We start from the raw sequence: 56,259 nt of genomic DNA on the forward strand, positions 1-56,259 counted from the left end.
GCCCTCGACAGCTTCGACAACGAGTCGACGAGACGGGTCAGGTTGTTCGCCTGGCCGTCGAACGCCTTGCCCAGCTCCGTGATCACGGTGTGCAGGTCGTCGACCGGGATCGACGACGTGAAGTCGATGGCCGAGGCCACCACGTCCTCGAGCTCCGGCGGCACCGACGTCTCGGTGATCACCGATCCGTCCTCCAGATACGGACCCTCCGACGATGTCGGCTGCAGGTCCACATACTGCTCACCGATCGCCGAACGGTTGGCCACCACCGCGGCCGCCGACGACGGGATCTCGGGCCCGCCCGAGTCGAGCTCGAGGGCCACGTTCACGCCGTCCTCGGTGAGGCTCAGCGATCCGACCCGACCGACCGGCACGCCCTGGTACGTCACCTCGGCGTTGGTGAAGATGCCGCCCGACGACGGCATCGACGCGGTGACGGTGTACTGGCCGAAGCCGGCCAGGCGATCGAGCCGCGCGTACTTCGCGCCGACGTAGACCAGCGCGACCAGTCCCACGATGACGAACACGATGAGCTGGATCTTGGCCATCCGGGAGATCATGAGGGCGCTCCGATCATGCTCAGCGGACCGTCGATGAACCGCTGGCCCGGCTGTGCGGGCGGCATCAGCGTGAACTGGCCCTCGCCGTTGTCTGCATCGTCCCCGTCGTCGGAGCCACGGGAATTCGACGGGTCATCGGAGTCGGCCGAGGCCGGCGCGCGTGCCGAGCCGGCCGCCGGGTTCATCGGGTATGTGCCACCCGACGGCGGTGTGTTGGGCCCCGGCCGCCAGTTCGGGCCGGGCGGCAGCAGCGTGATCGTCGGCCAGCCGTAGCGCGGACCATTGTCCCCGACGTACGGGTTGCGCGGATTCACCGGCACATCGACCCGCTTGGGCGGCGAGTACTCGGGTGTCCCCTGCCCGACGCCGAGGGCCTCGAGCTGATTGAGCAGCCGCAGGTCCAGCGTCATGAAGAGGTTGGTCGCATCACCGTGCACGGCCGGCAGCAGCCAGTCGGGGAACGGGTGGGTGAGCATCAGCGGTGCCGCGGTGATCAGATCCGGAGTCGCCTTGGCCAACTCGCTGAGCACCGGACGCAGCGCCTTGAGGTCGGTGATCAACGCATCGCGCGACCTGCCCAGGACATCGGTACCCACCTGCCCCAGATCGTCGAGCTTGGTCAACAGGTCGACGAGCTGCGGACGCTGCTCCTCGAGTACCGCGACGCCCTCGGGCAGTTCGGCCAGGATGCGCTCGATCTGCTCGGTCTGGTCCGCCGCCCGGGTGGACAGGCGGGCGAGACCGTCGATGGCGTTGACGATGTCGTCGCGTTGACGGTTCAGACCGGTGATGAGTTGTTGGGTCTGCTCGAGCAGGCTCCGGAACACCGGGCACGTCCGCCCTCGCGGACCCACCTCGCACGGCTGATCCACGGAGCCCTCGAGCGCCTTGTTCAGCTCGGTCACGATCGGCTGCAGCTGGTTGAGCCCACCGCCGTTGAGCAGCATCGACAGCGCGCCGAGTACCTGCTCGATGTCGGTGGCAGTGCGGGTGCGGTCCAGCGGGATGGCCTCGACGGGATTCTGGCGGGGCAGTTCCTCGGCGTTCTCCGGCTCGGACAGTTCGATGAACTTCTCGCCGAGCAGCGACGTCTGCTGCACCGCGGCGGTCGCCGCGTCCGACAGGTCGATCTGACCCTGCACCTCGACCTTGACCTGCGCGAACCACTCGTTGTCGGGCACCTCGACCGCTTCGACGCGGCCGACCGGGATGCCGTCCATCTTGACCATCGACTGCGGCACCAGGTCGAGGATGTCCTCGAACTGGATCTGGTAGACGCGTGGGTTGTCGCCGGTGTCCACACCGCCGGGCAGCGGGATCGACTGGATGCCGTTGCTTCCGCAGCCGGACAGGACGAGCATCATCGCGGCGATCGCGGCACCGACGGCCACCCGCAGCGGATTGCGAGACAGGATGTGACGCATCAGTTCTCACCCGCCTCGGGTCGTTCGTTCGACGGTCGGGTGACCGCCGGTCCCGTCGGCGGCGCCGACTCCGCACCGGATTCCAGCTGCGGATCCGGGTTGCCCTGGTTGGTGCCGGGATCCGGGTACCGCTGCAGCTTGTTGTTGCTCATGATGCCGAACGGCAGCACCGGCAGCAGCGGCTCGAGCACACCGTCGGTGATCTGTTTGCCGATGTCCTCACACTGGGTGATCAGCGGGTTGAGGGTGGTACTGAACTGTTCGGCGGCCGGGTTGCCGTCGAGCAGCTTGCCCAGGTCGAGCAGTCGGCACTGCGCACCGATCAGGTCCTGCAGATCCGGGATCGTCAGGCGCATCGCCAACGTGCCGGACTCCGCGTCGTAGGCGTTGATCAGGTTGCTGATCGTGATCGGCAGAACGGTCAGGACCTCCTTGAGGTGGTCCTTGGTGTCCAGCAGCGCCTGCGTGGTCGGCTGCAGACCGCGCACGGTGTCCCCGAGCAGTTGCCGGTTGTCCTGGACGAACGTCGCGACGTCGCCGAGAGCCACCGACAGCTTGTTCAGTGACGCCGACAGCTGGTTGCGCTCCCCGGCGAGGAACTCGTTGAACGAGGCCATCTGCCGGTTGAATTGGCGCACCTGTGCGTCGTTCTCGCGCAGCGCGCCGACGAACACGTCGAGGTTCTTGACGGTGTCGACGATGTTGCCGCGCGAGTTGCTGAGGGTGGTGGTGGCGCGGGAGAGCTGCTCGATGGTCGCGCCGAGCTTCTCGCCGTTGCCCTCGAGGTTGTCCGCTCCGGTGGCGACGAGGTCGCTGACCGCGCCGTCGCGGTTCGCCCCCTCGGGGCCGAGCGCCTCGGACAGTTCCTGCACGCTGGCGTAGATCTGGTCGACCTCCACCGGAACCATCGTCTGGTCGATCGAGAGATTGATGTCGTCGGGGGCCTTCTCCCCTCCGGTGTAGGCCGGGGTGAGCTGCACGTAGCGGTCGGCGACCACCGACGGGATGATCTGCACCGCACGCACATCGGCGGGCAGGTCGACACCGCGGTTGACGGTCATCGTCACCTTCACCGTGTCGCCCTGCGGGGTCACCTCATCGACCTTGCCGACCTCGACGCCGAGGACCCGTACGTCGGAGCCGGAGTAGATGCCGACGCTGCGGGCGAAGGTCGCGGTGATCTTGGTGGTGCCCATCATCGAGAAGGCCCACCACAGCACGCCCGCGACGATCAGGGCGACGATCACCCCGAGCACGAGCATCACGATGTGACGGGGGGTGAACCAGCGCCCCGGACCGGAGGTGCGGGTGAGGTCGGGTGCGCTCATCAGCCGGCCTCCGTTCCGCCGTTGTTCTGCAGGACCTGCTTGTTGGGTGGCCGGGTGGTGTTCTGCTGCGGCAGCGCCGGCGGCAGCAGGTTGGTCACCACCGACTCGAACCAGCGTCCGTTGCCGAGCACGTTGGCGTAGAGCCGGTAGAACGGCGCCATGTAGGTGATCGTCTCGCGCAGGTTCTGGTTCTGTTCGGTCAGCAGCTCGTTGACCTGTTGCAGCGACTCGAGTGCCGGGCCGATCTGCTCCTGGTTGTCACGGACGATGCCCGACAGCGAATCCGACAGGGCCGTCGTGGTGGACAACAGATTGGAGATCGCCTGCTGGCGATTGTTGAGCTCGTCGAGAAGCTGCCCCGCGCCGGCGATCAATCGGACGAACTCCTCGTTGCGGTCGGCCAGGATCTGCGACGTCGACTTGGTCGCCTCGAGCAGCCGCTGTACCTCCGCGTCCCGGCTGGCGATGGTCTCCGAGAGCCGCGACAGTCCATCCAATGACGGTCCGATGTCGCCTGCGGTGCCGGAGAAGGCGTCGCGCAGCGATTCCATCGAGTCGGCGAGCTGCGTGGTGTCGAGCTCCTCCACCTGGTCTGCGGCATCGGAGAACGCCTCGACGACGTCGTAGGGCGACACGGTGTCGGTGAGCACGACGTCGGGGTCGGCCGGTTCGGTGCCCTGCGGGTTCAGGCCCAGATACTTCTGACCGAGGATGGTCTTGATCTGGATCGACGCCTGCGTCTGGTTGCCGATCCAAGTGTTGGTCACGCGGAAATCCACGTCCACGTGATCGCCGTCGAGGCTCACGCCGTCGACGGTGCCCACCTTGACGCCCGCGACGCGCACCTCGGCGCCCGGCTTGAGGCCGGCCGCCTCGGTGAACTGGGCGGTGTAGCGGGCGGCCGCCCCGATCAGCGGTAGCGAGTTCAGGAAGAACGCCGAGACCGCGGTCATCAGGATGATGAGGATGCCGATCGCGCCGATGCTGACCGGGCTGCGTCGCCCTCCGAAACGGCGGTGCGGGTGCTGTTCGTCGGCCTGCTGGTCCGGCCCGTCCGGGTTCTGCCCGTCCCGGTTCTGATTGTCGTCAGCCACAGGTCAGCCCCCCGGCCTTTCGTCTTTCCAGCAGCGGGTGGCGGCGCTGGTGTAGAGCACGTGATTGATGTCGGGCAGCGGGATCAGCGGCTGGGTCAGCAGCGTCGACTTGCCGTTGCCGGCCACCACGTCGATGCCGCACAGATAGAACTGGAACCACGAACCGAACGACGCCGCCCGGCCGATCTTCTGCAGTTTCACCGGCAGGTTCGTCAGGATCTCGGTGACGTCGTCGTCGCGGGCGTTGATCTGGTCGGCGAGCGACTTCAGACCGGCGATGTCGCCCTGGATCGCCGGGCGGGTGGGCTGCAGGATCGACGCCGTCACCGCGGTCAGGTTCGACACCGACTCGATCGCCGACCCCACCGACCCGCGCTGCGCGGCCAGCCCCGTCACGAGTTGCTCCGTGTTGTCGAGCAGCGCGGTGAACTGGTCGTCGTTGCGGTTCACGGTGTCGAGCACGGAGGTCAGGTTGGTGATCAGCTCCCCGATCACCCGGTCCTTGTCCGCGATCGCGTTGGTCAGCTCCGAGGTGCTGCTGATCAGCTGCGAGATGGTGCCGCTCTCGCCCTGGAACACCTTGATGATCTGATCCGACAGCGTGTTCACGTCCGCGGCGGACAGCTCACGGAACAACGGTTTGAAACCGTTGAACAGTTCGGTCAGGTTCACCGCGGGATGCGTGTCGCGTTCGTCGGGGTTCGGGTTGGTGCCGAACGTGTAGCCCGTGCTCACGGTCCGGTCGGGGTCGCCTGCCCCCTTCTCCAGCGCGAGATATCGCAGGCCGGTCAGGTTGCGGTAGCGGATGTAGAGCTGGGTGCCGTCGGGCAACCGGTCGCGGTCGACGTTGAACTCGACCATCGCCTGGTTTCGTTCGTGCACCCGCACGTCGGTGACCTGGCCGACGCGGACGCCCGCGATCCGGACGTCGTCGCCCGGGTTCAGCATCGCCGCGTCGGAGAAGACCGCCTTGAAGTCGCTGTCGCCGTCGCCGCCTGCGTTGGCGATGGTCAGCGCCAAGAGACTGGTGGCGATCACGGTGACCACCGCGAAGGTGATCAGCTTGATCAGCGGTCCGGTGATGGATTTCATCGGATGTTGACCTGCGCTCCCTGAAGCGACGCGCCGCCGATCGTGGTGACCCACGTGGGGACCTTCTCGGGATCGGTGCCGTTGGCGCCGCCGTAGATGACCTTCAACTGCTTCACATAATCGGGATCGTCGAACGGATTCGCGGCAATCGTCCCCACCGGCGTGGCCGAGAACTGCGGCTGCGGCAGCGTTTCGACGTTGCGCGGACCGGCGTTGCGCGACGGCGGCTGATACGAGCCGTCGGCGAGTCCGCCGCCCGGGTACTGCGGGAACGGCCGGCCGTCGCGGGCCGGTTCGTAGCAGACCGCCGGCGGGTCACGGTCGAGCAGTCGCGGCTCGTCCTGGTTGGGCAGGTAGCGACCGCGCGGGTTCACGAACTGCAGGTTCACGCGCACACCGGGGTTGTCGGTGCCCTGCCCGACGATCTTGCGGGATTCGGGGATGAGGCCCGCGAAGTTGCGGAACGTGCACACGAACGTCGGCGACTGCTTCGCGAGACCGACCAGGAACTCCTCGGAGCCGACGAACAGATCGATCAGGTCGGTCCGGTTCTCCCGCAGGAACGCGGTGGTGTCGGTCGCGGCCACGCCGACCGTCGAGATCAGCGTGCGCAGGTCACCCTGCCGTTCCACGATCGTGCGGTTGGTGGTGCGGAAGTTGTCGAGGGCGTCGATGACGTCGGGCAGCGCCTCCGAATAGGTCTGCGAGAAGCTCGACAGGCCGCGCAGGGTGCTCTGCAGCTCCGGCATGTTGTCGTTGAACCGACGGAAGATCGTGTCGAGTTCCTCGAAGGTCACACCGAGCTGCTCACCACGACCGTCGAGCGCCTGCGACAGCGACGTCAGCGTGACGTTCAGGTCGGCCGGCGGGATCGCGTCGAGCACCGGCAGCAGGTCGTCGAACAGTTCCTGCAGTTCCTGTGCGTTGCCACTCTCGTCGGTGTAGATCGTGTCCCCCGCCGCCAGCGTCGCGGCCGCCGCTTCGTCGGTGGGCACCTGCAGGTCGACGTAGCGCTCACCGAACAACGTCTTCGGCAGGATACGTGCGGTGGTGTTCTGCGGCAGTTTCGCGGCCATGTCCGGATCGAGACCGAGGGTGACCGCGACCGACCCGTCGTCGGTGGGTTCGACGTCACGGACCTCGCCGACGAGGACGCCGCGCGCCTTGACGTCGGCGTTCTGCGGCAGTGCGTTGCCGGTCGAATCGGTCTGCAGGGTGACGTCGGTGAACGTGGTGAAGCCGTCGTTGAACTTGGTGATGGTCACCGTGAAGAACAGCGCCACCACCAGGAAGAACACCACTCCGAGCAGCCGGCGACGAAGCGTCGACATCGATCAGCCTCCCACTCGGACGGTCGTCGTGGTGCCCCAGATCGCGAGACCGAGGAAGAAGTCGAGGATGGCGATGAGCACCAACGCCGCTCGTACCGCGTGACCGACGGCCACACCGACACCCGCGGGGCCGCCGCTCGCGTAGTAGCCGTAGTAGCAGTGGACCAGGATGATGACGAACGCGAACACCAGGACCTTGCCGAATGACCAGAGCACGTCGGCCGGCGGCAGGAACAGGTTGAAGTAGTGGTCGTAGGAGCCACCCGACTGGCCCTGGAACACGGTCGTGATGGTTCGCGACGCGAGGTACGCCGACAACAGACCGAGCACGTAGAGCGGGATGACCGCGATGAAACCGGCGATGACCCGGGTGGACACCAGGAACGGGATGGACGGCACGGCCATCGACTCCAGGGCGTCGATCTCTTCTGAGATCCGCATGGCGCCGAGCTGGGCGGTGAATCCGCAGCCGACCGTCGCCGACAACGCGAGTCCGGCCACCAGCGGCGCCACCTCGCGGGTGTTCACGTAGGCCGACAGGAAGCCGGTCAGGGCCTGCGACCCGAGCTGATCCAGGGCGGCGTAGCCCTGCAGTCCGACGACGACGCCGGTGAACCCGGACATCAGCACCATCACGCCGACGGTGCCGCCGATGACCGCGAGGCCGCCCGACCCGAACGCCACCTCGGCGAGCAGGCGCAACACCTCGCGGGTGTAGTGCACGAGCGTCTTCGGAATCCACGCGAGGGTGCGCCCGTAGAAGGACATCTGCTCGCCGGCACCGTCGAGCACCTTGAGCGGCTTGCCCAGCTGCTTGCGGGCTTCGTACATGTAGTACTCGGGGCGCGACTTCGCGATCGTCACGCCGCCCTGATCACCGGCCACGCTAGCCCCCCTTCGGCGGAACGATCTGCAGGTAGACCGCAGTGATGATCAGATTGGCCAGGAAGAGCAGCAGGAACGTGATGACCACGCTCTGGTTGACGGCGTCACCCACGCCCTTCGGTCCGCCCTTCGGGTTGAGGCCCTTGTAGGCGGCGACGACCCCGGCGAGCACACCGAAGATCGCCGCCTTGACCGTCGAGATGTAGAGGTCGGGCAGCTGCGCCAGCGACCCGAACGACGCGAGGTAGGCGCCCGGGGTGCCGCCCTGCACGATGACGTTGAAGAAGTAACCACCACCGATGCCGACGACGGCGACCAGTCCGTTGAGCAGCATCGCCACCAGCACCATCGCCAGCACGCGCGGGACCACGAGGCGCTGGATCGGGTTGATACCGAGCACCTCCATCGCGTCGATCTCTTCGCGGATGGTGCGCGAGCCGAGGTCGGCGGCGACGGCCGAGCCCGCGGCTCCCGCGATGAGCAGCGACGTCACCAGCGGCGACCCCTGCTGGATCACCACCAGGACGCTGGCCGCACCCGTGTAGGACTCTGCACCCAGCTGCTTGATCAGTGAGCCGGTCTGCAGGGACACGATCGCGCCGAACGGGATGGCGATCAGTGCGGTCGGCAGGATCGTGACACTCGCGATGAACCAGGCCTGCTGGATGAACTCCCGCAACTGAAACGGGCGCACGAAGGACTGCCGCGCGACATCGACGAAGAGCTGCACGATGTTGCCGGTCTGGGCGAGCGCGCCCGTTCCGGCCTGAGCTATCCGATCAACGCCACGCGTGGTGGCACTGCTCATCCTTATTGACTCCGACCGTCGTTGGGTTGCTGGTGGCGGCCGGTCTCGATGGGCTGGGTGGCATCTCCGACGGGCGGAGTGGCCCAGCTCTGAGTCGGCGCGTCACTACCCGGGTAGTCGTCGCCTCCGGCAGAGGTCCATTCCCCCGACCCCTGTCCGGCACCCACGGCGACGGTCTGCTGCTCGTCGTGGTGTGCCTGCATCTCCTCGCGCATCCGGTCTTCTTCCTCCATGCTGCGCCGGATGGCGTCCTGCGCATTCGGCGGCAGGGTGTGCAGCATCTCGTGCACCCGCTCGCGGTGGCGCGCGACGGCCTTGCGTTCGGGCATGCCCGGATTGGGCTGCACCTGCGGGATGATCTCGGAGAAATCGTCCTTGGTGCCGCCACCGCCGATGCCGGCCGCCTGCATCGCCTCTTCCTGCTTCTGGACGGCCTCGTCCTTCTCCTCGGACATACCGATCGGACCGAAGCGGTCACCGGAGAGGAACTGCTTGACCACCGGCTGCTCGGATGTCAGCAGCTGCTCGCGCGGACCGAACATGACCAGTTCCTTGCGGAACAGCATGCCGATGTTGTCCGGGATGGTCCGGGCGATGTTGATGTTGTGCGTGACGATCAGGATCGTCGCGTCGATCTGCGCGTTGATGTCGATCAACAGCTGCGAGATGTACGCGGTACGAACGGGATCCAGACCCGAGTCCGGCTCGTCGCAGAGGATGATCTGCGGGTCGAGCACCAGCGCGCGGGCGAGGCCGGCGCGCTTGCGCATACCACCGGAGATCTCACCGGGCAGCTTGTCCTCGGCGCCGGCCAGACCGACCAGGTCGATCTTCTCCATCACGATGTCGCGGACTTCGTCTTCCTTCTTCTTCGTGTGCTCACGAAGCGGGAAGGCGATGTTGTCGTAGAGGCTCATCGAGCCGAACAACGCGCCGTCCTGGAAGAGGACGCCGAACAGTTTGCGGATCTCGTAGAGTTCCTTGGCCGAGCACTTGGTGATGTCCGTGCCGTCGATGACGACCGATCCCTGCTCGGGGTGGAGCAGACCGATCAGCGTCTTCAGGAACACCGACTTACCGGTACCCGACGGACCCAGCAGGGCCGACACCTCCCCCTTGGGGAGCGTCATCGTGACGTCGCGCCAGATGTTCTGCGATCCGAACGACTTGGTGAGCCCCTCAACGCTGACCTCTACACCCACTGCATCCTCCCAGACATTCGCTGCCCCCTGCGGCGGTCGGTGTGACCACACACGTACCGGCGACAATTGTGGTTGGGGTCACTGTAGCGGAGACCCATAGCAGCTCACATGTGTGCGCGCCACAATCCTGGACAGTTGACCGAACTCCCCCGAGGCCGATCGTCCACCCTTACCCGTCGGTAACTTGGCTCGCTCGATGAGCGTAGTCGATGCCACCCCGATCGCAAAAGTGCGCCGGTGGTCACACCCCCGTACCACGACTCGAGGAAAGTCCGAACGTGTTGACCACAGTGGTCTGCACCATCGAACGGCATGGAATGTCGAGCGTCGATGTCATTGGGCATCTGGAGTCGGCGGACGCACGCGGCCGCTCTCGTCGACGCTGCCGTTAGAGTGCAGCGAGGCGACGGCGTCGCGAATCGCAGGCAGGGGGCGCGGTGAACAGGGCGATCGTTTGCGGGATGACGTTGTTGGTGTCGGTCGTATCGGTTGCGGTGATGGGCGTGTGCTCCGCGGCCACTGCGGTGGCGCGACCCTCGGGCACGACCATCCTGCCGACCCCGGCAGGCCCGCACCCGGTCGGTCGCACCATTCTCCGATTGATCGACCATGACCGACCCGACCCCTGGCACCCGGACCGTCGCCGCGAGCTGATGGTCACCGTCAGCTACCCGGCAACTGCCGCCGACAGCCACCCCCTGGGTCACTACGTTTCGCAGGTGTTCGGCGCCGCGGTGTCGCGCTACCTCACACAGACGCTCGCTGTGCCGACGAGGGCCGAGAATTACGTGGGGCTACGTACCAACGCGCACGACGGCGCGCCGGTCGCCGCCGGTTCCTTCCCCGTACTTCTCTTCTCACCAGGCCTCGGCGTACCTCGCGTCTTCGGCACCGCGGCCGCCGAGGATCTCGCAAGCCGCGGCTACATCGTCATCTCCATCGACCACACTTTTGAAGCGCAGGCCGTGGAGTTCCCGGGCGGCCGAGTCGTTTCGGGGATCACCCCGCCCACCGACACCGCTGCGTCGCAGCGTTGGCGAACCAAGGCGCTGGCGGCGCGAGTCGAGGACACACGCTCGGTGATCGACGCGCTCACCGATATCGCTCGCCACGATGACTCTCCGGCCTCCTTGCCCGACGGGCTGGTCAGGTCGATCGACCTGACCCGTGTGGGCATGTTCGGCCACTCACTCGGCGGTTTCACCGCCGCCGAAGCAATGTCGGCCGACCCGCGCATTCGTGCCGCGGTCAACCTCGACGGCAGCCTCGCGATCGACGACCAGCTGGGTTCCGCTGCAACACGCGGCCTCGACCGGCCGTTGCTGCTCTTGGCCAGCGGCCAGGTCGCCGACGGCGGCGCTCTGGAGAAGTCGTGGGGGGCGGTGCGGCGCAATTCCACCGCCTGGCAGCGTTCGATGGTCCTGCCGGATTCCGGCCATTACAGCTTCACGGATCTGCAGTTGCTGATCCCGCCGATAATCTCGCAGCTCGCACCCGAACTGGCGGCCTCCTACATCGGTACCGTCGATCCGGTGACCGCCTACCGCACAACCGTGGATAGCGTGGACGCGGTATTCGATCATTTTCTGCGCGGTGGGCCGCCAGCTCTTCTCGATGGACCTTCGGCGGGCGGCCTCGCAACCTGGGCTCCCACCGGTTAGGCGTCCACCCCAGCCTCTCTGCGGTTTGGCGGACGTCACCGTCGGGTGAGCCCTTCCCGTGACCGCCGGCAGCACCTGTGCCGCCCGGCGAACGGATTATCCAGTCGGCGGCCGGCTGCGGTGACCCAGACGGTCATCGAGTCGCCTGAGAAGCAGCATCCGGGCAGCACTTCCCGGCCGACCGGACACAAACGCCAGATGCACGCAAAAAGGCCCCGAGTCCAGCGGACTCGGGGCCTTTCGTGACGCTCGTCGAGAGCGTGGGGTCTTGCTCGGTCAGAGAACTGACGTCACTTGACCGAGACCGAAGCGCCGGCCTCTTCGAGCTTGGCCTTGGCAGCCTCGGCGGCTTCCTTGTCGACCTTCTCCAGGAGAGCCTTCGGAGCGCCCTCGACGAGGTCCTTGGCTTCCTTCAGGCCCAGGCCGGAGACGATCTCGCGGACCACCTTGATGACCTGGATCTTCTTGTCGCCAGCGCCCTCGAGCACGACGTCGAACTCGTCCTGCTCGGCGGCGGCCTCAGCGGCACCACCGGCAGCCGGAGCACCGGCAGCGGCGACGGCGACCGGAGCCGCAGCGGTGACCTCGAAGACCTCTTCGAACTTCTTCACGAAATCGCTGAGCTCCAGCAGGGTCAGTTCCTTGAACTGATCGATGAGCTCGTCAGCGGTGAGCTTCGCCATGGTGGCGTCCTTCCTGTCAGTCCCCGTACGGGGGTGGTTCATCCCCGTACGGTTCGGGGATTGCTTGGGTGCAGCGGGGCCGAATTACTCGGTCTCGCCGGCTTCGTTCTTCTTCTCCTGCAGGGCCGCGGCCAGGCGCGCCACCTGCGAAGCCGGCTGATTGAACAGTCCGGCAGCCTTTGCCAAGTTGCCCTTCATGGCACCGGCGAGCTTGGCCAACAGAACCTCACGGGTCTCCAGGTCGGCGATCTGTTCGATCTCGCCGATGGACAGCGCACGGCCGTCCATGTACCCGCCCTTGACCACGAGTGCCTTGTTGTCCTTGGCGAAGTTCTTGATCGCCTTTGCGGCCGTCACCGGCTCGCCTTCGATGAAGGCGATGGCGGTCGGACCGCTGAACAGCTCGTCGAGTCCCTCCACGCCCGCTTCGGCAGCGGCACGCTTCACGAGGGTGTTCTTGGCGACGGAGTAGGTTGCGCCCTCACCGAGCGAACGTCGCAGTTCGGTGATCTGGCTGACGGACAGACCACGGTATTCCGTGACAACCGCTGCCGATGAGCCCTTGAACTGCTCGGCGATCTCCGCAACAGCGGCGACCTTTTCGGACTTGGCCATACTTCGCCTCCTCTCTCATCACTAGAGTTGGGTTCAGACCCAACCGGAGCCGAAGAGGCGGGAAACTGTCGTCGAAACGACAAACGCCCCGGCACGCAGAGGTCCGGGGCGCGACATCAGCACGGCCACAGCCGTACTGTCGTTCCTCGTTCTCCCTGCGCGGGCCGCCGACCACATCGTCACCTCGATGACGTGAGCCGGACCTTCGATCGGGAGTACCCGATGACCGACGGTCTCTGGTTGAACCGATACGGCACACGGTTGTGTGCCACACCAAGCGAATAGGCTACCTGACCGTGGGTGACGCATCCAAATCGTCGTCGCAGATGCCCGGGCGGGGCGAGGCCGACGACCGCGCGGCTCGTGCCGCCGATGCCATTGTCGACCGGCACGTGCGGCGGCTCGCCTACCTACCGGGTACCCGTTTGGCACGGATCGCGTGGCCGTCGGGCCGCGTCCCCATGGTGGCCGGTAGCTGGCATTACTGGTGGCAGGCCCATGTCGTCGACCTGCTCGTCGACGCCGCGATCCACCGTTCCCCTGCCCTGGCCGACGACGTCGATCGTCTGCTGCGCGGCATCCGTCTGCGCAATCTCGGCCGCTGGACGAACAACTACTACGACGACATGGCCTGGCTCGGCCTGGCGATCGAACGCGCCGACCGGCATCTCGGCCGCACCCACGACGACGCGCTCGCCACGCTGGTCACCCAGATGCTCGAGGCCTGGATGCCGGCGCGAGGCGGTGGCATCCCGTGGCGAAAGCCCGACGTGTTCTTCAACGCCCCGGCCAACGGCCCGGGCGCCATCCTGCTGGCGCGTGCCGGCGAGGTCGAGCGGGCGTCGGCGATGGCCGACTGGATGGACCGCACCCTCATCGACGACGACTCCCATCTGGTGATCGACGGCGTCAAACCTCTCGCCGGGGGCGGCTTCGAGCGGGTCACCGCCATCTACACCTACTGCCAGGGCGTGGTTCTGGGCACCGAACTGGAACTGCTTCGCCTGACCGGCGAGCCTGTCCACACCGACCGGCTCGACCGTCTGCTGGGCGCGGTGGAAACACGCCTGTGTGATGACGGTGTGATCCCCGGAGCGGGCGGCGGCGACGGCGGCCTGTTCGCCGGGATCCTGGCCAGGTATCTGGCGTTGGTCGCCACGGACCTGCCGCGCAGTCCGACAACCGACGGACTCCGTCGTCGCGCGGCCGCCCTTGTCACGACGAGCGCGGACGCGACATGGACTCACCGTTACGACACCGAGAGTGGGCCGGTTTTTGGTCCCGACTGGCGCAAACCGGCGCACCGACCGTCAGTCGGCGGCGGAAAAGCCCAGTTCATCGGTGGTGCAGTGCACTCATCGGAGGTGCCGGAACGTGATCTGTCGGTCCAGTTGTCCGCCTGGATGGTGCTCGAGGCGGCGGCCGCCATCGAACTCGGGTCACGCGAGCATGATGAAACCGACGCCCCCTAGTTAGCGATCCGATATCGGCGCTCAGCTATCCTCGTCCGGCGAGGTGACGAACGCCACACCTATGGTGTGGGTCTCACCTCGTCGTCGACACACCGCAGGTGTCGACGACGAGCCGGCGACGACGCCCGCGATAGATCGGTGGGTCTCGCCCCGGAGGCAGGGTGATGCACCATGACGTACCGATTGGACCACGACCACGCCACGGCTCCGCGACGCCGAACGGGCCGGATAGGCGCCCCGCATTTCGGGTCGCTCCCGCTCGGTGATCCCACCGGCGGCGCCGACGCCATCCGCTGGCGCGAGCAGGTCGACGGCAAGCCGCTCTATCCCCGCGTGTCGATCCAGCGTGACGTCGTGCTCACCATGAGTGACGGCGTCCGGCTGCGGGCGACCGTGGTACGGCCGGCCAACCGTTTCGGGCAGACCGTCCTCACCCCGTATCCCGCCGTCGTCAACATCAATCCGTACAACCGGCTCGCCGTCGACGTCCTCGACCACACCCTGCACGCACCGGTGCTCGGCAAGGCGCTGCGCACCGCGTCGGCGTCCGTGGACGGCACCGGCACCGGTCTCGAAGGCCTCACCACGCTGACCAAGACCCTGTCCGGCGGCGTGTTCGACGTGTTCGGCGTCAACCGCAATCTGGTGCGCAGCGGCTACGTCCAGGTCATCGTCGACGTCCGCGGCACCGGCGCCAGCCAGGGCAAATGGCAAATCCTCGGCGAACGCGAACAGCAGGACTCGGTCGAGATCATCGACTGGACCGCCGACCAGGACTGGTGCGACGGCAGCGTGGGGCTCGCCGGCTGGTCGTACTCGGCGATCAATTCGCTGCAGGCCGCCGACAAACGACCACCTGCCCTGAAGGCCGTCTTCGCGGTCGAGGGTTGCGACGACATCGTCCGCGACATCTACATCACCGGCGGGATGCCGTCGGCGTTCATCCCGGCCTGGCTGTCGGTGGTGAACCTGCTCAAGTGGGTGCCCAACCCGAGCAGCCCCATCCGGGACGTGTTGCGCGGCGACACGCTGCGCTGGGCGCGTGACCGGATCAAGTCGCCCGCCACCGAGATCGGCTCGCTGATGTGGGGCTTCCTCACCGCCCGCGACGACCGCATCTTCGACGACCCGTACTTCGACGAACGTGATCCGCAGGTGGACCGTATCGAGGCACCCACGTTCACTGTCGGCGCCTGGCACGACCTGTTCGGGCGCAGCGCCACCGGCATCTATGAGCGTCTGCAGATGGAGCCGGGCCGTAAGCAGATGCTGGTCGGCGACGGCTATCACGTCGACGTCGGCTCCGGCTATGGCGACAAGAGCTCACCGCCCCGACTCGACGTGTTGGAGCGGGCCTGGTTCGACCGGTGGCTCAAGGGCCACCGCAACGGCGTCGAGTACTACGGGCCCGTCACCATGCGGCAGCAGGGGGGTTCGTGGACGTCGGGGCCGAGCTTCCCCCGGCCCGGGGTGCGGCCGCAGCGCCTCTACCTGAACGCCGCCCCGTCGGGGTCGGCCGAGCACGCCGTGCACGACGGCACCTTGCGGCACGAGCCGGTCGATCACCAGACATCGCTGCACGTGCAACCGGACGTGCGTGGCGCCGTATCGCGCGACATGTCGCAGGTGACCGCGGGCGCGGCCATCGCACTCGGCAAGTCGTTCACCGTCGACGCCCGGTATCAGGAACGCGGTGGGCTGTCGTTCACCACCGAGGCGGTGTCGGAGTCGACCACCATCAGCGGCCCGATGAACCTGCGGCTCAATGTCGCCACCACCGCGCACGAGGCGATCTGGGCGGTGACCGTCAACGACGTCGCCCCCGACGGCACCTCGACCGTGCTCACCAACGGCGCGCTGTCCGCATCGAACCGGGCCGTCGACCGCTCACAGTCCACCTACACGGCCGACGGCAGTCTGCTCTCGGCGCACCACTATCTGTCACGCAAACGCAAACTGCCGGTCCCGGCGGACGAACCGGTGCGCATCGACGTCGACCTGGTGCCGACCGACGCCGTCCTCGAACCCGGCCACCGGCTGCGGGTGGATGTGTATGCGGCCAGCTTCCCGCGCTACCTGACGGTGGTCCCCGACCTGATCAAGGCGCGTGGTCGCCGTCAGCGGCTGGTGCTCGACCCGCGGCATCCGAGCTACCTGACGTTCTGCGCGGGCGGGGAGTTCTAGGAAGTTCACCCGACCCCTGAGGAACCCCGGAGCCGGCAGACGGTCACCCCCGACCCCTGAGGAACCCCGGAGCCTGCGGAGGGGTGTCACGAAGGGCGCACCGACGTCCCGGCGGGGCGGCGTGTCACGGATGTGGCACGTCGCGCCGCCGGAAGCCCACGATGCCCGCGACCAGAAGGGCCGCGGTGAGCAGCGTGAGCACCACGACGGCGGTAACCGACGCGTCGGCGGCAGGGACCGCACCGACCGAGTAGAGCGGCGAGATCCGCAGAATCCAGGCCGGCCAGTCGAGGCTGCCGCCGAGGAATGCGATGAACGTGGCGTAGCCGAGGAGTGCCCACACGATCGGTTGCGTACGGGGCCGCCAGCCGAACAACGCCGCCGTCAGCGCGCCGAACACCGCGACGGCCGGGAGGTAGGCCATCCCCGCGAGCAGGTTGTCGCCGATCTCGCCGGCATCGTCGAGCTGGACGGCCGCCACCACACCGAGTCCCAGACTGGGCACGAGCAGCACCACGATCAGCCCCGACACCACCACCGCGAGGTGTGTCCCCATCCATCGGCCACGCGACACCGATTGGGCGAGTACCACTTCCAGCAGACCGGTCTGCTCGTCGGCGCGCATCCGGCCGGCCGCGGCGATGACGTAGCCACCGGCCATCAACGCGAGGATCGCCATCGTCAGCGCGAGGTAGGCGTCGATGCCGAAGGAGTCGTCACCGAAAGCCGCACTGAGCTGCGGGTTGGCGGCGATGGCGTCGGCGACCTCCTGCGCGAGGCCACCGAACACGACGGCCACCGCGAATCCGCCGACCGACCACCCGATCACCGAGCCGCGATGCTCACCGATCACTCGACGGGTGACCGATCGGGTGTGCTCGCCCGCCCGCGCGGGGCCCGCGCGGGTGGCGAGCAGACCCGATCCGAGGTCGCGGGTGGCCGCTGCCCGGACGCCGACCGCGACAAGAGCAGCCGCGACGGCCGCGGCCAGCAGTACCGGCCACCATCGTGGGTCGTCGGCGAATGGCCGCGTCTCCTGCTGCCACGCCAACGGCGACAACCACTTCCACGCATTGTCGCCGACATCGCCGATCGCGCGAGTGATGTAGGCGAGGCCGAGCAACACCATGCTCAGGGAGTAGACCCGACGGGCCCGCCGCTGCCACTGGGCCCCACATAACGCGATACCCGTCCACACCGCGCCGAGCAGGAACAGCGAGATCACGTACAGCAGACCACGATCGGCGGGCACGCCTGCGGCAAGAAGGGCGATGAACATCCCCGCCGCGGTGACCACAAACGCGACGAGCGCGCCGACGACGGCCGCCACATGCGGCGCCCAGGACGCGACCGACCGCGAACGCATGAGTTCCAGGAGCCCGGATTCCTCCGGGGTGCGGGTGAATCGCACGACGAGGTGGGTGGCCATCAGCGGGAACGCGACCCCCGCGATGAACGCGAACTCGTTGGCCACCACGCCGCCGAGGTTGTCTGCGCCGTACGGTGTTCCGTTGATGGCCGCGATGGCCGCGTCGTCGCCGACCGTCGCGCCGTAGGTGGCCAGCAGTTCCGGTGTGCCGTAGGTGCGGTCGATGGCGATCAGCGTGACGACGTAGCCGGCGACGACCCCGAGCACCCAGGCCAGGTAGACCTTCCACCCCGTGCGCAGCTGCAGTCGGAGCATGGCGGCCATCCCGGACAGGTCGCTACGGGGTCGGCGCACCTGGGTACCAGTAGCGGTCGCCGCGGTCATGACGGCGCGTCGGCCGCGTCGGGTGCGGCCGAATACGAGCTGAGGAACAGTTCGTCGAGACTCGGTGGCCGCACGGTGATCGCGGTGACGCCGGCGGCCAGCACCGTGCTCAGCGCGGTCTCGAGCGTCTCCGCACCGACGTCGAACCGGACGTCGGTGCCGTTGTCGCGTTCGGCGACCTCGAGATGGACGACCTGCTCGAGATCGGCCAGGCCGTTCGGGAGTCGACGAGTGTGGGCCTGCACGTGGGTTCTCGAACCGCGGCGTAGCTCGTCGAGGCCGCCGGTGCGCACCGTCTTCCCGTCGCGGATGATGGTCACCTCGTCGGACAACGCCTCGACCTCGGCGAGGATGTGGCTCGACAGGAGCACCGTCGTCCCCGCGGCGACCCGTTCACGCACGGCGTCCTGGAACACCTCCTCCATCAGCGGATCGAGTCCCGATGTCGGCTCGTCGAAGATGAGGAGTTCCGCATCGGAGGCGAGCGCGGCGATCAGCGCGACCTTCTGCCGGTTGCCCTTGGAGTACTCCCCGACCTTCTTGGTCTCATCGAGTCCGAATCGCTCGACGAAGTCGGCCCGTCGCCCCTCGTCGAGACCGGCCCCGCCGTCGGCCAGGATGTCGACGCACTCTCCGCCGGTGAGATCCGGCCACAGCGCGACGTCGCCGGGGACGTACGCGATCCGCCGATGCAGCCGGACGGCGTCCTTCCACGGGTCGCCGTCGAAGAGCCGGACACGACCGGCGTCGGCCCGGATCAGTCCGAGGATCGACCGGATCGTCGTCGATTTTCCGGCGCCGTTCGGTCCCAGGAATCCGTGCACCCGGCCGGCGCGGACACATAGGTTCAGTCCGTCGAGAGCGCGTGTGCGGCCGAACGATTTGGTCAATCCCTCGACGTCGACGACGACATCCACGGTGCCTCCAGTGTTGGCGTTCTACCGCTACCTGCGTAGTGACCGTACGGCATTCGCGAACGGATTCGCCGGTCGCCGCGTTCGATCACAGGACATCGCTGTCACCGAACATCACCCGGTACACCAGGCCGGCCTCCGGGCCCATGACGAGGCCGACGAGGTCGATGAGGGTGACCGCGAAGCCGCGACCATGGGCGGGGTCGTCGGAGTCGTCGAGATGGTGGGCGAGCTCGTGTAGGACCACCAGTTCGCGCAACGCCCACCGGCCGTCCGCCGACGACGGGATCGCGATCTGGGCTTCGCCCGCCGACGATGTCCGATACTCCGCTGAGGTGAATCCGCGACGTTCACGCACGGCGACCGGTGCCGTCGTGCGGGGGAACCGGGCCCGCACGGTCGGCATGGCCAACACCCGCGACACGTAGTCGCGGACGGAATCGACGGATGCGAAGCGGGCCTCGCTCGGCAACGTGATCTCGGCGCCGGCGAGTTGGGCGGTGCGGCTCGACCCGGCGCGGTCGAACATGCGATGCACCAGCCGTTCCGCGGCGTAGAGCCGAGCGCGGCCGACGTCGCGTGGCCTCACATTCACCCTCCCGCTGCCCGTGCACGCCGGACCGGTTCATCGTCACGTCCCCGGCTGCGAGACACTACGATCTGACCGGCGGCCACCGGACACCGGGGCAGGGCGAGGCGTGGCTGGGTGAAACGGAGGTGGGCGAGGTGAGCTCTCCGTCGCTGGGTGCGCGGACCCGGGCCCGCACCGCCTCGATGCTCGAACGAGCCATGGCCGTTCCCGGTGCCGGGCTCGTCGTGCGGGTGCTGCGCGACCTCGCCGTCAACGACATCACCGACCGTGCGATGACCCTGGCCGCCCAGGCCTTCACCGCGGTGCTGCCGATGGTGATCCTGATGTCGGCGCTGCCCAGCCACGACATGGTCGCCGACGCCCTCGACGGGCTCGGTGTCAATCCTCAGCAGGTCGATCTGACCGACTCGTCCACGCCCGATTCGGTGACCGCGTTCGGCGTGCTCGGCGCCCTGATGGTGGTGGCAGGCGCGACGTCGCTGTCGCGGGCCCTCGGCCGGATGTACGTGTCGATCTGGCGGGTCGCCAAATTGCCGCTGTCCGGGTGGTGGCGGTGGGTGGTGGTGATCCTGCTGCTCCCGATCGGCGTGGTGGCACAGGGGTTCGCCGCATCCCTGCACGGCCTCACCTTCACCGGGATGACCGTGGACGGCTATGGGCTCGTCGGTGTGATCCTGGAGATCGTCGCGACCTTCCTCATCTGGACCACTATGTTCACCCTCTTGCCGCGACTGCTGGTGTCGTCGCAGGTACCGATGCGGCTGCTCGCGCTCAACGGTGCGGTGACCGGCGTGCTCATCACCGTCTTCCTCGTCGGGTCGCGCATCGCATTGCCGGCCTTCCTCACCGAGACCACCCAGCACTTCGGAACGCTCGGCCTGGTGTTCGCGGCCATCAGCTGGTTGTTCTTCTTCGCCGGGATCGTGGTGGTGTGCGCGATCGTCACCCACTCGCTGGTGTCCGACGAAGGTGCGGTCGGTGGGTGGATCCGCACCCACTTCGGGGAGCCGCGTCCGTTCGCCGCACGACCGGACACCCTCGACGGCCTGCTCGAGAGTCCCCCGCGCCCCGCCACCGACCGTTCCGCCGCCGACCGTTCCGCCGCCGACCGTTCCGCCGCCGACAGCTGAGCCGGCGATCACTCCAGCGCACCGCGAGGCGCGCCGAACTCGCGGTCGGGGCCGATCTTCGCGCGACGGCCCGCCCGGTCGCCGGCCCGGCGGGCGGCCTCCGAATAGCCTGCCGATGCGCTCGACGGACGCCACGTGCCCCGCGCCTTCGACTCCGAACGGTAGAAGTCGGAGACCTCGATCTCCTTGTCGCGCAGCGCCACCGCCGTCGACGACGGACGGTTGGCCTCCTCGGGATCGGCGCCGAGCGCGTCGGCCCGCGCCTGCTCGCGGGCCTCGTTCAGCCGTTTGCCGATCCGTTCGGCGAAGGCCGACTGGAAGTTGAGCCGCGCCGTGATCGGTGACAGCGGCTTGGTCTCGACCACACGGCGGGTGCGCCATCCCGACCCGCGCGTGACGACCCGCGAGAACTCCTCGTCCTTGTAGGCACCCGATCGCAGGTACGCGTCGCTGGCCGCGACCATCTGCACCACCAAAGACGTGTAGAGCGTCTCGCAGGTGTCGATGTCGGCGGGGAAACCGTAGGCGACCACGTACGTCGAGTTGCCCGCGACGTCGACTGTGATGTCGTTGGCGCGGGCGATGGCCACGAACAGTTGCACGTAGGTGCGCAGCCCGCGTTTGCCCTTCTCCCCGATCGTCACCTGCCGCGACACGGGCACCGTCGCGCGCCGGCCGGCCGGATCATGCGATCGGGCGACGGCGAGATCGATCGACGCAGCGGTCGCCAGACGTTGTGCGGCCTGCATGAAGGTCTCGGCCTCGTGCGGGTTGTCCGTGCCCTCGGCCTGATTGAGCAGAGCGGCGATCCGGGTGAGCAGCTTGTCATCGCGCATATCTTTCAGACTATCCAGCGGCCCGATCGGTTCCCTCTTTCTTGTTCCTCCCCCCGAAATCCGTTCCTCCCCCACAAACGTGCGGAGAATTTGCCAAGACCGGGAGGACGAACCGGGCCGAATCAGTCCGGCACAATCTCTCTCGTGTCATTGATCGATGAACCCGCCGGGTTCTCCTATCCCTGCAACGACCCCGAGGCGAAGGTCGTCTGGGCGCTGCGCAAGGTCGAGGTGTCATCGGACGGGGCGGAGTCACCGTCGCAGCTCTACCAGGTCGGCGGCCGTGTCGAGATCGAACAGATCATCGACGACCACATGCAGCGCGCCGGCACTGACCTGACCGAGGTGGCCGGCACCCTGTGGACCCGCACACTGCACCTCCGCGACGGCGGCCGCAGCGAGTTCTGGATCATCCTGGAGGTCATCGACTGGCGTTGCCTGGACTGCGGGTGGAACCTCCAGCGCGTCGACGAGTACTACATGGTGAACGACGACCTCTGGCTCAGCGTCGTGCCCGACCGCATCGGTCACCTCTGCGTCGGGTGCCTCGAGGGTCGGTTGGGCCGGGAACTGAACGCGGCCGACTTCCCGACCGGACGGAGCATCGACGGCCGCTACACCGAGCGGCTATGGGACCGGGTGACCCGTCGAGCGCCGACCGATTGACGGATCGGCCGACACGGAAGCTCACTCCGCCGGCGCCCACCGAGCGATGTCGTCGTCGGTGATCTCCCGCTCCTGTTCGGGCCGCTGCGTCATCCGGATGTTGTTGCCGAACGGGTCCCGGAACGCGCAGTCGATCCCGTACGGCTGATCCTCGGGTTCCTGGGTGAACTCCACGCCCTTGGCGAGGAGGTCGGCGTAGGTGGCGCGGCAGTCGTCGGTGGAGAGGATCGTCGCGGGCATCGCGCCCTGCGTGACGAGTTCACGCACCCGCGCCGCCGCGTCCTCCGCAAGCGCGGGCGGACCCGGTCGCTCGAGCAGGATCTGCCGGCCCGAATCCCCGGGTGCATGGATGGTGAGCCACCGCATGAAACCCATGTCGACGTCGGTGTCGACCTCGAATCCCAGTTTGCCGACGTAGAACTCGAGGGCCGCGTCCTGATCGAGCACGTAAATGGAGTGGATGCTGATTCCGTTGATCATGGCGACGACGTTACGACCGCGCCTGCGTGCGGCGCTTCTCCGAAACTGCTGAGATCAGCCGGACCGGTGGCAGCGGAAGGCCTGGTCCACTCGCGGACGAAGCACGACGGCACCGGCACCGGCACCGCGGACCGGCGGTAGGCGATGGGGCTGCGGCCGATGATCGCGGTGAACGTCCGGCTGAAGGTACCGAGACTGTCGTAACCGACGGCCAGCGCGACATCGGTCACCGACATCTGCCGGCGCAGCATCGCACACGCCCGTTCCATCCGACGCCGCTGCAGATACCGATGTGGCGTCTCACCGAACAGATTCCGGAATCGTCGAGTGAAGTGCGCGGGCGACATCACCGCGATGGCGGCAAGGGTGCCGACATCGAGGGGCTCCGCGTACGCGCGGTCGATCGCGTCGCGGGCGCGTAGCAGGCGACGGTTCTCGTCCTCCCGTGCGGTGTACACCGATCAGTGCTGCTCGCAGGCGATGCCGTCCTTGTCACGGTCACGCCCGGACGCGTTGGCGTCGTACAGTTCCTGATCCACGGTGAAATCGGTGACCGGCACACCCGACGTGGAGTCCACGGCACCGGGCTCGCCGACGCCGTGCGGGTAGTCGGCGTTGAGCTCGTCGCAGTCGGAGTAGACCGTCACGGCACTGGCCGGCGCGATCGACACAGCAGGTCCGAGCAACACCAGTGCTGCGACCGCCATCGCACCCATCATCGATCTGCACACGCCTCGCATGACAACCCTCTTCCGGACATTCCTCATCGAATGAGACAACGGTAGCGGGACCCGGAACCGCCGGTCACCGGTTGCCGGGGAGTTCGTGCGAACGCGGTACGGCTACAACCCGAACTTGGCCTGCATCCCGCGCAGCGTCTCGGCCGAACTCATCAGCCCGGCGAGTTCATCGTCGGACATCGGCATCTCCAGACGGGTCTGCGCACCGGCCCGGTCGACGACGGTCGGCAATGAGAGACAGACGTCGTCGAGACCCTCATAACCGGCGGCCACCGTCGACACCGGGAGGACGCGGTGCTCGTCGTTGAGCACCGCCTCGACGATGCGGGCGGTCGCCAAGCCGATCGCGTTGTTCGTCGCGCCCTTGCCCTCGATGATCTTGTACGCCGCGTGCACCACCTCGTGGTGGATGCGGTCACGAGCCGCGGCGTCGATCGGTTCGCCGCCGGGCAGCGGCTTCCAATGTGTCAACGGCACGCCGCCGATGGTCGCCGAACTCCACAGCGGGATCTCACTGTCGCCGTGCTCGCCGACGATGTAGGCGTGCACGTTCTGCACCGCGACGTCGCAGTGCTGGGCGATCAGCCACCGAAGCCTCGACGAGTCGAGCACCGTCCCGGAGCCGAAGACCTGAGAGTTGGGCAGCCCGCTGAACTTCAGCGCCGCGTAGGTGACGAGGTCCACCGGATTGGTGACCATGATGTAGACGGCGTTGGGTGCCACCTCCAGCACCCCCGGCATGATCTTCTTCGTCAAACCGACTGTGGCCTCGGCCAATTCGAGGCGAGACTGCCCGGGTTTCTGCTTCGCGCCCGCGGTGAAGACCACCACATCCGCGTCGGCGCAGACCGCGACGTCGTCGTCACCGATGACGTCGGCGCGCGGCACGAACTCCAGCCCGTGCGACATGTCGAGCACCTCGGCGGTGACCTTCGCCGTGTTGATGTCCATGAGCGCGATGGTCCGCGCGACACCGCGGATCAACGACGCGTAGGCGACGGCGGTTCCGACCGCCCCCGCTCCGATGATGGCCAGCTTCGTCGGTCTCGCATCCATCAGATCTCTCCACCTGTCGTCGCAGTCCGTTGTGAGCAGGGCGCGCGTTCACCGTCGCACTGTCTCCGTCTTAGCGGATTTGATCGTGCGACGCCGGACAAACTCCGATGTCGTCGCCGAACGTTCACACGTCGTCGACGAGGTGGACCAGACGACGAAGGGGACGACCACTCATTGTGGTCGTCCCCTTCGCCTAGGTGGCGGTCAGCTCAGGACTGCGCCGTCTCCGTGAAGTTGCGGGTCACTGCCGGGTCGACCGGGATGCCCGGGCCCGTGTTGGTCGAGACGGTGACCTTCTTGATGTAGCGGCCCTTGGCGGCCGACGGCTTCGCACGCATGATCTCGTCGAACGCCGCGCCGTAGTTCTCGGCCAGCTTCTCGGCGCCGAACGATGCCTTGCCGATGACGAAGTGCAGGTTCGAGGCCTTGTCGACGCGGAAGGTGATCTTGCCGCCCTTGATGTCGTTGACGGCCTTGGTGACGTCGGTGGTCACGGTGCCCGTCTTCGGGTTCGGCATGAGACCACGCGGTCCGAGGACACGCGCGATGCGGCCGACCTTGGCCATCTGGTCCGGGGTGGCGATCGCCGCATCGAAGTCGAGCCAGCCGCCCTGGATCTTCTCGATCAGGTCCTCGGCGCCGACCTCGTCGGCTCCGGCGGCGACGGCCTCCGCAGCCTTGTCGCCGGCGGCGAACACGATCACGCGGGCGGTCTTACCGGTGCCGTTGGGCAGGTTGACGGTGCCGCGGACCATCTGGTCGGCCTTGCGCGGGTCGACGCCCAGGCGCATTGCGACCTCGACGGTCGAATCGGTGTTCTTGGACGACGTGTCCTTGGCGAGCTGTGCAGCTTCCAGCGGGCTGTACAGCTTGCTCTTGTCGACCTGCTCCGCGGCGGCGCGGTAGGCCTTGCTCTTCTGTGCCATTGCTCTGTTCTTTCTCCGTGTTGATGATTCGGGTTGGTGGTTGATGGGCCGAGCCGGCCCTCCCACGCTTTCTCTTTCGCTGGTCCCTCGGTGATCGAGTAGCGGGACTTCCCCTCGCTGATCGAGTAGCGGGACTTCCCTCGCTGATCGAGTAGCTGCGAGCCGCTAGGCGAGCAGCGTATCGAGATCAGGTACCGAGATCTCTCAGCCGTCGACCGTGATCCCCATCGACCGAGCAGTACCGGCGATGATCTTCGCGGCCTGGTCGATGTCGGTGGCGTTGAGGTCTTCCTGCTTGGTCTTGGCGATCTCACGGACCTGGTCCATGCTCACCTTGCCGACCTTGTTGGTGTGCGGCTCGCCCGAGCCCTTCTGCAGGCCGGCGGCCTTCAGCAGGAGCTTTGCGGCGGGCGGGGTCTTCAACTTGAAGTCGAAGGACCGGTCTTCGTAGACCGAGATCTCGACCGGCACGACGTTGCCGCGCTGCGACTCGGTCGCCGCGTTGTACGCCTTGCAGAACTCCATGATGTTCACGCCGTGCTGACCGAGCGCCGGACCCACGGGCGGAGCCGGGTTGGCCTGGCCTGCCTGGATCTGGAGCTTGATGATCCCGGCGAGCTTCTTCTTCTTGGGAGGCATCTCTGTTCCTTGTTTGTTCCTTGCAAATCCACGTCCGCTGGAGACGTGAAAGTCTTGTGTCCGGCCCTTCGTGACACCCGCTCGTTCCTCGCGGGCTCCTCAGGGACCGGGTTGTTGTGTCGGCCCTTCGTGACGCCCGCTCGTTCCTCGCGGGCTCCTCAGGGACCGGGTTTACCGTTCCCTGAGGAGCGAGCTTGCGAGCGTCACGAAGGGTCGTTAAATCTTCTCGACCTGGTTGAAGCCGAGTTCCACGGGTGTCTCGCGACCGAAGATCGACACGAGCACCTTGACCTTGCGCTGTTCGGCGTTGACCTCGCTGATCGACGCGGGCAGCGTCGCGAACGGGCCGTCCATGACAGTGACCGACTCGCCGACCTCGAAGTCGACCTCGATGACGGCGGTCGCGGCAGCGGCAGCGGCCTCGACACCCTCGGCCGCGGTGCCCCTCTGGGCTGCCGGCTTCTTGGCCTCGACGCGCGGCATCAGGAACTGCAGCACCTCGTCGAGCGACAGCGGCGACGGCTTGGACGTCATGCCGACGAACCCGGTCACACCGGGCGTGTTGCGCACGGCGCCCCACGACTCGTCGTTGAGGTCCATGCGCACCAGGATGTAGCCCGGCAGCACCTTGCGGTTGACCTTCTTCGGCTGACCGTTCTTGATCTCGGTGACCTCTTCGGTCGGCACCTCGACCTGGAAGATGTAGTCACCGACGTCGAGGTTCTGCACGCGGGTCTCGAGGTTGGCCTTCACCTTGTTCTCGTAGCCGGCGTAACTATGGATGACGTACCAGTCACCCGGGGCCCGACGAAGCTGCTTGCGCAGTTCCTCCACCGGGTCTGCTTCTTCGGCGGGAGCCTCTTCGGCAGCGACCTCGTCGGCCACGTCGACCTCGTCGGCGACGGCGTCCTCTACGGCCTCGGCTTCTTCGACGGCGACCTCGCCACCGTCGACGGCTGCTTCGTCATCCGCGGCGGCCTCGATCTGGGCCTCGACTGCCGGGTCGTTGGTCTCGTCGACAGCGTCGATCGCCGCGACGTCGACCGACTCGGGGGCCGATTCGATCTCGTTCTCCGGGGTGCTCATTGCAGCCCACGCTCCTCTTTCGTTTCCGGTCGTCCAGGCTCGGCCGCGATCCACTCGCGTGGATTGTCAGCCGAAGAGCCAGAGGACTCCCCTGGCGAAGACCAGGTCGAGACCGGAGATGAAGGCGGTCATGATGATCACGAAAACCAGCACGACAATCGTGTAGGTGATCATCTCCCGGCGGGTGGGCCAGATGACCTTCTTCAGTTCGGCGACGACCTGCTGCAGAAAGACCCAGATCCGAACGAACGGATTGCGACTCTGGCCTGCATCGGCCTTCTTCTTGCGTTCCTTGACGGCGACGTCGGAACCGGTGTCGGTGTCCGAGCCGCTGTCGGTGCTGGGGGCACCCGCCGACGAACGACGGCGCGACGAACGCTTGCCCGAGGGACGGAGTTCACTCGACTCCGTGCCACCCGACTCAGCGCCGGTCTCCTCGACGTCGCGACTCTCGAGCTCCTCCACCGAGTCGGTGGCGGCGTCGTCCGCGGCGCCTTTGGCGCGGGCAGCTCGATCTCGCTTGCTCACTTCGAGGTTCCTCTCGTCAACGTATGCCCTCACCAGGGCAGGGGCGACAGGACTTGAACCTGCAACCTGCGGTTTTGGAGACCGCTGCTCTGCCAGTTGAGCTACGCCCCTTTGCGACTGTGCCGCGGCTCTCGCCACGCTACAGCTGCCATCTGGGCCGACCCTGAGGAAAAGCTCCTCACACAACCAACGCGCCACCCTATGGGTAGCGCGCAAGTCTCAAGTCAATCCAGACACTTCAGTGTAGAACACTCGTCGCCCGGAACCCAAAACGGGTGCGGACCCGGCTGGCCGGGAGCCAGATCCAGGCTCCGCATGACCGTGGACGTCACCGCTGAGCGTGCTCGGCTGGATTATCCAGTCGAGCACGCGCACAGGTGATGCGGACGGTCACTCTCCACAGGTTCAGGAGCCTGTGGATGAGCACATCGGCCTTCCGCCGCTCCGCACCACAATCTAGCGGCATGAACGATCTCGGCGTCTACCACCGACGCGAACTCCGCAGCACCGGTGTCACCGACGTGGACCTGCGTCGTGGGCTGAGGCAGGGGGTGTACACGCGTGAGGGCAACAGTTGGTACTCCATCCCGTCGGCCGACCCCAAAGCGCTGGCGGCGGTCCGCAGGGGCGGTGTACTGAGTTGCGTCACCGCACTCGAGCACTACGGGGTCTGGATCCCGCCGCAGATCGATAAACTGCACCTCCGCGGCAACTCTCAGGCCAACCGCGATCACCCGGGCCGGTATTGCCGCCACTTCGGCCGACCCCTCCCGGTGACGACCATTCTCGACGATCCACTCACCGCACTGCGCCACGCAATCCGATGCCTCGACGCCGAGGGCGTCACGGTCGTGTGCGACTCGTTGCTGAACATGTCAGTGCGGATGCGCAGCGGATTGCTGGCATCCGAACTCCTGACACCCCGCGAGGTCGAATCCGCGTTCGCCGGCGGGCCAAAGCACCTGTGGGCATGTCTCGACAGGTGTGACGAACGCGCCGCCTCCGGCACGGAGACGATGGCTCGGCTCCGGCTGCGAAGCCTGGGCCTCAAGGTCGAGGTGCAGGTCTACGTGCCCGGACTCGGGCATGTCGACCTGAAGGTGGGCGACCGCCTCCTGATCGAGATCGACAGCAGGGCGCACCACACCGTCAGCGACAATTACCAGGAGGACCGTCGACGCGACCAGATCGCCACCAGCCTCGGACCTGCACCGCATGCCCATGACCTACCAGGACATCGTGTACGGGTGGCCCACGATGATGGACCGTGTGCTCGATGCGGTTCATGGTGGCCACCATCTGGCCCCGCGCCGCCGCAAACTGACCGCGGACATCACCGGAGACGGGCGCGAACTGGATTATCCAATCGACCCCGCTGCCACGTGATGCAGGCGGTCACGTTCGGGGGCAGTGAGCCGCTTATCGGGCGGCGACGACCTCAGTTGAACTGCACGTGCGCCAACGCGCGACCGAAGATCTTGCGATCGCCCTGCTTGGCGACGATGGCGATCACGCCGCGGCGGGTCTCCGGATCGAGCGACTTGATCTTGCCGGTGAAGTCGACCTGCGCGTATCCCTCGGCCGGCACGTAGACCGGGCTGGTGAAGCGCACGTTGTACTCGAAGATCGCGGCCGGGTCGCCGACGAAGCTGCTGACGAAGCTCGCACCGAGACCCATCGACTGCATGCCGTGCGCGACGACGGTCTCCAGGCCGATCACCTTCGCGACCTCGTCGGAGAAGTGGATCGGGTTGGGATCGCCGGCCACACCCGCGTAGTTGACCAGGTTGCCCCGGGTCAGCGTCTTGGTGATCGCCGGCAGTTCCTGGCCGACGGACAGGTCGTCGAAGTTGATCGCCGAGTACGGCTTCGGATCGACCTGCGGATCGGGCAGCGAGTACCGCTCGAACGGTCCGTGCACGGTCTTGGGCATGACCGCTTCGCGGTCGACCTTCATCATCACGTGCTCGAGCTTGTCGAGAACCTCGGGATCGGCCTCGACGGCCGGCCGCGCGACGAGGCTGGTCCAGGTGGTCATCACCGGCTCGTCGTACTGATTCCAGATGATGTTCTTGGTGACCATCACGTCGGTGCCGGCCATCTGGCGGAACGACTCGAGCGAGACGTCGCAGATGAGCTGATCGCCCACCTTGACGGGCTGGTGGAACACCAGACGCTGATCGGTCTGCATGATCTGCCACAGGTCGTAGCCGGTGACGATGTCCTCGAACAGTCGACGCTGGGCGATGATGCCGAGAACGGAGACGAACGTGGGCGCGGCAATGAGGGTGTCATGCCCCATCTCGGCGGCCATCTGCTCGTTCCAGTGGACGGGGTGATCGTCCTGGACAGCGCGGGCGTGTTTGCGGACCTCTTCGCGGCCGACCTCGTAGTAGTCGTCGACGGTGTAGTTGTAGCCCACCATCTCTTTGGTGTGGGCTGCGATCTCCTCCGGAGTCAGCTTGACACCGTTCTTCAGATCCTCGATCCGCTGCGCGATCTCGGTTTCGGTCACTGACATCGGGTGCCGCTCCTTCACTCCGCCAAACCCCGTGGCGACTGCTGGCTGTCGGGGCCGTCGGGCGAGAGGCCGGTCAGTGCGGACCGGTTCGCCGCCCTACGGCTGCGGGCCACCTCTTGCGTCAAGAGGCAGCCCGCATGGTCGTTCATACCGGAATCGCCGGTGATGCGCTCAGCGCGATTCCTTATGCGCCTGGTGCTTGCCGCAGTTCGGGCAGAACTTCTTGATCTCGAGACGATCGGGATCGTTGCGACGGTTCTTCTTGGTGATGTAGTTACGGTGCTTGCACACCTCGCACGCCAAGGTGATCTTGGGGCGAACATCTGTTGAGGAGGCCACTTCGTTGCCTTCTTTCGGGTGGTACGTTCGGCGGGCTCGGCGCGCCCTTTGCGTGTCGGCTCCGAACTGGTTCGGCACCGATGTGTAGCGGTGGAGGGGCTCGATCCCTCGACCTCACGATTATGAGTCGTGCGCTCTAACCAGCTGAGCTACACCGCCATGTGGACTGGGGTCCAGCGAGCCCCCTGACGGAATCGAACCGTCGACCTTTTCCTTACCATGGAAACGCTCTGCCGACTGAGCTAAGGGGGCGTGTCCCCGGGCATTTCTGCTCGAGAGCCTTAACGAGGTTACACACCAAAACCGGCGCTCACCAAATCGCACTTCACGACCGGTGGCGAGCGCCGACTTGTCAGCGTATGACCACGTTGTGGCAGGTATAGGATTCGAACCTATGTAGCTTGCGCGACGGATTTACAGTCCGCTCCCTTTGGCCGCTCGGGCAACCTGCCGGTGCTGTCCATCCAACCGCCGGACGGCTGTGAGAACAACGCCGTGAAGAATACAACGACGTGCCGGTATCCACGCAAACCGGCTGCTCAGCGCAGTCCCCGATGGGTTCCGGCCAGACGTCCCCGGCACGCCCGATAGGCTGTCGGGCATGGCTGATTCATCGTTCGACGTGGTGAGCAAGATCGATCGCCAGGAGGTCGACAACGCCCTCAACCAGGCGGCCAAGGAGCTGTCGCAGCGCTACGACTTCCGCGGCACCAACACCGGCATCGAGTGGTCCGGCGAGGAAGCGATCGTCATCACCTCCGACGCCGAGGAGCGCGCACAGGCCGGGCTCGAGGTGTTCAAGGAGAAGCTGATCCGCCGCGACATCTCGCTCAAGGCGTTCGACGCCGGCGAACCCGCCGCCTCCGGCAAGACGTTCAAGATCACCGGCACCCTGGTCCAGGGCATCGATTCCGACCACGCCAAGAAGATCTCCAAGAAGATCCGCGACGAGGGCCCCAAGGGCGTCAAGGCGCAGATCCAGGGCGACGAACTCCGCGTCTCCAGCAAGAAGCGCGACGACCTCCAGGCCGTCATCTCGCTGCTCAAGGGCGAGGACTTCGGGATCGCGCTGCAGTTCGTGAACTACCGCTGACCCTCGGCCTTCATCATCTCGCCGACAAAACCCGCAATCGCGCCGCGAGAATCCAGAGCCGGCTAGCCGCGGCCCGACCGCCTCGCCATCTCATGCAGCCGCGCGATCCGGTCCTCGGTCGGCGGGTGGCTGGAGAAGAGTTTGGCGACGCCGCCACCACGGAACGGGTTGGCGATCATCAGGTGCGACTGCGACTCGATCTTCGGGTCCTCGGGCAGCGGTGCGCGGTCGATGCCGCCGCTGATCTTGGCCAGCGCCGACGCGAGCGCGAGCGGGTCGCCGGTGAGCTCGGCACCCGACTGATCGGCCTGATACTCGCGCGACCGCGACACCGACATCTTGATGACGCTTGCGGCCAGCGGGCCGAGCAGCGTGATCAACAGCACGCCGAGGATTCCGGGACCGTTGCCGTTGCGACCGCCGCCGAAGAAGAACGCGAAGTTCGCCAGGCCGGTGATGATGGACGCCATCGCGCCGGCGATGGAAGAGATCAGGATGTCGCGGTTGTAGACGTGCGATAGTTCGTGGCCGAGCACCGCGCGCAGCTCCCGCTCGTCGAGGAGCCGCAGGATGCCCGCGGTGCAGCAGACGGCGGCGTTCTTCGGGTTGCGGCCGGTCGCGAAGGCGTTGGGTGACTCGGTCGGACTGATGTAGAGCGCCGGCATCGGCTGACGTGCGGTGGTCGCGAGCTCGCGGACGATGCGGTACAGCACCGGCGCCTCGACCTCGGTGACCGGCTGCGCACGCATCGACCGCAGGGCCAGCTTGGCGGAGTTGAAGTAGACGTAGGCATTGGTGCCGATCGCGAGCACCACCGCGAACAGCAGGATCGTCGGGCTCTGGAACATCGCGCCGATGCCGACGATGATCGCCGACATCAGCCCCATCAACGCGGCCGTCTTCAGACCATTGAAGTGCATGTGTCCCTCGTTCTCCCGCATCGCCCGACGCCCGTCGCCGGGGTGCTGTCACTGTGCCAAACGACTGAGAGGTCAGCAGAGTTTCCGGGCTCCGTCATCGAGGGCACCGACAGTTCCGGCCGCACTTCCAGGTTCCGGCTTGGACACGGAACTGCGGCCAGAAGCTGCAGGTGCGGCCAGAACCCGTTCCGGCTATCCCGTCCTGTCGATGGTGTAGCGCACCAGCGAACTCAATGCGCCGTGCGCGGGGCCGTCGGGTAGCTGGGCGAGAACCGACTCCGCTTCGTCGGCGTAGGCGCGCAACCGATTGTGTGCCGCCTTCATCCCCGACGACGCGTTGAGCACCTCGATGGCCTCGGCGACCGCGGCATCGTCGGTGACCGGCCGGGCCGCACCGGTCGCGGGGTCGAGCAGCAGGTCCCGAAGTCGTTTCGCCTCGGCGTCGTCGTCGCGCAGGGCGTACAGCACCGGCAGCGTGTGGACGCCTTCGCGCAGGTCGGTGCCCGGCGTCTTGCCGGAGTCACCGCTGACCGAGCTGATGTCGATGATGTCGTCGGACACCTGGAATGCGGTGCCGATGATGTCGCCGAGTTTCGACAGCCGCTCGACGTCGTCGGCGGTGGCGCCCGCGGCCATCGCACCGAACCGGCCGGATGCGGCGATCAGCGACCCGGTCTTCTCCCACACCACCTGCAGGTAGTGCTCGATCGGGTCGCCGCCCTCGCGCACTCCCACGGTTTCGCGCATCTGACCGGTCACCAGCTCCGCGAACGTCTCGGCGATGATGCGGACCGCCTCGGGGCCGAGCGTCGACACCAGCCGCGATGCGCGGGCGAACAGGAAGTCACCGGACAGGATCGCGACCGAGTTGGTCCACCGGGAGTTCGCGCTGGCGGCGCCGCGGCGGAGCTGCGCCTCGTCCATCACATCGTCGTGGTACAGCGTGGCGAGGTGGATCATCTCCACGACCGTCGCTGAGGTGATGACTTCCGACGCGTCCGGCCGCGCTCCGAACTGCGCAGACAGGATCGCGAACATGGGACGGAAGCGTTTGCCACCGGCCTTGGCCAGGTGCGTCGCGGCCTCGGTCATGATCTCGTCACCCGACGACAGCTCGGTCAGCAACAAGTCCTCGACCTGCGCCAACGACGATCGGACCGTCTCGGCGAACTCGTCGGTGCCCAGGTCCAACCCGGCGAATGTGGACTTCACGCGCTAGCCGCTCCATCTCGTCGTCGGTCGCAGTCGGCCTTCGGGCACGGCTGCCATGGTGCCGAGCCTAGTCGTAGTCGCGGCCCGACATACTGGTCGGGTGAGTAGCGACATACCCCCGCCCACGATCCCCGCACGGGCCGATGTCCTCGTGGTCGGCGCCGGTCCGGGTGGGTCGGCGGCGGCCGCGCATGCAGCGGCCGCCGGGCATGACGTGGTGCTGCTGGATGCGGCGACGTTTCCGCGCGACAAGACCTGCGGCGACGGACTCACCCCGCGGGCCGTCGCCGAGCTCGACGACCTCGGGCTGGGCGCGTTCCTGGACGATCGGCCCCGCATCGCCGGGCTGGACCTGCACGGCTGGGGCGCCGAGCAGCGGGTGCCGTGGCCGTCCGGCCGTTTTCCGGCCTACGGCAGCGCGGTGTCCCGCACGGAGTTCGATGACGCCCTGCGCGCTCACGCGGTCGGCCGCGGCGCGCGAATGGTGCAGGGCGCCAAAGCTGTCGACGCCACGCTCGCGGACGGGCGGATCACCGACGTGATCGTCGACGACGGGCACGGGCGACGCTCGATCGCGGTGCGCGACGTCATCGTCGCGGACGGTGTGCGCTCCGGCCTCGGCAAGACGCTCGGCCGCCAGTGGCATCGCGACACCGCCTACGGGGTGGCCGCGCGTGCGTACGTGCCGTCCCGCCGGGCCGAGGACAACTGGATGGGCTCCCATCTGGAACTGCGCGGCCCCGACGGCGACCTGCTACCTGGGTACGGCTGGGTGTTCCCGCTCGGCGACGTCGCCCCCGGACCGCTGCCGGTGTCGGGCGGGCTGCTCAACGTGGGCGTCGGGGCACTCGCCACCGCCAAGCGACCGGCGCACATGGCGCTGCGACCGATCCTCGAGCATTACGCCCGGATGGTCGGCGACGAATGGGGCATCGATGGACCTCCGCGCCTCGTGACGTCGGCGCTGTTGCCGATGGGCGGCGCGGTGACCGGGGTCGCCGGACGCAACTGGATGCTCATCGGCGACGCGGCGGCCTGCGTCAACCCGCTCAACGGCGAGGGCATCGACTACGCCCTCGAGACCGGGCGACTCGCCGTCGAACTGCTCGACGACACCCGCCGCTCCCCCGACCACACCACCCGCTGGCGCGACCTGCTCGTCGGGCACTACGGCTTGGCGTTCTCCGCGGCGCGGCGCCTGGCCGGCCTGCTCACCGTGCCGCAGGCGGTGCCGGCGCTGGGACGACCGGGTATCCGATCGGCCCGGCTGATGTCGCTGGTGGTGCGGGTGATGGGCAACCTGATCACCCCCGACGACGCCGACCTGGTTGCGCGGGCATGGCGCACCGCCGGCCGCGTGTCCACCCGCGTCGACGACCGGCCGCCGTTCCGCTGACCTGCCCCGAGCGGCGTTGGAACAAACCAGGTGATATGTTCCAACCCATGTCCGTCGTCACCGCAGCCGCCACCCGCGCCCAACGCGCCATCCAGAATCGGCTCGCCACGCGCTACCGACTTCGGGGCGAGATCGACCAGATCGACGCTGTCGACGACCCGGTCGCGATCGCGCGGCTGCTCGCCACGCAGGAGTTCCCCTGGGGCATGACCCAGGCACTGAGCTTCGCGCTCTTCCGCACCTACGCGGTGCCGTCCATCGGCGAGTTGCTCTACGACACCCGGCAATTCACTGAGAACACGCAGAAGCGCTACGACGACACCGTCTTGCTGCTCGACGCGCCGGTCGAGCATGGATTCGACAGTCCTGCCGGGCGAGCCGGCATCCGTCGCATCAATCAGATGCACGCGATGTACGACATCTCCAACGACGACATGCTCTACGTCCTGTCGACGTTCGTGGTCTGTCCGGTGGAGTGGGTCAACGCCTACGAGTGGCGCACGCTCACCGAACACGAGGTCACCGGCCTCACCAACCACTACCGTCGCCTCGGAAAACACATGGCGATCAAGGAAATCCCCGAGACCTACGCGGAGTTCGAACGGTTCTACAACGACTACGAGGAACGTCACTTCAGCTACAGCGCCAAGTCGCTGGCCGTTGCCGACGCCACCCTCGATCTACTCGGCACCTTCATGCCGTACCGCCTCCTGCCGCGTCCGGTGGTGCGTCGATTGTCGTTCGCGCTCATGGACGATCGGCTGCTGGAGGCATTCGGCTACCCGAAACCCACTGTCGTCGAGCGGGTTCTGGCGCGCGGAGGTCTCAAGGCGCGGGGCCTCGCCATCCGGTTGTTCGCGCGTCCGCGGACGGAGCCGTTGTTCGGTCGTCAGACACCTCAGGTCCGCGGCTACCCGAATGGGTATCGGCTCGACGAACTGGGCACGTTCGCGCCCGGGTGTCCTGTGCCGCACGGGGTGTCGACTGCGACCGACGAGGAGCAGCATTCGGCATGACCCTTCGTGACGCCCCGCTCGTTCCTCACGGGGCTCCTCAGGGATCAGGGGGAAACGTCGCCACCGCCCCCTGAGGAGCGAGCTTGCGAGCGTCCACCGTTCCCTGAGGAGCGAGCTTGCGAGCGTCACGAAGGGGCCTGTCGGGGGCCCTTCGTGACGCCCCGCTCGTTGCTCGCGGGGCTCCTCAGGGATCGGGTCAACGTCCCCCTGCGCGTACCTAACGAACGGCCGAATGAATCGCCGCGATCCCGCCGGTGAGGTTCTGCCAGGCCACATTCGAGAAGCCCGCCGACCGGATCAGCGCTGCGAGATGCGGCTGGTCCGGCCAGGCCCGAATCGATTCGGCGAGATACACATACGCGGACGGGTTGCTCGACACCTTCGTCGCGACCGCGGGCAGGGCCTTCATCAGGTACTCCATGTACACGGTCCGGAACGGACGCAGCGTCGGCGTGGAGAACTCGCAGATCACCAATCGCCCACCGGGTTTCAAAACCCGCCGCAACTCCGACAACGCCTTCGGGGCATCGTGGACATTGCGCAGCCCGAACGAGATGGTGACGGCGTCAAAGGATTCGTCGGCGAACGGCAGGGCCAGCGCATCGGCGGCGACCTTGGGGACGTCGCGGTGGGCACCGGCCTTCAGCATGCCCAGCGAGAAATCGGCGGCCACACAGTGCGCGCCGGACGTCGCGAGCTCCACCGTCGACACCGCGGTCCCGGCGGCGAGATCGAGGACGATGTCTCCGGGTCGCAGGTCGAGCGCGCGGCGGGTCTTCTTACGCCAGCTGCGGTCCTGCCCGAACGACAGCACCGTGTTGGTGCGGTCGTAGCGCTTGGCGACGCCGTCGAACATCGCCGCAACCTCGGCCGGATCCTTGTCGAGAGTTGCGCGATCCTGCGAGCCCGTTCCCATGCCGACCACGCTACCGCCCGCGGGGACGCCGAGCGGCATCGCGCCGTGCGTCTCAACCGGGGCGACTCAGCCGGCGAGGCTCTGCACGTCGTCAATCCCGGTCACCGCGCGATAGTGGCCGAGTAGTTGATCGCACACCGCCGGCCAGGTGCGGGCGCGTACGGCGTTCAGGCCGGAGCGTCCCATCTCGGTGCGCAGTACCGGGTCGCGCAGGACGTCGACCACCGACGGCAGCCGGTCCGCGAACTCGTCGGGCGCGAGCAGGTAGCCGGTGCGGACGTGCGCGACCAGATCCCGCGGGCCACCCGCGTCGGGTCCGATGACCGGCAGTCCGGAGGCCATCGCCTCCTGGATGGTCTGGCAGAAGGTCTCGTGCTCGCCGGCGTGGACAAAGACGTCGAAGCTGGCGTACGCACGGGCAAGAAGCGCTCCCCGCAGTTCCCCGGTGAACACCGCGCCGGGCATCATCGAGGCGAGCCGTGACCGTTCCGGGCCGTCGCCGACGATCACGAGCTGCACCGACGGGTCCTGCGCGAGGGCGGCGAGCCGCTCGACGTGCTTCTCCGGTGCCAGCCGGCCGACGAAACCAACGACCAGCCGATCCTCGGCACCCCACCCAGCACGGAGTTGCGGGTCGCGGTGTACCGGGTCGAACTGCTCGACGTCCACACCACGTCCCCAGCGAAACAGTCGCGGAACACCGCGCAGGGCAAGGTCTTTCATGGTCTCCGACGACGGTGCGAGGGTACGGTCGCACATTTCGTGCAGTCGTCGGGTATAGCGCCAGGCGAGTCGCGAGGTCACCGCGAGGCCGTAGCTCGCGGCGAACCCCGCCACGTCGGTCTGGAAGACGGCGACCGACGGTATGTCCAGGTGGCGGGCGGCGACGGCACCGGCCGCTCCGATCACGAATGGCGACGCCAGGTGCACCACGTCGGGCTCGACGTCGCGCAGCGCCCGGTACAAGGAGGGGGTGGGCACCCCGATCGGCAGCGACGTCACCTTCGGCACCATCACCGACGGGACCAGGTGTACCGGGGTCCGCCGCCCGACCATCCGGGGCGCGGGAAGCTCACCGCGCGGGGTGTCGGGGGCGATGACGAATGCCTGATGGCCGGTTCTTTCGAGATGGTCGACCACCCGCAGGACGGAATTGACCACTCCGTTCATCTGCGGCAAGAAGCTCTCGGCGACAATCGCGACCCGCATGCCGCCAGTGTCCGGCAGGGGCTTGTCCTCGGTGGTGGTAACACGTGACGACATGTCGAAGATCGGATGAACACGCCCGGGCGTCGACCTCGGATGTTTCACCGCATGTCAGGGACACTTCAGACGTGACCGAATTGCTGCTGCTCAGTCGCTGGCTGGGCGCGGTCCCCGGCTTTCTCGCCGAAAGGTGCGGGCCCGGCGCGCGTGTCGGCTTTGTCCCGACCGCGTCGTCGATCTATCCGGATCGGGCGTGGGTCGATCTTGATCGCACCACGCTGCTCGACCAAGGCTTCGACGTCGTCGACATCGACATCGACGCCATGTCGGTCGCGCAGCTGGGCATCGCGCTCAACGCCGTCGACGCCGTCTTCGTCTCGGGTGGCAACGTCTTCCATCTGCTCGCGACGATGCGCCGCACCGGCTTCGACCGACTGCTCACCGACCGCGTCCGCGCAGGTCTCCCCTACCTGGGTGTCAGTGCCGGGGCCTGCGTCGTCGGCGCGGACATCGAACCGCTCAGGCTGCTCGACGACCCGGCCGAGGCCCCAGGTCTCACCTCGACGACAGGTCTCGGCTGGATCGACGAGGTGATCGTGCCGCACGCCGACGGCATCGTCTCCGGCCGCGCGGTGGTCGACGAGCTGCGGACGCGCTACGGCAGCCGATTCACCCTGCGGATGCTCGAAGACGATCAGGCGTTGCTGGTCTCGGGTTCGGAACGCTCGGTGGTGCCGTCCTGATCCGTGTCGTCCTGATCCGCCTCGTCGTTGTCACCGTCTGAGCGGGCACGCCGCGCGTTCAGACGCCGGTTGATCTCGGCGAGCAGCACCATCACCGCACCGACGATCAGCCAGCCGACGACGATGATCGACAACGCCGGGACGATCGCCAGGGTCCAGCTGCGCCCGGCGGGTCGTGCGAGGTCGGGGTTGGTGGCGTCGTACTCGACGCTGATCCGCTGGCCCTGCGTCAGTTCGGTCGGGTACAGCAGCCCGAGCCGCGGACTGTGGAAGTCGCCGTCGGGGGTCTGGAAGTTGACCGCGGCGTGCAGCCGGTCGGCCGACACGACGTCGGCCATCACGGTTGCCGTGTTCCGGTCGATCTGCGCGTCGTTGCGGTGACATCCTGCGACCAGCACCACCGCCATGGTCGTGATGACCATGCCGAGCAGCACCAGCACGTACTGGCTACGCCGCAGGATGGTCGGATTCACGTCGACCAGCGTAGCGCCGCCCGCCCCCACGTTCTGGCCGCACCTCCAGCTTCTGGCCGCAGTTCCGTGTCCAAGCCGGAACCTGGAAGTGCGGCCAGAACCTGCAGTCGCCTACCCGACCCGCCCCGCAATCGCCGCATGCACCGCACGCAGGTGGGCACGGTCGGTGATCACCTCGACCACCTCCACGCCACCATCGGGCGCATCCTCGGCCAGCACCGACGACAACTCGCCGATCGTCACCCGCCGATGCGGCACGTGGAAACCGGCGCACAGCGACGCGAGGTCGGCGGAATGTGGGGTGCCGAACACCCGCTCGTAGGCACCGACGTACGGGCCGCTGTTGTAGCGCGGGTCGCCCTGCTCCAGCAGGCCGAAGATGCCGCCGCCGTCGTCGTTGGCCACCACGATCCGCAGGCAGGACGGCCGCGGCTCCCCCGGCCCGATGACGAGTCCGGTGGCATCGTGGATGAAGGTGAGGTCACCCATCAGGGCGATGGTGTGCGCCCCCGGCGACGATCGGTCCAACGCCAACGCCGCACCGATCGCGGTCGAGTTGCTGCCGTCGATACCGGCCACGCCACGGTTGGACAGCACCCGCACACCGTCGGTGACGCGGCCGGCGAGCGCGACGTCGCGGATCGGGTTGCTGGCGCCGACGACGAGCTGATCGCCCGGCCGCATGGCCGCGCTCACCACCCGGGCGACGTGCAGCCCGGTGGTGGCGGCCGGGTCGTCGAGCCGACCGTCGAGTTCGGCGTCGACGGCGCCGAGCACCCGCTGCTGCACGTCGGCGCACTCCTTGAGCCACTCCTCGCGCGGCTCACCGGTCGGCTCCACCCGCGTCCCGGTGGCGTACACGTTGCCGGAGACATCGGGCCAGCGCGGACCGGTGGTCAGGGCATACACGGTGACGGCCGGGTCGGCCAGCAGCCGCGACACCCCACGGTGCAGCGTCGGGCGCCCGCAGATGATCGCCTGTTGCGGACGTACCGAATCGAGGGCCAGCGGATGCAGCGGCGTATCGGCATGCGGCGCAGTCGGTTCCGCGACCGTTGGAATCCCGGCCAGCGCCGGGTGGACGCCGGCTCCGTGCCCGGACACGACGACGGTGTCGAGCGACAGGTCGATGGGCAGCGGCACGTCGAGTTTGCCGACCGGCGCCTGGGTCCACGGCACACCGCCCGGCCGGCCGGCGAACGTGCCGAGGTCGTCGTCGGGCCCGACCTCGGGGTCCGGGACGAGCGGTTCACGCAGCGGAATGTCGAACTGCACGGGGCCGGCGTTGCCGGTGCGGGCACCCCGCGCGGCCGCCAGCACGCGACCGACCGCCGATCGCCACTGGCTGTTGGTGTCCAGGTCCTGCTCGGCGAGACCGAGACTGATCGCGGCCCGCACCTGGGTGCCGAAGATGCCGAACTGTTCGACGGTCTGGTTCGCCCCCGACCCCAACAACTCATACGGCCGGTTCGCGCTCACCACCACCAGCGGCACACGCGCATAGTTGGCCTCGAAGACCGCCGGACTCATGTTGGCCACCGCGGTACCGCTGGTCATCACGATCGGTACCGGCTGCCCCGACGACACCGCCAGCCCCAGCGCCAGGAACCCCGCCGACCGTTCGTCGATCCGCACATGCAGCCGAAGGCGACCCGCGACATCGGCCGCGTGCAGCGCGAACGCCAACGGCGCGTTGCGCGACCCCGGGCACAGGACCGCCTCGGTGACACCGCAGCGGATCATCTCGTCGACGATGACGCGCGCCTGCAGAGTCGAGGGATTCATCCCTCCAGCCTAGGACGACGCGACCTGTCATCCGCACGGCCTAACAACAGTGGTGCTCGTCACGCCACAAGGCGCACCATGAACACATGGGCTTCTACGACGACCGCATCCTGCCCCACCTGATCAACCTCACCTGCGGAATGTCGGTGCTCGAACCACTGCGCCGACGCACCTGCGAAGGCCTGTCCGGCGACGTCGTCGAACTCGGATTCGGGTCCGGGCTCAACGTCGGCGCCTACCCGGAGACGGTGACGCGGATCGCGGCCATCGAACCCAATGACCGCGGATGGAAGATCGCCGCCGACCGGGTCGCGGGGTCACGCGTACCGATCGACCGGGCGGGCCTCGACGGTCAGCGCCTGCCCTTCGACGACGACACCTTCGACCATGCGCTCACCACCTTCACGCTGTGCACCATCCCGGACCTCGCGGCGGCGTTGTCGGAGGTGCAGCGCGTGGTGAAGAGGGGCGGCACCCTGCATTTCCTCGAACACGGCAATGCCCCCGACGAGTCGGTGCGCCGCTGGCAGCGACGGCTCGAGCCGATCCAGAAACGCGTCGCCGGCGGCTGCCACCTCACCCGCGACATCCCGGGCGTCCTCGCCGACTCGGGCCTCACCGTGGAGACCATCGACCGCTTCTATCAGCAGGGCACCCCGAAGCCGATGGCCGCGATGAACCTGGGCGTCGCGCGAATACCGCTGGTCGAGTAGCCGAGGAGCTTGCGACGAGGCGTATCGAGACCTCCGGTAATACCCTCAACCAAGTGCGTCGTTGGATTCTGCTCGCCCTCCTGACCGCGGGTGCGACGTACCTCCTCGAACTTCTCGACGTCGACGCGGCGGCGTTGTTCGCCGGACTCGTCGTTGCGGCGATTCTGGCCATCGCCGGGTTCGGGCCGCCCCGGCTTCGCGCCGCCCGGCCGACGGGCTCGGACGATGGCGATCCCGACCCCGAGGACCCCGACCCGCCGGCCATCCCGCGCCCGATCATGCAGGCTGCGCAGGGTGTGCTCGGTGTGTTCATCGGCACGATGGCCGACCCCGAGACGATGTCGGGTCTCGGTTCGTCGTGGTTTCCGGTCCTTGTGATCGGGTTCGCCACGCTCGCCCTGTCGGTGATCGGCGGCGCGTTGCTCGGCCTGCACCGACTCGTCGACCCGCTGACGGGGTCCCTGGCGCTCGTCGCCGGCGGGGCGTCCGGGCTGGTCGCCCTGACCCGCGAGTTCGGCGGCGACGAACGCATGGTCGCGGTCATCCAGTACCTGCGGGTAGCGCTGGTGACGATCAGCATCCCGCTGGTCGCGTCGGTCGTGTTCCACGCCGAATCCACGGCGGTGCGCCAAGAGCCGCCCACCGTCGCCGACCAGGGCTGGGGCCTGCTGTTGCTGGCCGTCTGCCTGGGTGTCGGCATCCCGCTCGGCCGCCTGATCCGGTTGCCCGCCGCCGGGTTGCTCGGTCCGATGGCGTTGGCCACGGTCGCCGAACTGACCGGCCTCGCCGGCGACGCCGAGGTGTCGACGATCCTGCTCACCGTCGCCTACGCGGTCATCGGCTGGCAGGCGGGTCTGGGCTTCACCATGGAACGTCTGCGCGCCATCGGGCGTGTGCTGCCCGCCGCGCTGGTGCTGATCCTCGGCATCGGCGTCGGGTGCGCGCTGCTCGGGGTGGCGCTGTCGGCGTGGACCGGCGAGTCGATGTTCGACTGCTATCTGGCCACCACCCCGGGCGGGATCTATGCCGTGCTCGCCGCGGCCACCGCGGCGGGCGACAACGTCGCGTTCGTCGTCGCCGCCCAGATCCTGCGGGTGCTGTTGATGCTGTTCGTCGCGCCGTTCGCCGCCCGCGCCTTCGCGCGCCGACTGAGCCCGTGAGCGCGAGCCCCACGAGGGGACCTCGACCCGCCTCGTCCGTCTGTCTAGAGTCGAGGACATGAACGGGGACGCCAATCCGACCAATGCCCGCGAGTTCGACGTCGTCGTGTTCGGCGCGACCGGCTTCGTCGGCGAACTCACCGCCCGCTACCTGGCCGAACACGGGCCACGCGGCACCAAAGTCGCGCTCGCCGGGCGGTCGGAGACCAAACTCGCCGCGGTCCGCAAACGACTGCCCGACCGCGCCCACGACTGGCCGTTGATCGTCGCCGACGCGTCGTCGCCGAGTTCGCTCGATGCGATGGTCTCCCGCACCCGCGTCATCTGCACCACCGTCGGCCCCTACCTGCGCTACGGCGAGGCGCTCGTCGTCGCCGCGGCGAGCGCCGGCACCGACTACGTCGACCTCACCGGCGAGGCACCGTTCGTCCACTACTCCATCAACAAGGCACACGAGACCGCGCAGGCCACCGGCGCCCGCATCGTCCATTCATGCGGATTCGATTCCGTGCCATCCGATCTCGGCGTGTACCTGCTGTTCCAGAAGATCTCCGACGACAAGGCCGGTGAACTCACCGACACCACCTTCGTCGTCAAGTCGTTCAAGGGCGGGATCTCCGGCGGCACTTTCGATTCGGTGCGGGTGATGGCCGAGGAGTCACGCAACGCGGAGACACGGCGGCTGGTGCTCAATCCGCACTCGCTGTCCGGAAAGCCGGGCGACACCCCGCGGCCGGCCATCAAGTCCGAGCCCAGCGACATGTCGATGATGAGCGCCAAGAAGGTCGACCCGTCGATGAGCGGCACGCTGGCGCCGTTCTTCATGGCCGCCTCCAACACCCGGATCGTGCGGCGCACCAACGCCTTGCTCGACAACGCCTACGGCCCGGACTTCCACTACGCCGAGACCATGTCGGTTGGCAAGATCCCCGGCGTCTCCACGGTCGCGGCGGGTGCCGTCGCCGTCGGCACGGGCGCGTTCCTGGGCGCGATGAGCTTCGGCCCCACCCGCAAGCTGCTCGACCGTCTGCTGCCGAAGCCCGGTGAGGGCCCGAGCGAAAAGGCGCGTGAGAAGGGCTCGTTCATCACCGAGACCTACACGACGACCAGTACCGGCCGCCGCTACCGCTCGGAGATGCGGATGAAGGGCGACCCCGGCTACAAGGCCACCGCGGTGATGCTCGGCGAGAGTGCGCTATCCCTGGCGCTCGAACGCGACCGCCTGTCCCCGCTGACCGGCGTCCTCACGCCGGCCGCCGCGATGGGCGAGGTCCTGGTCCGGCGCCTGCGCGACGCCGGCGCCACCCTCGACGCCGTCGAGCTCACGTAGCCAGCACTATTCGCTGGTCGATCTCGATACGTAACTCACTTCGTTCGTTACTACTCGATCCACGGAGTAGCCGCGCCCGCTTTTAACCGCTGGTCGAGGGGTCCCCCAACCGCTGGTCGAGGCTCCCCCAACCGCTGGTCGAGTAGCCGAGGAGCCTGCGACGAGGCGTATCGAGACCCGCCGAGCCGCACAGCCGAAACCCCCTACTGCTGCCCCGGATTCAGCTTGATGAACAGGGCGTCCATCTCCGCGCAGAGCCGATCACCGTCGTAGAGCGCACCTTTGGTGAACACCTTGCGACCGTCGACGCGGTCGGCCCACGTGTGCGCCTGCAGCGGCGTGTTCAGCGGGGTGATCGAGCGGTATTGCACTGTGAGATAAGCGGTTCGGCAGACACCCTGAATCGCGACCGCAGAGGCGTAACCGCCGAGATCATCGAATGCGACCGCCACGTGCCCGCCGTGCGCCGCCTTGTTGCCGCCGAGATGGAAGTCGCGGAACGTCACGGTGGCGAACACGCCGTCATCGTTGACCTCTGTCACCTCGAACGGCGGAAGTGTGATGTTGCCGCGCGCCGGCAGGTCGATGCGGGTGCCCGACGGCGAGTGCCACTCGTCGATGCGGGTCGCATCGAGTTTCTCGTTGATCGCCGCGAGCTGCTCGATCAGTTCGTCGGCCACCTCCGGAGGCGGGCATGCGTAGCGGACGTTGTCCATGAGGGCACGGACCTGCTCGCTGAACTCGCCGTAGCGGGGACCGCCCCGTTCGGTGGTGATGGCGGTGTGTGCGCGGAACCCACCTTCGTGCGGATCTTCCTCGATCTCGGTGGTGGTCTCCGGACTGCTGGCACCGTCACTCATGGATCAACCGTATAGAACGGCCGTTCACGCGTCGCGATGTGATCCCGGTGGGCCGAAGTCGTCGTGGACCGGCTGGGGCTTCTCGTGGATGTCGCGCAGCCGCACGGCCCGCGCGATCACCAGGGCGAGCACCACCGACACCGTGACCCACACGGTGATGATGATCGCTGCGATGATCCAACCCACGACCCCAGGATGCCACCATTTGTGGGGGCGTGGTCAACGCGTGACGTACTCGTGAGGTAGCAGGTCGCTGCCCGGCACGAGGTATTCGTCGGCGCTGAGCATGCGGGTCCACTCGCCGGTGAACCCGCGATACCGGTTCTCCACGACCGCCCAGTCGGTGAGCTCGATTCCGTCGACGACGAGGCCGGCGACCAGACCGGCCAGCGCGACGTCGACGTCGCCGGCCGACTCCCACCGCCCGGCCGCGGCCTGACCTGGGACGACGGTCACTCGTCCGCCCTCGACGTCGACTCGGACGCCGAGCCGGCGCAGGTTGTCGACCACGGCCAGCGCAGCAGCGTCCGCCGGGCCGACGAAGCGACTGACCCCGCCCGCGAGGCTCGCGACCACCAGCAGCAACGGCGCGACCCCGGAAGCATCCGCCAGATCGATCGTGACCGGATCGACATCCCCGCTCGTCGAACGGCCGGTCACGGTCAGGCCGACCGACGACGACACGACGTAGCCGCCCATGTCGGCGAACGCGACCGCAAGTGCCTCCGCGGCAGGGACGTTTTCCGGCCAGTTGCGCACCAGCACTGTGCCGCCGGTGACCAGCCCTGCCGCGGCGAACGCACCGGCCACCAACAAGTCGGGTGTCGTGTCATCGCCTGCGGTGGGCGCGTTCACCCGCGCCCGTACCGGTGCGGCCGCCGTGGGCACGCGCCACCATCCGGTGTCGTTCATGGTCGTACCTCCATCGGGTAGTGGTAGCTCTCTTTGACGGTGTCCAGGTGCACCCAACTGTCGATCCGCAGCACCGACCGCATAGCCCGGAGACGGTCCAGCACGCTGACGGCGTCCGTCAGCGAGTTCGCGTCGATGGTCGCCAGCAGGTCGTAGCGGCCGAGGGTCTCGGCGAGGAAGCGCACCTCCGGCATCTCCACCAACAGGTCCCCCGCCTGCGACACCGGGCCGCGCAACGAGATCCCCACGCCGACGTCGATCCGGCTCTCCCGCCGGCCGGTCCGGACGATGGCCCCGATCCGGACGACGCCGTTGTCGATCATTCGCAGCACCCGGGTCCGCGCGGTCCCGGTGGACACCCCGACCTTCTCGGCGAGCGTCGTGAACGGCATCCTGCCGTCGAATTGCAAGTGCGACAATATCTTCGCATCGACCCGATCGATCTCCACGTCGGCGGCCTGGGCGGGGCGGAGGACGTCGACGGCGAGGTTGGTGTAGTAGAGCGTCTCGGTGGCCAGCACCCCGTCCACCGACCGGACGCGGTCGAGCACGGCGGCCAACTCGGCGTCGTCTCGGGCGCGCACCTCGGCAATGAGCGGAAAGCTCCCGGAGGCCAGCGACACGAACGGCACCTCGGGCATCGCGCCGAGTGTTTCGCCTACGCGACGCACCGGTTTGTCGACGGTCAGGGAGACATGTGCCAGCGACCGGATGCCCAGGGTCAGCGGATGCACGATCCCAACCACCCGGACGATGTCCTCATCCAGGAGCTGGCCCAAACGGCGGGCCGCGGCGGTGCGGGAGACGCCCACCCGATCCGCCAGATCGTTCGCGGTGATCCGCCCGTCGGCCCGCAGTTCTTCGAGGATCTGCAGGTCGACACCGGCGAGCGAGCCGTGCCTGGTCTCATCACGAGAAGTTAACAATTGAACACTCTCCAGGGCGATTGGGTCATTTTGCAGCCGATCGGGGTCCAGAACCGGGAACTGCTCACAAATCGACAGATCGTCGCTCGTTTCTGCAGATTCAGGCCGTCGAACTGACAATCTCATTTTGCACGACGATTCTACGCAGACCTAATGTGTCCTTCGAACGACCGGCGATCAGGGCCGGCACCCATCACGACGAGGTCCGAGGATCACCACCATGCGAAGAGTTCTGGTCAGCATCGCCGCCACCGTGTTCGCGGCAGCATCTCTCGCCGCCTGCAGCGGCGGCAGTGAGGGCACCGAGGCATCCGGCGACGCACCCGCGGGTCTCCTGCGCGAAGGTCAACTGTCGGTGTGCACCGACCCGGAGTACCCGCCGATGGAGTACTTCGCCGACGGCGACACCTCCACCCCGGTCGGTTTCGATCCGGACGGAGCGCGCGCCCTCGCCGACCTGTGGGGTCTCGAGATCAGCTTCCAGAACACGTCTTTCGACGGCCTGATGCCCGCACTGCAGGCGAAGCGCTGTGACATCCTCTGGGCGGCACTGTATCTGAGCCCCGAGCGTCTCGAGGTCGCCGACGGCAGCCCGTTCATGAACACCGGCCCGGGTCTCATCGTGCCGACCGCGACCACCGACATCACCACCGCCGACGACCTCTCGGGTAAGAGCGTCGCCGTGCAGGGTGGCGGCTCCAACGAGCTCACCCTCAAGGACCTCTCGGCGAAGTTCGAGGCCGAGGGCAAGCCCGGCATCACCGTGCAGCCCTACCCGAAGACCGCAGAGACGGTCGCCGCGGTGACCAACGGCAAGGCCGACGCGCTGATCGAGACCGACGTCGCCGTCGTCGACATGGTGGGCAAGTCGAACGGCCAACTGAAGCCCATCCCGGGCGTCTTCCCCGCCGAGACCAAGTTCGGCGTCTTCACCCTCAAGGAGTCGCCGCTGAGCCCCGCCGTCACCGAGGGCCTGCAAGAACTCAACGCCAACGGAACCCTCGCGCAGATCGCCGAGAAGTACGGCCTCGACCCCAACAGCATCGTCACCGAGTAGACCATGACCTTCGACTTCGACGTCTTCATCGACGCGCTGACCTCCGGCACGTTCTTCCGTGGGGCGCTGCTGTCGCTGGGGCTGGCCGTGGTGTCGATGATCGCTGCGACCATCATCGGTTTCGTCGTCGCGCTGCTGCGGATCGCCAAGAACCCGGGTGCCCGCTCGGTGGGCTGGACCTACGTCTGGTTCTTCCGGGCCATCCCCACCCTGCTGGTGCTGCTGATCATCTGGAACGCCGGACCCCAGCTCTTCCCGGCGCTCCGGGAGAACTGGTTCACCCCGTTCCTGGCGGCGTTCGTCGGGTTCGCCGTGGTCGAGGCCGCCTACATGGCCGAGATCCTGCGGTCGGCACTGCTCAGCGTCGACGACGGACAGCACATCGCCGCCCGCGCACTCGGTCTGCCGCCGCACAAGGTGCTCTTCAAAGTGGTGCTGCCACAGGCGATCAAGGTGGCCATCCCGCCGAGCGGCAACGAGTTCATCGCGATGCTGAAGTACACATCGCTGGCATCGGTGATCTCACTGCGCGAGCTGCTGACCACCGCGCAGTCGGAGGTCTCGGTCACGTTCCGCTACGCCGAATACTATTCGGCCGCACTGATCTACTACCTCGTCATCGTTAGCATCGCCATGCTCGGGCAGTACTTCCTCGAGCGTCGCTACCAGTGGATCTCCAAGGGCAACAGCACCTCACGGACCGCACCCCGATCACAGGAGGTCCCGGCATGACCGAGCCGGTCCTGCAGGCGATCAACCTGCACCGCAGCTACGGCGACACCGAGGTCCTCAAAGGTGTCGACCTGACCGTCGGCAAGGGCGAGGTCAAGGCGTTGCTCGGACCATCCGGGTCCGGCAAGTCGACCATCCTGCGTCTGCTGGCGTTGCTCGAGCCCGCCGACGACGGCGAGATCCTGCTCAACGGCAAGCAACTCGGCGTCTCCGTGGCCACCGACGGCAGCACCCGACCGCTTCGGGAGGCGCAGTTGGCCAAGCAGCGCCGCGACATCGGGATGGTGTTCCAGCGGTTCAACCTGTTCGCCCATCTCGACGTGATGCACAACGTCACGCTGGCGTTGACAGAGGTTGCGGGTGTGTCGAAGCACGACGCCCGCGATCGGGCCGAGGCGATGCTGGAGCGGGTGGGCATGGCACACCGGATGAAGCACTACCCCAGCGAGCTGTCCGGCGGCCAGCAGCAGCGCGTCGCCATCGCCCGTGCGCTGGTGATGAATCCGTCGGTGATGCTGTTCGACGAGCCGACGTCGGCGCTCGATCCCGAGCTGGTCGGTGAGGTGCTCGACGTGATGGAGCAGCTGGCCGACGAAGGGATGACGATGGTCGTGGTCACCCACGAGACGCGGTTCGCCCGCCGGGTCGCCAACGAGGTCGCCCTGTTCGACGACGGGCAGATCGTCGAGTCCGGCCCGCCGGCAACGTTCTTCGACGATCCGAGCCACCCACGCACCCAGCAGTTCCTATCCCACCTGCACTGAGACAGAAGTGAGTACCCCGAGATGAGCGATCACCGTCCGCTCGCCGTCTACACCGACACCGACGACCTCGATCCCCGTATCGGCGTCGACCTGCTGACCGACAACGGTTTCCGTGTCGAGGTCTGCGAGACCCGCGAACCCGAGGTGATCGCGCACGCCGCGGCCGACGCCACGGCGCTGCTGGTCGGTTATGCGCCGATCGACGAGAATCTGCTGGATCGGCTGCCCGGACTCCGGATCATCGCGCTGCTGTCGCGGGGATACGACAATGTCGACGTCGCGGCGGCCACCGCCCGCGGCATCTGGGTGTGCACCGTCGCCGACCTGGCCGCGCCGGAAGTCGGGGCGCACGCGTGGGCGTTGAGTCTGGCGCTGCTCCGTCGCCTCCCATTCTTCGCCGGGTCCGGCAATTCCCACGGGTGGCTCGAGCGGCCGCGTGTACTGCCCCGGCGGCTGTCGGAGGTGACCGTCGGGGTGCTCGGGTTGGGCAGCACGGGCCGGACCTACGCCGCGCTCGCGGCCCCCGCGGTGGGTCGGGTGCTCGCGTATGACTCTGGTTCCCGTAGCACCAAACCCGCGATCCCGGGGGTGCAGACCACCGATTTCTGGACCGTGATCGAGCAGTCCGATGTGGTGTCGCTGCACCTGCCGCTCACCGATGACACCCGCGGGATCATCGATGGCCCGGTGCTCGCGCGGATGCGTGACGACGCCTACCTCGTCAACGTCGCCCGCGGCGCCCTCGTCGACGACGTCGCTCTGCTGGTCGCGCTCGACGACCACCGGTTGGCCGGCGCCGCCCTCGACGTGTTCGACGCCGAACCGCCACCTGCCGACGACCCGCTGCTGCGGCATCCGGACGTCCTGACCACCCCGCACGTCGCCTACCTGTCCGACACCACCGCGGCGGGCTATGTGACGGCGCAGGCGCGCAACGTCGTCGCCTGGCGCACCGACGGCCGCCCAGAACATCCGATCAACGATGTGGCGGCCCTGTCATGCTGACCGTCTACCAATCCCTCTGGGCGATGGAGGATCTGCCGTCCAGGGATACGCCGTGGACCCTCGCCGAGCAGATCGCGAAGATCGACGACGCCGGGTTCGCCGGTATAGCCGTCGACCTCGGTGCACGTCAGGCCCCCGCCGCCGACGACCTCGCACCCCTACTCCACGGCACCGCACTGCGGTCGATGGTGTTCGCCTTCGTCGGCGACCGCGCCGCACTGTCGGCGGCCATCGACTACGCACACCGCATCGGCGCCGACCGAATGGTGGTGTGCGCGCAGATCTACGGCTTCGACCCGGTGCCGCTCGCCGACACGCTGCGCGACTGGTACGAGACGTGCCGGCAGGCCGGGATCACGATGCAGGTGGAGACCCACCGCAACACCGTCACCAACGATCTGCGGTTTACCTCCCTCCTCCTCGAACACCTCGATCCGCGCATCGAACTCGCCGGTGACCTCTCGCACTTCGTGTGCGCCAACGAACTCCCCGACGATCCGGCTCCCGAGCACGAAGCGCTCATCGCCGCCGTGCTCGGCCGATGCGGATCGTTGCAGGGCCGCATCGCCACCCGCGGCCAGGTGCAGATCCCGCTGGGCACACCCGCCGGCGCCGGCTGGGAGAAACGCTTCCGCGGCTGGTGGGAGGCCGGACTCCGGTCCATCGCCGTCCGCCATCCCGGCGACGACGTGGTGTTCTGCACCGAGCTCGGCACCCGCCCCTACGCCATCACCGACCTCGCGGGCAACGAACTGTCCGACCGCTGGGCCGAGGCCCTCACCCTCAAAGACTGGGCGGCGCAGGCCTTCCGCGCCGCCACCGGAGAACTCCAGGAGCAACGATGACCATCAGCGACGCCGCACCCCTCGCGCAAGTGCCCGACTCCCACGTCAACGACGCCGGCAACCGGATCATCGACGGCCCCCTACAGACCGACAGCAGCCAGCGCGCGATCATCCCGGCGCGTGCCTACGTCGGGCAGGCCGAGTTCGACCTCGAGCAGGAGCGGATCTTCTCCTCGGGCTGGGTGTGGGCCGGATACGCCCACTGGGTGGAGGAGGCCGGACAGGTGCATCCGGTCACCGTCGGCGGCAAGCCGCTGCTCATCGTCCGCGGCAGCGACGAGGAGATCCGCGTCTTCCACAACTCGTGCCGACACCGCGGGATGGTGATGCTCGAGGAGCCGGCCAAGGTGCGCCGCCGCATCCAGTGTGCCTACCACTGCTGGTCGTACAATCTCGACGGAAGCCTGCACGCCACACCGTATTTCAAGCGGGAACGCTCCCGCGGGCTGCCCGACGCCGCCGACGACCTCGGCCTGCTGTCGGTGACCTCGCACGTGTGGGCGGGCATGGTGTTCGTCAACCTGGCCACCGATCTCGACGACGCCGCTGCCGCAGCGGACTTCGAGCAGATGCTCGCGCCGATCATCTCCCGTTGGGATCACGTCGACTTCACCCGCATCCAGCTCGCCGACGAACGCGAGTTCGACATCGGGGTCAACTGGAAACTGGTGGTGGAGAATTTCCTCGACTTCTATCACCTGCCGTTCATCCACCCGCAGGTCGGACCGGTCAGTGCGTCGCTCGACGTCGACGACGTGTGGCTCGCCGATCACATCGTCGGCGGCACCTATCCGCGCGGGGCGGCCGGCAAGGCGGCGAAAACCGAAGAGTCGCTGCCGTTCCTCGGTGACGTGCCGGCCGACCGCACCGAGAGCCAGGACATTTTCTGTGTGTTTCCCAACGCGCTGCTGTTCCTGGAGGCCGACTGGTTCCAGGTCATCGGCTACGACGCCGTCGCCCCCGACCGCACCGTCGAGCACATGGCCATCTTCGTCGACGAAACCGCGACCGCGGAGAAGTACAGTCCCGCACGAAAGAGCCTGACCGACATCCTCTTCGAGGTCAACGAGCAGGACATGCCGATCCTGCACCGGCTGCAGAAGGGCCGGCGCTCACCCGGTTCGGATCGCACCAACCTGGTCACCCACTGGGACCAGATCACCGCCGCGTTCCAGCAGCTCGTGGCACGCAAGGTCGGCTACTGATGGCCGCAGACACAACACAGACACCCGACGAGGCACAACTGCGGCGCGAACTGGCCGCCGTGTACCGGCTCGTCGCGCACTACAAGATGACCGACCTCATCTTCACCCACATCTCCGTGCGCATCCCCGGCCCCGAGGACCATTTCCTCATCAACCCGTACGGTCTGCTGTTCGAGGAGATCACCGCGTCGAACCTGGTGCGTATCGACCTCGACGGCAACGTCGTCGGCGACACCGACGCCGTGGTCAACCCGGCGGGTTTCGTCATCCACAGCGCCATCCACCGCGAACGTCATGACGCCCAGTGCATCCTGCACACGCACACCCTCGCCGGTTGTGCCGTCGCGGCGTCGGAGACCGGGCTGCTGCCGCTCAACCAGATCTCGATGGAGTTCCACAATCGGGTCGGCTACCACGACTACGAGGGTGTGGCGCTCAACCTCGACGAGCAGAAACGCATCGTCGACGACATCGGTGACCACAATTCGCTGATCCTGCGCAACCACGGGCTGCTCACCGTCGGCGAGACACCGGGGCGGGCCTTCCTGCGGATGCACTACCTCAACAAGGCGTGCGAGATCCAGGTCGCCGCCACCCGCGCCGGTGAGGTCCGGTTGCCCGATGAACGGATCGCCGAGCACACCGCGCGGCAGCTCAACGGCGAGGACGCCGGCGACGACTACACCGACGACGTCGGACTCGATCTGGCCTGGCAGGCGATGCTCCGGCTCGTCGAGCGCATCGCCCCCGACTACAAGGACTGACACCATGACCGCTCACCTGATCCGCGGACCGCTCGATGCCAGCACCACCCCGCGCTACACCGAACCGTCGACCTTCGCGCGGCTGCCGCGGCTCGACGAGGTGCCGTCGGCCGCGGTGAAGATCATCGGTATCCCGTTCGACAGCGGGGTCAGCTACCGGCCCGGCGCACGTTTCGGTCCCGGCCACATCCGGGCCTCGTCGAAGCTGCTACGGCCCTACAACCCGGCGCTCGACGTCGCGCCGTTCGACGTCCAGCAGGTCGCCGACGCCGGTGACATCGCGGTCAACCCGTTCGACATCGTCGAAGCGCTCGCCACCGTCGAGCACGCCGCCACCGACCTCACCGCTGATGGCGCCCGGCTGCTCACCCTCGGCGGCGACCACACCCTCGCGCTGCCACTGCTGCGTGCCGTGCACAAGGAGCGCGGGAAGATCGCCGTGCTGCACTTCGACGCCCACCTCGACACCTGGGACACCTACTTCGGTGCGCCGTTCACCCACGGCACCCCGTTCCGGCGGGCCAGCGAGGAAGGCCTGATCGACATGGAACGGTCGATGCACGTCGGTATCCGCGGTCCGCTCTACGGCAAGGCCGACCTCGAGGCCGACGGCGTGCTCGGGTTCCAGATCGTGCGGTCCGACGACTACCAGTTCGACGGGGTCCGCAGCATCATCGAGCGCATCCACCGCCGGATGGCCGGCGGGCCGGTCTACCTGTCGATCGACATCGACGTGCTCGACCCCGCGCACGCACCCGGGACCGGAACCCCGGAGGCGGGCGGAATGACGTCGCGGGAGCTGCTCAACACGCTGCGCGGCCTGGTCGGCCTCGACATCGTCGGCGCGGACATCGTGGAGGTCGCCCCCGCCTACGACCACGCCGAGATCACCGGCATCGCCGCCGCACATGTCGGATACGAGTTGCTGTCGGTACTGGCCGCGAATCGGGTGAGCTGACCCTGGAACTAGGCTCGATCCCATGAGTGCACCCGACGCCGCGGCCACCGACAACCCGTTCGATCAGTCCCAGTGGGCGCCCGTCGCCGGGTTCGACGACCTCACCGACATCACCTACCACCGGCACGTCGGCCAGGGTCGGGAGAACGGCATCGTCCGCATCGCGTTCGACCGGCCGGAGATCCGCAACGCGTTTCGCCCGCACACCGTCGACGAGCTGTATCGCACCTTCGACCACGCCCGCCGCTCCCCCGACGTGGGGACCGTGCTGCTCACCGGCAACGGCCCGAGCCCCAAGGACGGCGGCTGGGCGTTCTGCAGCGGCGGCGATCAGCGCATCCGCGGGCGGTCGGGATACCAGTACGCCACCGATCACAACTCCGATGTGACCGCGGCCGGCGTCGAGGGTGTCGACGAGGCGCGGGTCAAGGCCGAGGGCGGCCGCCTGCACATCCTCGAGGTCCAGCGACTGATCCGCACCATGCCCAAGGTCGTCATCGCCGTGGTCAACGGCTGGGCCGCGGGCGGCGGGCATTCGCTGCACGTCGTCTGCGACCTCACCCTCGCCTCCCGCGAGCATGCCCGCTTCAAGCAGACCGACGCCGACGTGGGCTCCTTCGACGCCGGCTACGGCAGCGCCTACCTCGCCAAGCAGGTCGGGCAGAAGTACGCCCGTGAGATCTTCTTCCTCGGTGAGGCCTACGACGCCGAGACGATGCATCAGATGGGCGCGGTCAATCGTGTTGTCGCGCACGCCGACCTGGAGAACACGGCGATCGAGTGGGCCCGCAAGATCAACGGCAAGTCCCCCACCGCACAGCGCATGCTGAAATTCGCGTTCAACCTCACCGACGACGGCCTGATGGGCCAGCAGGTGTTCGCCGGCGAGGCCACCCGCCTGGCCTACATGACCGACGAGGCGGTGGAAGGTCGGGATGCGTTCCTGGAGAAGCGCAGCCCAGATTGGGAAGCGTTTCCGTATTACTACTGAGCCGACCTCGCGCGGACAGCGCAGGTCACCGCGGGTGCGGCAACGGTTTCCCGAACAGATACCCCTGGGCGAACTCGAACCCCAGCTCCGTGAGTGCCGGTACCAGCTCCTGGTCTTCCACACCCTCCGCGACCATGCCGATGCCCGTCGACTGTGCGACGTCACAGATGGCATGTACCACCGCGCCGCTGGCCGAGTCGTCGAGCACGCCATCGATCAACGTCTTGTCGACCTTCACCACGTCGACCGGTAGGTCCCGGACGTACCGGAGGGCGGAGAATCCGGAGCCGAGATCGTCGATGCAGATGGTGCATCCGATCTCGTGGAGCTGTTGAACGGCGCGCGCCGCGGGGGTGCCGAGGTCGACGGCCTCGTTCTCCCGGATCTCGATCCAGACCCGTTCGGGCTCCACGGCATTCGCCTCGATCCGCTCCTGCACGAAGGTGACGATCGTACTGTCCCACAGTTGTTGCGCCGACAGATTGAGCGAGACGAAGGCGGAATCGCCGATCGTGGGTGCAACCTCGGTTGCGAGAGTCCGGACAGCGTCGTCGATCGCGTGCCTGCCGATGGGCACGATCAGTGACGTGTCCTCCGCCACAGCGAGGAACACATCCGGTGACAGCAGTCCGGCTTCGGTGTTCCACCGCAGCAGCGACTCGTATCCCACGGTCCGGCGATCCGACAGGGTGACGATCGGCTGATAGTGAAGGACGAAATCGTTCCCGTCAG

Annotated in this window: 58 protein-coding genes and 4 tRNA genes (2 of these 62 only partly in view); 22 read left to right on the top strand and 40 right to left on the bottom strand. The window is 67.5% G+C overall.

Annotation, left to right across the window (positions count from 1 at the left end; all coding sequences use genetic code 11):
* From VZC37_RS12930 to VZC37_RS12970, 9 genes are all read right to left on the bottom strand, one after another.
* On the bottom strand, positions 1-560 hold the 5' portion of the coding sequence (locus VZC37_RS12930) for an MCE family protein (RefSeq protein WP_330432930.1). 682 nt of this gene lie to the left of the window's left edge; only the first 560 of its 1,242 coding nucleotides appear in the window; its start codon is at positions 558-560; its stop codon lies off the left edge, out of view.
* Positions 557-1,921, bottom strand: coding sequence for an MCE family protein (locus VZC37_RS12935; protein WP_330433147.1), 1,365 nt, complete (start codon positions 1,919-1,921; stop codon positions 557-559). Before VZC37_RS12935 ends, VZC37_RS12930 begins: the two co-directional genes overlap by 4 nt.
* A gap of 62 nt (positions 1,922-1,983) precedes the next feature.
* Positions 1,984-3,312, bottom strand: a complete 1,329-nt coding sequence (locus tag VZC37_RS12940; protein WP_330432932.1) for an MCE family protein — start codon at positions 3,310-3,312, stop codon at positions 1,984-1,986.
* On the bottom strand, positions 3,312-4,406 hold the full coding sequence (locus VZC37_RS12945; RefSeq protein WP_330432933.1) for an MCE family protein: 1,095 nt from the start codon (positions 4,404-4,406) through the stop codon (positions 3,312-3,314). The genes VZC37_RS12940 and VZC37_RS12945 overlap by 1 nt, the downstream gene beginning before the upstream one ends.
* A 3-nt stretch (positions 4,407-4,409) precedes the next feature.
* Positions 4,410-5,498: an MlaD family protein gene (locus VZC37_RS12950; RefSeq protein WP_330432934.1), complete on the bottom strand. Its 1,089-nt coding sequence runs from the start codon at positions 5,496-5,498 to the stop codon at positions 4,410-4,412.
* A complete protein-coding gene (locus VZC37_RS12955) occupies positions 5,495-6,829 on the bottom strand; it encodes an MCE family protein (protein WP_330432935.1) in 1,335 nt (444 codons plus the stop codon). The genes VZC37_RS12950 and VZC37_RS12955 overlap by 4 nt, the downstream gene beginning before the upstream one ends.
* A gap of 3 nt (positions 6,830-6,832) precedes the next feature.
* Positions 6,833-7,660, bottom strand: coding sequence for an MlaE family ABC transporter permease (locus tag VZC37_RS12960; RefSeq protein ID WP_330433148.1), 828 nt, complete (start codon positions 7,658-7,660; stop codon positions 6,833-6,835).
* A 55-nt stretch (positions 7,661-7,715) separates the two neighbouring features.
* On the bottom strand, positions 7,716-8,522 hold the full coding sequence (locus tag VZC37_RS12965) for an MlaE family ABC transporter permease (RefSeq protein ID WP_330432936.1): 807 nt from the start codon (positions 8,520-8,522) through the stop codon (positions 7,716-7,718).
* A gap of 2 nt (positions 8,523-8,524) precedes the next feature.
* Positions 8,525-9,724, bottom strand: a complete 1,200-nt coding sequence (locus tag VZC37_RS12970) for an ABC transporter ATP-binding protein (protein ID WP_330432938.1) — start codon at positions 9,722-9,724, stop codon at positions 8,525-8,527.
* A 461-nt stretch (positions 9,725-10,185) separates the two neighbouring features.
* On the opposite strand from VZC37_RS12970, the gene VZC37_RS12975 reads away from it, so the two are divergent.
* Positions 10,186-11,385, top strand: coding sequence for an alpha/beta hydrolase family protein (locus VZC37_RS12975; RefSeq protein ID WP_330432939.1), 1,200 nt, complete (start codon positions 10,186-10,188; stop codon positions 11,383-11,385).
* 290 nt (positions 11,386-11,675) lie between these two features.
* On the opposite strand, the gene rplL is transcribed toward VZC37_RS12975, so the two are convergent.
* Together rplL and rplJ are read right to left on the bottom strand one after the other, a co-directional pair.
* Positions 11,676-12,068: a 50S ribosomal protein L7/L12 gene (gene rplL / locus VZC37_RS12980; RefSeq protein WP_330432940.1), complete on the bottom strand. Its 393-nt coding sequence runs from the start codon at positions 12,066-12,068 to the stop codon at positions 11,676-11,678.
* Positions 12,069-12,152: 84 nt separating this feature from the next.
* Positions 12,153-12,683 carry a 50S ribosomal protein L10 gene (rplJ, locus tag VZC37_RS12985; protein ID WP_235723461.1) on the bottom strand — a complete coding sequence of 177 codons (531 nt, stop codon included), beginning with the start codon at positions 12,681-12,683 and terminating at the stop codon, positions 12,153-12,155.
* A 296-nt stretch (positions 12,684-12,979) separates the two neighbouring features.
* Between rplJ and VZC37_RS12990 the strand changes: the two genes are divergently transcribed.
* Entirely contained in the window at positions 12,980-14,155 is a 1,176-nt protein-coding gene (locus VZC37_RS12990; RefSeq protein ID WP_431309395.1) for a glycoside hydrolase family 76 protein, read from the top strand.
* Between the two features lie 171 nt (positions 14,156-14,326).
* The gene (locus VZC37_RS12995) at positions 14,327-16,339 is read left to right on the top strand and encodes a CocE/NonD family hydrolase (protein ID WP_330432941.1); all 2,013 of its coding nucleotides are present in this window, start codon (positions 14,327-14,329) and stop codon (positions 16,337-16,339) included.
* 124 nt (positions 16,340-16,463) lie between these two features.
* Here the strand turns inward: VZC37_RS12995 and VZC37_RS13000 are convergent, their stop codons facing one another.
* The 3 genes from VZC37_RS13000 to VZC37_RS13010 form a co-directional block, all read right to left on the bottom strand.
* On the bottom strand, positions 16,464-18,092 hold the full coding sequence (locus VZC37_RS13000) for an ABC transporter permease (RefSeq protein ID WP_330432942.1): 1,629 nt from the start codon (positions 18,090-18,092) through the stop codon (positions 16,464-16,466).
* Positions 18,089-19,009 carry an ABC transporter ATP-binding protein gene (locus VZC37_RS13005; protein WP_330432943.1) on the bottom strand — a complete coding sequence of 307 codons (921 nt, stop codon included), beginning with the start codon at positions 19,007-19,009 and terminating at the stop codon, positions 18,089-18,091. Before VZC37_RS13005 ends, VZC37_RS13000 begins: the two co-directional genes overlap by 4 nt.
* An 85-nt stretch (positions 19,010-19,094) precedes the next feature.
* The gene (locus VZC37_RS13010; protein ID WP_330432944.1) at positions 19,095-19,595 is read right to left on the bottom strand and encodes a TIGR04338 family metallohydrolase; all 501 of its coding nucleotides are present in this window, start codon (positions 19,593-19,595) and stop codon (positions 19,095-19,097) included.
* A gap of 137 nt (positions 19,596-19,732) precedes the next feature.
* On the opposite strand from VZC37_RS13010, the gene VZC37_RS13015 reads away from it, so the two are divergent.
* The gene (locus VZC37_RS13015) at positions 19,733-20,728 is read left to right on the top strand and encodes a YhjD/YihY/BrkB family envelope integrity protein (RefSeq protein WP_330432945.1); all 996 of its coding nucleotides are present in this window, start codon (positions 19,733-19,735) and stop codon (positions 20,726-20,728) included.
* 8 nt (positions 20,729-20,736) lie between these two features.
* On the opposite strand, the gene VZC37_RS13020 is transcribed toward VZC37_RS13015, so the two are convergent.
* A complete protein-coding gene (locus tag VZC37_RS13020; protein ID WP_330432946.1) occupies positions 20,737-21,564 on the bottom strand; it encodes a DUF2786 domain-containing protein in 828 nt (275 codons plus the stop codon).
* A gap of 144 nt (positions 21,565-21,708) precedes the next feature.
* On the opposite strand from VZC37_RS13020, the gene VZC37_RS13025 reads away from it, so the two are divergent.
* Positions 21,709-22,230 (top strand): hypothetical protein, encoded by a 522-nt coding sequence (locus VZC37_RS13025; protein ID WP_330432947.1) that lies wholly within the window; start codon positions 21,709-21,711, stop codon positions 22,228-22,230.
* A 21-nt stretch (positions 22,231-22,251) separates the two neighbouring features.
* On the opposite strand, the gene VZC37_RS13030 is transcribed toward VZC37_RS13025, so the two are convergent.
* The 9 genes from VZC37_RS13030 to VZC37_RS13070 form a co-directional block, all read right to left on the bottom strand.
* Entirely contained in the window at positions 22,252-22,710 is a 459-nt protein-coding gene (locus tag VZC37_RS13030) for a VOC family protein (RefSeq protein ID WP_330432948.1), read from the bottom strand.
* Positions 22,707-23,168, bottom strand: a complete 462-nt coding sequence (locus VZC37_RS13035; protein WP_330432950.1) for an AraC family transcriptional regulator — start codon at positions 23,166-23,168, stop codon at positions 22,707-22,709. Before VZC37_RS13035 ends, VZC37_RS13030 begins: the two co-directional genes overlap by 4 nt.
* A 3-nt stretch (positions 23,169-23,171) precedes the next feature.
* Positions 23,172-23,417 carry an excalibur calcium-binding domain-containing protein gene (locus VZC37_RS13040; RefSeq protein ID WP_330432951.1) on the bottom strand — a complete coding sequence of 82 codons (246 nt, stop codon included), beginning with the start codon at positions 23,415-23,417 and terminating at the stop codon, positions 23,172-23,174.
* Positions 23,418-23,552: 135 nt separating this feature from the next.
* Positions 23,553-24,506: an L-lactate dehydrogenase gene (locus tag VZC37_RS13045; protein WP_330432952.1), complete on the bottom strand. Its 954-nt coding sequence runs from the start codon at positions 24,504-24,506 to the stop codon at positions 23,553-23,555.
* A 209-nt stretch (positions 24,507-24,715) separates the two neighbouring features.
* Complete coding sequence (gene rplA / locus VZC37_RS13050; RefSeq protein WP_330432953.1) at positions 24,716-25,432, bottom strand: 50S ribosomal protein L1; 717 nt, start codon at positions 25,430-25,432, stop codon at positions 24,716-24,718.
* Positions 25,433-25,636: 204 nt separating this feature from the next.
* Positions 25,637-26,071: a 50S ribosomal protein L11 gene (gene rplK / locus VZC37_RS13055; protein ID WP_330432954.1), complete on the bottom strand. Its 435-nt coding sequence runs from the start codon at positions 26,069-26,071 to the stop codon at positions 25,637-25,639.
* Positions 26,072-26,287: 216 nt separating this feature from the next.
* Positions 26,288-27,157 carry a transcription termination/antitermination protein NusG gene (gene nusG, locus VZC37_RS13060; RefSeq protein WP_330432955.1) on the bottom strand — a complete coding sequence of 290 codons (870 nt, stop codon included), beginning with the start codon at positions 27,155-27,157 and terminating at the stop codon, positions 26,288-26,290.
* A gap of 66 nt (positions 27,158-27,223) precedes the next feature.
* The gene (secE, locus tag VZC37_RS13065) at positions 27,224-27,685 is read right to left on the bottom strand and encodes a preprotein translocase subunit SecE (RefSeq protein ID WP_330432956.1); all 462 of its coding nucleotides are present in this window, start codon (positions 27,683-27,685) and stop codon (positions 27,224-27,226) included.
* Between the two features lie 38 nt (positions 27,686-27,723).
* Positions 27,724-27,796, bottom strand: a tRNA-Trp gene (locus VZC37_RS13070).
* Positions 27,797-28,906: 1,110 nt separating this feature from the next.
* On the opposite strand from VZC37_RS13070, the gene VZC37_RS13075 reads away from it, so the two are divergent.
* Positions 28,907-29,071 carry a hypothetical protein gene (locus tag VZC37_RS13075; protein WP_330432957.1) on the top strand — a complete coding sequence of 55 codons (165 nt, stop codon included), beginning with the start codon at positions 28,907-28,909 and terminating at the stop codon, positions 29,069-29,071.
* 52 nt (positions 29,072-29,123) lie between these two features.
* Here VZC37_RS13075 and VZC37_RS13080 read toward each other — a convergent pair whose 3' ends face one another.
* The 5 genes from VZC37_RS13080 to VZC37_RS13100 form a co-directional block, all read right to left on the bottom strand.
* Positions 29,124-30,206, bottom strand: a complete 1,083-nt coding sequence (locus tag VZC37_RS13080; protein WP_330432958.1) for a fused (3R)-hydroxyacyl-ACP dehydratase subunits HadA/HadB — start codon at positions 30,204-30,206, stop codon at positions 29,124-29,126.
* 171 nt (positions 30,207-30,377) lie between these two features.
* Positions 30,378-30,545 carry a 50S ribosomal protein L33 gene (gene rpmG, locus VZC37_RS13085; protein ID WP_003929651.1) on the bottom strand — a complete coding sequence of 56 codons (168 nt, stop codon included), beginning with the start codon at positions 30,543-30,545 and terminating at the stop codon, positions 30,378-30,380.
* Positions 30,546-30,630: 85 nt separating this feature from the next.
* A tRNA-Met gene (locus VZC37_RS13090) sits at positions 30,631-30,704 on the bottom strand.
* Between the two features lie 20 nt (positions 30,705-30,724).
* Positions 30,725-30,797: transfer RNA gene (locus VZC37_RS13095), tRNA-Thr, on the bottom strand.
* A gap of 119 nt (positions 30,798-30,916) precedes the next feature.
* Positions 30,917-30,997, bottom strand: a tRNA-Tyr gene (locus tag VZC37_RS13100).
* Between the two features lie 149 nt (positions 30,998-31,146).
* On the opposite strand from VZC37_RS13100, the gene VZC37_RS13105 reads away from it, so the two are divergent.
* Entirely contained in the window at positions 31,147-31,638 is a 492-nt protein-coding gene (locus VZC37_RS13105; RefSeq protein WP_330432990.1) for a YajQ family cyclic di-GMP-binding protein, read from the top strand.
* 62 nt (positions 31,639-31,700) lie between these two features.
* Here VZC37_RS13105 and htpX read toward each other — a convergent pair whose 3' ends face one another.
* Together htpX and VZC37_RS13115 are read right to left on the bottom strand one after the other, a co-directional pair.
* The gene (gene htpX / locus VZC37_RS13110; protein ID WP_330432991.1) at positions 31,701-32,558 is read right to left on the bottom strand and encodes a zinc metalloprotease HtpX; all 858 of its coding nucleotides are present in this window, start codon (positions 32,556-32,558) and stop codon (positions 31,701-31,703) included.
* 192 nt (positions 32,559-32,750) lie between these two features.
* Positions 32,751-33,770 carry a polyprenyl synthetase family protein gene (locus VZC37_RS13115; RefSeq protein WP_330432992.1) on the bottom strand — a complete coding sequence of 340 codons (1,020 nt, stop codon included), beginning with the start codon at positions 33,768-33,770 and terminating at the stop codon, positions 32,751-32,753.
* 100 nt (positions 33,771-33,870) lie between these two features.
* Between VZC37_RS13115 and VZC37_RS13120 the strand changes: the two genes are divergently transcribed.
* Positions 33,871-35,166 carry a geranylgeranyl reductase family protein gene (locus VZC37_RS13120; RefSeq protein WP_330432993.1) on the top strand — a complete coding sequence of 432 codons (1,296 nt, stop codon included), beginning with the start codon at positions 33,871-33,873 and terminating at the stop codon, positions 35,164-35,166.
* 47 nt (positions 35,167-35,213) lie between these two features.
* Positions 35,214-36,182: an oxygenase MpaB family protein gene (locus VZC37_RS13125; RefSeq protein WP_330432994.1), complete on the top strand. Its 969-nt coding sequence runs from the start codon at positions 35,214-35,216 to the stop codon at positions 36,180-36,182.
* Positions 36,183-36,399: 217 nt separating this feature from the next.
* Here VZC37_RS13125 and VZC37_RS13130 read toward each other — a convergent pair whose 3' ends face one another.
* Both VZC37_RS13130 and VZC37_RS13135 read right to left on the bottom strand, forming a co-directional pair.
* Complete coding sequence (locus tag VZC37_RS13130) at positions 36,400-37,098, bottom strand: demethylmenaquinone methyltransferase (protein ID WP_330432995.1); 699 nt, start codon at positions 37,096-37,098, stop codon at positions 36,400-36,402.
* 66 nt (positions 37,099-37,164) lie between these two features.
* The gene (locus VZC37_RS13135) at positions 37,165-38,307 is read right to left on the bottom strand and encodes a glycosyltransferase family 4 protein (protein WP_330433150.1); all 1,143 of its coding nucleotides are present in this window, start codon (positions 38,305-38,307) and stop codon (positions 37,165-37,167) included.
* Positions 38,308-38,432: 125 nt separating this feature from the next.
* Here VZC37_RS13135 and VZC37_RS13140 point away from each other — a divergent pair, with 125 nt between their 5' ends.
* On the top strand, positions 38,433-39,047 hold the full coding sequence (locus VZC37_RS13140) for a Type 1 glutamine amidotransferase-like domain-containing protein (protein ID WP_330432996.1): 615 nt from the start codon (positions 38,433-38,435) through the stop codon (positions 39,045-39,047).
* On the opposite strand, the gene VZC37_RS13145 is transcribed toward VZC37_RS13140, so the two are convergent.
* Both VZC37_RS13145 and menD read right to left on the bottom strand, forming a co-directional pair.
* Positions 38,999-39,520, bottom strand: coding sequence for a DUF3592 domain-containing protein (locus VZC37_RS13145; RefSeq protein WP_330432997.1), 522 nt, complete (start codon positions 39,518-39,520; stop codon positions 38,999-39,001). The genes VZC37_RS13140 and VZC37_RS13145 overlap by 49 nt on opposite strands.
* Before the next feature lie 111 nt (positions 39,521-39,631).
* Positions 39,632-41,305 carry a 2-succinyl-5-enolpyruvyl-6-hydroxy-3-cyclohexene-1-carboxylic-acid synthase gene (gene menD, locus VZC37_RS13150; protein WP_330432998.1) on the bottom strand — a complete coding sequence of 558 codons (1,674 nt, stop codon included), beginning with the start codon at positions 41,303-41,305 and terminating at the stop codon, positions 39,632-39,634.
* A gap of 86 nt (positions 41,306-41,391) precedes the next feature.
* Between menD and VZC37_RS13155 the strand changes: the two genes are divergently transcribed.
* The 3 genes from VZC37_RS13155 to VZC37_RS13165 are packed head-to-tail and all read left to right on the top strand — an operon-like array spanning position 41,392 to position 44,508.
* Complete coding sequence (locus VZC37_RS13155; protein WP_330432999.1) at positions 41,392-42,018, top strand: class I SAM-dependent methyltransferase; 627 nt, start codon at positions 41,392-41,394, stop codon at positions 42,016-42,018.
* A gap of 53 nt (positions 42,019-42,071) precedes the next feature.
* Complete coding sequence (locus VZC37_RS13160; RefSeq protein WP_330433000.1) at positions 42,072-43,178, top strand: AbrB family transcriptional regulator; 1,107 nt, start codon at positions 42,072-42,074, stop codon at positions 43,176-43,178.
* A 58-nt stretch (positions 43,179-43,236) separates the two neighbouring features.
* Entirely contained in the window at positions 43,237-44,508 is a 1,272-nt protein-coding gene (locus VZC37_RS13165; protein WP_330433001.1) for a saccharopine dehydrogenase family protein, read from the top strand.
* A gap of 203 nt (positions 44,509-44,711) precedes the next feature.
* Here VZC37_RS13165 and VZC37_RS13170 read toward each other — a convergent pair whose 3' ends face one another.
* The 4 genes from VZC37_RS13170 to VZC37_RS13185 are packed head-to-tail and all read right to left on the bottom strand — an operon-like array spanning position 44,712 to position 47,206.
* Entirely contained in the window at positions 44,712-45,368 is a 657-nt protein-coding gene (locus VZC37_RS13170; RefSeq protein ID WP_330433002.1) for a PaaI family thioesterase, read from the bottom strand.
* Positions 45,369-45,392: 24 nt separating this feature from the next.
* A complete protein-coding gene (locus VZC37_RS13175) occupies positions 45,393-45,554 on the bottom strand; it encodes a hypothetical protein (protein ID WP_330433003.1) in 162 nt (53 codons plus the stop codon).
* Positions 45,555-45,587: 33 nt separating this feature from the next.
* Positions 45,588-46,280, bottom strand: coding sequence for a 3-phosphoshikimate 1-carboxyvinyltransferase (locus VZC37_RS13180; protein WP_330433004.1), 693 nt, complete (start codon positions 46,278-46,280; stop codon positions 45,588-45,590).
* Positions 46,277-47,206 (bottom strand): Lrp/AsnC family transcriptional regulator, encoded by a 930-nt coding sequence (locus VZC37_RS13185; RefSeq protein WP_330433005.1) that lies wholly within the window; start codon positions 47,204-47,206, stop codon positions 46,277-46,279. The genes VZC37_RS13180 and VZC37_RS13185 overlap by 4 nt, the downstream gene beginning before the upstream one ends.
* A gap of 220 nt (positions 47,207-47,426) precedes the next feature.
* Between VZC37_RS13185 and VZC37_RS13190 the strand changes: the two genes are divergently transcribed.
* From VZC37_RS13190 to VZC37_RS13230, 9 genes are read left to right on the top strand one after another with little or no spacing between them, the layout of a single operon-like run.
* On the top strand, positions 47,427-48,263 hold the full coding sequence (locus tag VZC37_RS13190; RefSeq protein WP_330433006.1) for an ABC transporter substrate-binding protein: 837 nt from the start codon (positions 47,427-47,429) through the stop codon (positions 48,261-48,263).
* Between the two features lie 3 nt (positions 48,264-48,266).
* Positions 48,267-48,995 carry an amino acid ABC transporter permease gene (locus VZC37_RS13195; protein ID WP_330433007.1) on the top strand — a complete coding sequence of 243 codons (729 nt, stop codon included), beginning with the start codon at positions 48,267-48,269 and terminating at the stop codon, positions 48,993-48,995.
* Entirely contained in the window at positions 48,992-49,759 is a 768-nt protein-coding gene (locus VZC37_RS13200; RefSeq protein ID WP_330433008.1) for an amino acid ABC transporter ATP-binding protein, read from the top strand. Before VZC37_RS13195 ends, VZC37_RS13200 begins: the two co-directional genes overlap by 4 nt.
* A gap of 21 nt (positions 49,760-49,780) precedes the next feature.
* Positions 49,781-50,764, top strand: coding sequence for an NAD(P)-dependent oxidoreductase (locus VZC37_RS13205; RefSeq protein ID WP_330433009.1), 984 nt, complete (start codon positions 49,781-49,783; stop codon positions 50,762-50,764).
* The gene (locus VZC37_RS13210) at positions 50,758-51,609 is read left to right on the top strand and encodes a sugar phosphate isomerase/epimerase family protein (RefSeq protein WP_330433010.1); all 852 of its coding nucleotides are present in this window, start codon (positions 50,758-50,760) and stop codon (positions 51,607-51,609) included. Before VZC37_RS13205 ends, VZC37_RS13210 begins: the two co-directional genes overlap by 7 nt.
* Complete coding sequence (locus VZC37_RS13215) at positions 51,606-52,814, top strand: aromatic ring-hydroxylating oxygenase subunit alpha (protein WP_330433011.1); 1,209 nt, start codon at positions 51,606-51,608, stop codon at positions 52,812-52,814. Before VZC37_RS13210 ends, VZC37_RS13215 begins: the two co-directional genes overlap by 4 nt.
* Positions 52,814-53,578: a class II aldolase/adducin family protein gene (locus VZC37_RS13220; RefSeq protein WP_330433012.1), complete on the top strand. Its 765-nt coding sequence runs from the start codon at positions 52,814-52,816 to the stop codon at positions 53,576-53,578. The genes VZC37_RS13215 and VZC37_RS13220 overlap by 1 nt, the downstream gene beginning before the upstream one ends.
* 4 nt (positions 53,579-53,582) lie before the next feature.
* Complete coding sequence (gene speB, locus VZC37_RS13225) at positions 53,583-54,536, top strand: agmatinase (protein WP_330433013.1); 954 nt, start codon at positions 53,583-53,585, stop codon at positions 54,534-54,536.
* Positions 54,537-54,558: 22 nt separating this feature from the next.
* Entirely contained in the window at positions 54,559-55,527 is a 969-nt protein-coding gene (locus tag VZC37_RS13230; protein ID WP_330433014.1) for a 1,4-dihydroxy-2-naphthoyl-CoA synthase, read from the top strand.
* Positions 55,528-55,552: 25 nt separating this feature from the next.
* Here the strand turns inward: VZC37_RS13230 and VZC37_RS13235 are convergent, their stop codons facing one another.
* Positions 55,553-56,259: the 3' portion of an EAL domain-containing protein gene (locus VZC37_RS13235; RefSeq protein WP_330433015.1), read on the bottom strand. Its footprint extends 475 nt past the window's final position; 707 of the gene's 1,182 nt are visible here — the last part of the coding sequence; the start codon falls outside the window, past its right edge — the gene reads right to left on this strand; it ends in the stop codon at positions 55,553-55,555.

The sequence above is a fragment of the Gordonia sesuvii genome, assembly GCF_036350415.1.
Taxonomy (GTDB): Bacteria; Actinomycetota; Actinomycetes; order Mycobacteriales; family Mycobacteriaceae; genus Gordonia; species Gordonia sesuvii.

Bases quoted from the DNA above. Each gene is read 5' to 3' on its own strand.
- VZC37_RS13125 (WP_330432994.1), top strand. From the start codon at position 35,214: ATGTCCGTCGTCACCGCAGCCGCCACCCGCGCCCAACGCGCCATCCAG.
- speB (WP_330433013.1), top strand. From the start codon at position 53,583: ATGACCGCTCACCTGATCCGCGGACCGCTCGATGCCAGCACCACCCCG.
- VZC37_RS13030 (WP_330432948.1), bottom strand. From the start codon at position 22,710: ATGATCAACGGAATCAGCATCCACTCCATTTACGTGCTCGATCAGGAC.
- VZC37_RS13180 (WP_330433004.1), bottom strand. From the start codon at position 46,280: ATGAACGACACCGGATGGTGGCGCGTGCCCACGGCGGCCGCACCGGTA.
- VZC37_RS13000 (WP_330432942.1), bottom strand. From the start codon at position 18,092: ATGACCGCGGCGACCGCTACTGGTACCCAGGTGCGCCGACCCCGTAGC.
- VZC37_RS13130 (WP_330432995.1), bottom strand. From the start codon at position 37,098: ATGGGAACGGGCTCGCAGGATCGCGCAACTCTCGACAAGGATCCGGCC.
- VZC37_RS13220 (WP_330433012.1), top strand. From the start codon at position 52,814: ATGGCCGCAGACACAACACAGACACCCGACGAGGCACAACTGCGGCGC.
- rplL (WP_330432940.1), bottom strand. From the start codon at position 12,068: ATGGCGAAGCTCACCGCTGACGAGCTCATCGATCAGTTCAAGGAACTG.
- VZC37_RS12935 (WP_330433147.1), bottom strand. From the start codon at position 1,921: ATGCTCGTCCTGTCCGGCTGCGGAAGCAACGGCATCCAGTCGATCCCG.
- VZC37_RS13190 (WP_330433006.1), top strand. From the start codon at position 47,427: ATGCGAAGAGTTCTGGTCAGCATCGCCGCCACCGTGTTCGCGGCAGCA.
- VZC37_RS13230 (WP_330433014.1), top strand. From the start codon at position 54,559: ATGAGTGCACCCGACGCCGCGGCCACCGACAACCCGTTCGATCAGTCC.
- VZC37_RS12965 (WP_330432936.1), bottom strand. From the start codon at position 8,522: ATGAGCAGTGCCACCACGCGTGGCGTTGATCGGATAGCTCAGGCCGGA.
- VZC37_RS12960 (WP_330433148.1), bottom strand. From the start codon at position 7,660: ATGTACGAAGCCCGCAAGCAGCTGGGCAAGCCGCTCAAGGTGCTCGAC.
- VZC37_RS13020 (WP_330432946.1), bottom strand. From the start codon at position 21,564: ATGCGCGATGACAAGCTGCTCACCCGGATCGCCGCTCTGCTCAATCAG.
- VZC37_RS13135 (WP_330433150.1), bottom strand. From the start codon at position 38,307: ATGCGGGTCGCGATTGTCGCCGAGAGCTTCTTGCCGCAGATGAACGGA.
- VZC37_RS13040 (WP_330432951.1), bottom strand. From the start codon at position 23,417: ATGGCGGTCGCAGCACTGGTGTTGCTCGGACCTGCTGTGTCGATCGCG.
- VZC37_RS13080 (WP_330432958.1), bottom strand. From the start codon at position 30,206: ATGTCAGTGACCGAAACCGAGATCGCGCAGCGGATCGAGGATCTGAAG.
- VZC37_RS13045 (WP_330432952.1), bottom strand. From the start codon at position 24,506: ATGGATGCGAGACCGACGAAGCTGGCCATCATCGGAGCGGGGGCGGTC.
- VZC37_RS13165 (WP_330433001.1), top strand. From the start codon at position 43,237: ATGAACGGGGACGCCAATCCGACCAATGCCCGCGAGTTCGACGTCGTC.
- nusG (WP_330432955.1), bottom strand. From the start codon at position 27,157: ATGAGCACCCCGGAGAACGAGATCGAATCGGCCCCCGAGTCGGTCGAC.
- VZC37_RS12940 (WP_330432932.1), bottom strand. From the start codon at position 3,312: ATGAGCGCACCCGACCTCACCCGCACCTCCGGTCCGGGGCGCTGGTTC.
- VZC37_RS12955 (WP_330432935.1), bottom strand. From the start codon at position 6,829: ATGTCGACGCTTCGTCGCCGGCTGCTCGGAGTGGTGTTCTTCCTGGTG.
- VZC37_RS13105 (WP_330432990.1), top strand. From the start codon at position 31,147: ATGGCTGATTCATCGTTCGACGTGGTGAGCAAGATCGATCGCCAGGAG.
- htpX (WP_330432991.1), bottom strand. From the start codon at position 32,558: ATGCACTTCAATGGTCTGAAGACGGCCGCGTTGATGGGGCTGATGTCG.
- VZC37_RS12995 (WP_330432941.1), top strand. From the start codon at position 14,327: ATGACGTACCGATTGGACCACGACCACGCCACGGCTCCGCGACGCCGA.
- VZC37_RS13170 (WP_330433002.1), bottom strand. From the start codon at position 45,368: ATGAGTGACGGTGCCAGCAGTCCGGAGACCACCACCGAGATCGAGGAA.
- rplK (WP_330432954.1), bottom strand. From the start codon at position 26,071: ATGCCTCCCAAGAAGAAGAAGCTCGCCGGGATCATCAAGCTCCAGATC.
- VZC37_RS13215 (WP_330433011.1), top strand. From the start codon at position 51,606: ATGACCATCAGCGACGCCGCACCCCTCGCGCAAGTGCCCGACTCCCAC.
- VZC37_RS12975 (WP_330432939.1), top strand. From the start codon at position 10,186: ATGACGTTGTTGGTGTCGGTCGTATCGGTTGCGGTGATGGGCGTGTGC.
- rplA (WP_330432953.1), bottom strand. From the start codon at position 25,432: ATGGCACAGAAGAGCAAGGCCTACCGCGCCGCCGCGGAGCAGGTCGAC.
- VZC37_RS13205 (WP_330433009.1), top strand. From the start codon at position 49,781: ATGAGCGATCACCGTCCGCTCGCCGTCTACACCGACACCGACGACCTC.
- VZC37_RS13210 (WP_330433010.1), top strand. From the start codon at position 50,758: ATGCTGACCGTCTACCAATCCCTCTGGGCGATGGAGGATCTGCCGTCC.
- VZC37_RS13195 (WP_330433007.1), top strand. From the start codon at position 48,267: ATGACCTTCGACTTCGACGTCTTCATCGACGCGCTGACCTCCGGCACG.
- VZC37_RS13075 (WP_330432957.1), top strand. From the start codon at position 28,907: ATGACCTACCAGGACATCGTGTACGGGTGGCCCACGATGATGGACCGT.
- rplJ (WP_235723461.1), bottom strand. From the start codon at position 12,683: ATGGCCAAGTCCGAAAAGGTCGCCGCTGTTGCGGAGATCGCCGAGCAG.
- VZC37_RS13155 (WP_330432999.1), top strand. From the start codon at position 41,392: ATGGGCTTCTACGACGACCGCATCCTGCCCCACCTGATCAACCTCACC.
- VZC37_RS12950 (WP_330432934.1), bottom strand. From the start codon at position 5,498: ATGAAATCCATCACCGGACCGCTGATCAAGCTGATCACCTTCGCGGTG.
- menD (WP_330432998.1), bottom strand. From the start codon at position 41,305: ATGAATCCCTCGACTCTGCAGGCGCGCGTCATCGTCGACGAGATGATC.
- VZC37_RS13200 (WP_330433008.1), top strand. From the start codon at position 48,992: ATGACCGAGCCGGTCCTGCAGGCGATCAACCTGCACCGCAGCTACGGC.